Annotated in this window: 21 protein-coding genes, 2 tRNA genes and 1 other annotated feature (2 of these 24 only partly in view); of the genes, 10 read left to right on the top strand and 13 right to left on the bottom strand. The window is 26.1% G+C overall.

Features of this window, described 5'->3' with window-relative positions:
- Positions 1-108 carry the start of a single-stranded DNA-binding protein gene (locus tag GFV14_RS02480; protein WP_457914096.1) on the bottom strand. It extends 414 nt beyond the left edge of the window, so only the first 108 of its 522 coding nucleotides appear in the window; the start codon lies at positions 106-108; the stop codon falls past the left edge of the window.
- 258 nt (positions 109-366) lie between these two features.
- On the opposite strand from GFV14_RS02480, the gene uvrA reads away from it, so the two are divergent.
- Complete coding sequence (gene uvrA, locus GFV14_RS02475; protein ID WP_457914095.1) at positions 367-3,201, top strand: excinuclease ABC subunit UvrA; 2,835 nt, start codon at positions 367-369, stop codon at positions 3,199-3,201.
- Between the two features lie 3,652 nt (positions 3,202-6,853).
- On the opposite strand, the gene alr is transcribed toward uvrA, so the two are convergent.
- The 3 genes from alr to mlaA all read right to left on the bottom strand — a co-directional run bounded on the left by alr (position 6,854) and on the right by mlaA (position 14,906).
- A complete protein-coding gene (gene alr, locus GFV14_RS02470) occupies positions 6,854-7,936 on the bottom strand; it encodes an alanine racemase (protein ID WP_457914094.1) in 1,083 nt (360 codons plus the stop codon).
- Positions 7,937-8,037: 101 nt separating this feature from the next.
- The gene (gene dnaB, locus GFV14_RS02465) at positions 8,038-9,447 is read right to left on the bottom strand and encodes a replicative DNA helicase (protein ID WP_457914093.1); all 1,410 of its coding nucleotides are present in this window, start codon (positions 9,445-9,447) and stop codon (positions 8,038-8,040) included.
- A 4,706-nt stretch (positions 9,448-14,153) separates the two neighbouring features.
- A complete protein-coding gene (mlaA, locus tag GFV14_RS02460; protein ID WP_457914684.1) occupies positions 14,154-14,906 on the bottom strand; it encodes a phospholipid-binding lipoprotein MlaA in 753 nt (250 codons plus the stop codon).
- Between the two features lie 1,633 nt (positions 14,907-16,539).
- Here mlaA and pfkA point away from each other — a divergent pair.
- The gene (gene pfkA, locus GFV14_RS02455; RefSeq protein ID WP_457914092.1) at positions 16,540-17,517 is read left to right on the top strand and encodes a 6-phosphofructokinase; all 978 of its coding nucleotides are present in this window, start codon (positions 16,540-16,542) and stop codon (positions 17,515-17,517) included.
- Between the two features lie 5,516 nt (positions 17,518-23,033).
- On the opposite strand, the gene tpiA is transcribed toward pfkA, so the two are convergent.
- A complete protein-coding gene (gene tpiA / locus GFV14_RS02450; protein ID WP_457914091.1) occupies positions 23,034-23,816 on the bottom strand; it encodes a triose-phosphate isomerase in 783 nt (260 codons plus the stop codon).
- 762 nt (positions 23,817-24,578) lie between these two features.
- On the opposite strand from tpiA, the gene GFV14_RS02445 reads away from it, so the two are divergent.
- Positions 24,579-25,004 (top strand): DUF805 domain-containing protein, encoded by a 426-nt coding sequence (locus GFV14_RS02445; RefSeq protein WP_457914090.1) that lies wholly within the window; start codon positions 24,579-24,581, stop codon positions 25,002-25,004.
- Positions 25,005-25,905: 901 nt separating this feature from the next.
- Here the strand turns inward: GFV14_RS02445 and fpr are convergent.
- A complete protein-coding gene (gene fpr, locus GFV14_RS02440; protein ID WP_457914089.1) occupies positions 25,906-26,652 on the bottom strand; it encodes a ferredoxin--NADP(+) reductase in 747 nt (248 codons plus the stop codon).
- A gap of 609 nt (positions 26,653-27,261) precedes the next feature.
- On the opposite strand from fpr, the gene GFV14_RS02435 reads away from it, so the two are divergent.
- From GFV14_RS02435 to hslU, 3 genes are all read left to right on the top strand, one after another.
- Positions 27,262-27,633: a hypothetical protein gene (locus tag GFV14_RS02435; protein ID WP_457914088.1), complete on the top strand. Its 372-nt coding sequence runs from the start codon at positions 27,262-27,264 to the stop codon at positions 27,631-27,633.
- A 586-nt stretch (positions 27,634-28,219) separates the two neighbouring features.
- The gene (hslV, locus tag GFV14_RS02430; protein ID WP_457914087.1) at positions 28,220-28,750 is read left to right on the top strand and encodes an ATP-dependent protease subunit HslV; all 531 of its coding nucleotides are present in this window, start codon (positions 28,220-28,222) and stop codon (positions 28,748-28,750) included.
- Positions 28,751-28,761: 11 nt separating this feature from the next.
- The gene (gene hslU, locus GFV14_RS02425; RefSeq protein ID WP_457914086.1) at positions 28,762-30,096 is read left to right on the top strand and encodes an HslU--HslV peptidase ATPase subunit; all 1,335 of its coding nucleotides are present in this window, start codon (positions 28,762-28,764) and stop codon (positions 30,094-30,096) included.
- A 2,956-nt stretch (positions 30,097-33,052) separates the two neighbouring features.
- Here the strand turns inward: hslU and zapB are convergent.
- Entirely contained in the window at positions 33,053-33,292 is a 240-nt protein-coding gene (zapB, locus tag GFV14_RS02420; RefSeq protein WP_457914085.1) for a cell division protein ZapB, read from the bottom strand.
- Positions 33,293-37,223: 3,931 nt separating this feature from the next.
- Here zapB and galE point away from each other — a divergent pair.
- Complete coding sequence (galE, locus tag GFV14_RS02415; protein WP_457914084.1) at positions 37,224-38,243, top strand: UDP-glucose 4-epimerase GalE; 1,020 nt, start codon at positions 37,224-37,226, stop codon at positions 38,241-38,243.
- Positions 38,244-40,173: 1,930 nt separating this feature from the next.
- On the opposite strand, the gene lysS is transcribed toward galE, so the two are convergent.
- From lysS to uvrC, 6 genes are all read right to left on the bottom strand, one after another.
- Entirely contained in the window at positions 40,174-41,691 is a 1,518-nt protein-coding gene (gene lysS / locus GFV14_RS02410; RefSeq protein ID WP_457914083.1) for a lysine--tRNA ligase, read from the bottom strand.
- Positions 41,692-41,698: 7 nt separating this feature from the next.
- Positions 41,699-42,799 carry a peptide chain release factor 2 gene (gene prfB / locus GFV14_RS02405; protein ID WP_457914082.1) on the bottom strand — a complete coding sequence of 367 codons (1,101 nt, stop codon included), beginning with the start codon at positions 42,797-42,799 and terminating at the stop codon, positions 41,699-41,701.
- 5,978 nt (positions 42,800-48,777) lie between these two features.
- A tRNA-Leu gene (locus tag GFV14_RS02400) sits at positions 48,778-48,866 on the bottom strand.
- 10 nt (positions 48,867-48,876) lie between these two features.
- Positions 48,877-48,947, bottom strand: a tRNA-Cys gene (locus tag GFV14_RS02395).
- A gap of 252 nt (positions 48,948-49,199) precedes the next feature.
- A complete protein-coding gene (pgsA, locus tag GFV14_RS02390; protein ID WP_457914683.1) occupies positions 49,200-49,748 on the bottom strand; it encodes a CDP-diacylglycerol--glycerol-3-phosphate 3-phosphatidyltransferase in 549 nt (182 codons plus the stop codon).
- A gap of 57 nt (positions 49,749-49,805) precedes the next feature.
- Positions 49,806-51,638 (bottom strand): excinuclease ABC subunit UvrC, encoded by a 1,833-nt coding sequence (gene uvrC / locus GFV14_RS02385; RefSeq protein WP_457914081.1) that lies wholly within the window; start codon positions 51,636-51,638, stop codon positions 49,806-49,808.
- 1,567 nt (positions 51,639-53,205) lie between these two features.
- On the opposite strand from uvrC, the gene sspA reads away from it, so the two are divergent.
- From sspA to hisD, 3 genes are all read left to right on the top strand, one after another.
- A complete protein-coding gene (gene sspA, locus GFV14_RS02380; protein WP_457914080.1) occupies positions 53,206-53,841 on the top strand; it encodes a stringent starvation protein SspA in 636 nt (211 codons plus the stop codon).
- A 2,024-nt stretch (positions 53,842-55,865) separates the two neighbouring features.
- Positions 55,866-55,994 (top strand) — a sequence feature (His leader region).
- 43 nt (positions 55,995-56,037) lie between these two features.
- Positions 56,038-56,937: an ATP phosphoribosyltransferase gene (gene hisG, locus GFV14_RS02375; RefSeq protein WP_457914079.1), complete on the top strand. Its 900-nt coding sequence runs from the start codon at positions 56,038-56,040 to the stop codon at positions 56,935-56,937.
- A 3-nt stretch (positions 56,938-56,940) separates the two neighbouring features.
- A protein-coding gene (gene hisD / locus GFV14_RS02370) for a histidinol dehydrogenase (RefSeq protein ID WP_457914078.1) crosses the window boundary here: on the top strand, positions 56,941-57,671 show its 5' portion. It continues 574 nt past the right edge of the window; 731 of the gene's 1,305 nt are visible here — the first part of the coding sequence; its start codon is at positions 56,941-56,943; its stop codon lies beyond the right edge, outside the window.

Here is a 57,671-nt window from a genome sequence, read left to right as displayed (position 1 = left end):
TGCTAGGGTTAAGTTTGCTACTGCACCATTATTAGGCATATAACGAATTTCAGGATCTTGTCCTAAATGTCCGATAAGAAATACTTTATTTACACCTCTGCTGGCCATGAAAATTCTCCTGATACATTATCTCTAATAGTTATGTTATAATTTTAAAGTTTAGCACAAAAGAAGTATATTGCATATGTAATTATAAGTTATGTAAAAATATTTCAAGTGGTTATAAAATTTAAATTTTTTACTTAAAAGATATTTAAAAGTATTTATAAGTCTCTTTTTCATAAGTACTGTATATTAATATAAGATAAGTTATCTTGATAATCATCAATTTATGATTACTCACTATCATCATCTAGGAAATAGTAAATGGATTACATCGAAATACGTGGCGCTCGAACTCATAATTTAAAAAATATTAATCTTAGAATCCCCCGAGATAAACTAATAGTCATGACTGGTTTGTCAGGATCAGGAAAATCTTCATTAGCTTTTGATACATTATATGCAGAAGGTCATCGTCGTTATGTGGAATCTTTATCTGTTTATGCAAGGCAATTTCTTTCATTAATTGAAAAACCTGATGTAGATCATATAGAAGGGTTGTCACCCTCTATTTCAATTGAACAGAAATCAACGTCTCATAATCCCAGATCAACTGTCGGAACAATCACTGAAATTCATGATTATCTAAGGTTATTATTTTCCCGAATTGGTGAACCTCGCTGTCCTGATCACAACATGCCACTTACTGCGTATAATGTTAGCCAAATGGTAGATGCTGTTTTAACACAACCAAACAATCATCGCATGATGCTATTAGCGCCAATTTTCAAAGATCGTAAAGGTGATCACCTGGCAGTATTAAATAATTTAGCTTCTCAAGGTTATGTACGCGCTCGTATTAATGGTAAGGTATGCGAACTTTCTAATTTACCAATACTGGAGCTGCAAAAGAAACATACCATTGAAATAGTTGTCGATCGTTTTAAAATACGTCATGATATTGCACGGCGTTTATCAGAATCTTTTGAAACTGCCCTTCAACTGTCCTGTGGAATAGCGCTTTTAGTTGACATGGATAATCCAACCGCAAAAGAATTGTTATTTTCATCTAATTTTGTTTGTGTTGTTTGTGGTTATAATATGGTAAAATTGGAGCCACGTTTATTTTCATTTAATAATCCTACTGGTGCCTGTTCAAACTGTGATGGCCTTGGCGTTCAACAGTTTTTTGATTCTGTGAAAGTTGTTCATAATACTGGAATTTCACTTTACGATGGAGCAATTCATGGTTGGGACCATAGTAATTTCTACTATTTCCAGATGCTTCAATCTCTTGCAGAGCATTATAAGTTTAATATTGATGCCCCTTATGCTACACTAACGCCTGAAATACAACACACTATTCTTCATGGTTCAGGAAAAGAGATTATTAAATTTAAATATTATAATAATCGCGGTGATGTTACAGTTCGTCATCATCCTTTTTCAGGTGTGATTAATAATATGGAGCGCCGTTATAAAGAGACCGAATCAGAAACAACACGTGAGTCATTCTCTAAATATATTAGTAATCGTCCGTGTTTAACATGTCACGGTACTCGTTTGTGTAAAGAAGCGCGCTTTGTTTTTATTGAAAATACTACATTACCTGAAATTGTAGACTATAATATAGATTATGCAGTTAAATTTTTTCAAAATTTACAACTTAATGGTCAACGTGCACAGATTGCTAGTACAGTGTTAAAAGAAATTAGTGTACGTTTAAAGTTCTTAGTTAACGTTGGACTTAATTATTTAACACTTTCTCGTTCTGTCTATACATTGTCTGGTGGTGAAGCACAGCGTATTCGCCTTGCTAGTCAAATTGGTACAGCTCTTGTCGGTGTTATGTATGTTCTTGATGAACCGTCAATTGGCCTTCATCAACGCGATAATCACCTCTTACTAGAAACGTTAGTTTATCTACGTAATTTAGGTAATACCATTATTGTTGTTGAACATGATGAAGATGCTATTCGAGCCGCAGATCATCTAATTGATCTTGGGCCAAGAGCGGGTGTTCATGGAGGAGAAATTGTTGCTCAAGGTACACTAGATGATATAATATCAAATCCTGCATCACTGACAGGACAATTCCTCAGTGGCAAGCGAAGAATTGACGTACCAGAAACGCGCACACCTATTAACAAAAATAAGATACTTCAAGTGATTGGTGCCACAGGAAACAATTTAAAAAATGTGACATTAAAAATACCTGTGGGTTTATTTACCTGTATTACTGGTGTCTCAGGTTCAGGTAAATCAACATTAATTAACAATACTTTATTCCCAATTGCTCAACAAAAATTAAATAGAATGATTACAACTACGCCTTTATCGTATGTAGATGTTGAAGGATTGGAATATTTTGATAAGGTGATTGACATTAATCAAAGCCCCATAGGAAGAACTCCTCGTTCTAATCCAGCTACCTATACAGGTGTGTTTACACCAATTCGTGAGTTATTTTCTTCCGTGCCTGAATCTCGAACTCGAGGATATAATCCAGGACGTTTTAGTTTTAATATTAAAGGTGGTCGTTGTGAAACATGTCAAGGAGATGGAGTAATTAAGGTTTCAATGCACTTCTTGCCTGATGTTTACGTACCGTGTGATCAATGTAAAAATAAGCGCTATAATCGTGAAACATTAGAAATTAAATATAAAGGTAAAAATATTTATGAAGTTCTTAATATGACGATTGAAGAAGCTCGCGAGTTTTTTGCTTCGGTTCCTGTTCTGACATATAAAATACAAAGGCTCATAGACGTTGGGTTATCTTATATTTGCTTAGGTCAATCTGCAATTACTTTATCAGGAGGAGAGGCTCAACGAGTGAAGTTAGCGCGCGAATTGTCTAAGCGTGGAACAGGTCAGACTATCTATATTTTTGATGAACCAACAATTGGTCTTCACTGCTTTGATATCCAACAATTACTTACGGTATTGTATCAATTACGTGCTAAAGGAAATACTATCGTCGTTATTGAGCATAACCTTGATGTTATAAAAACTGCGGATTGGATTATTGACTTAGGTCCTGAAGGAGGTGACGGGGGTGGGGAAATATTAATTTCTGGTACACCAGAGGAGGTGGTAGAGTGTGAAAGATCACATACAGCGCGTTTTTTAAAACCCATTTTACAACGTGGTTACTAGTTTCTAGTGTTCACGTTGTTATTTGTATTTAAATTATTTTATTAATTATTATCTGAATTATAAATCGAATGCTTCAAGATATAAATAAAAGAGAAACTGAATAAAAATTTAAAATTTGTATGTGTTGATGTATAGATACATATACAATACATGTTCGCAATTTTAATACTAGATATAACACTGTGCTCTAAAATATTCAATCGAAAATAACTATTTTATTTTTTCAATAATTAGCTCAATAGATAAAAAATAATATGATAAGGGTGAGCGTTATTACATACTAGATCAATTATTTGATCGTAAAATTAGTATTTTTTACCTGTCATATATAAATTAAAAAAATTTTATTTATACTGTGTTAATAGGTAAATATAGTGTTCAGTAATATTGTTTATTAATATTTAGCAGACATCGTTAATATAAATAATTATTTTCTAATTATTAATTACCAAAAAAAATTGTGACGAGCATTATATAAAGTACTTTTTATAATATAAACAACTTAATGTAAAAATTCTTATTTATCTAGAACATCTTGTGATAATTAAAATTTTTATTAGTATAATTGTTATCGCTTTGTTAAAGTTTTTATGCTGGATTGTTGCTGAAAATCATGCAACTATCTTAATATAACTCATAGAAACTTATACACGTTTAACTTTTTTCTTCAGTTGCGTTTTTATTAAAATTTTAACATATTCTTTACGTATTGTTAATAATATTTTTATGTGATAACACTTAATGATATTACAATGAAATCTGTATAATTATAAGTAAGTATATATCCATTATATACAATCATTCAACAATAATTAGATTCAACGACATAACAGTGTAAATTATTTATTATCAATGATAATGTAATAAATTGTAATGTAGTTTTGAATTACCTGCATATAAGATTGACTTAGTATAATTTTATAAAGTTTATTAAGCAGTTGAATAATATTTTTTAATCAATGACATCACATTCGTTCGTTAGTAAATAATATTTTATTTGTTTTATGATAATCTCTACATTTATTATTAGTACTTGATTGTAAAAATTAGTTTATTTTTAATATGCTATAGTTGCGTCATCTATTACTATACTTTAATATATTTAATCGGTAATTTTTTTCAGTAAATTCAAATACTTGAGTTAGAATAATTTTAAAGATTTTCAGTTATTTTAGATTTATTTTAGATCATATTTATATGGTTTGAGTTACTGTTAAAATTTGTTTTTTATTGCTTGTATATTCATAGTGAATATAAATATATTTATATGTTAATGATGTATTGTGCTTATTATTTTAGGATCATTTTATGGATATGAGTTTTCTATACTACGTATATTCAAATCATAACTGAAATAGTAATAGCGGGATATATTGAAGGTATCAGTTTATACTTAATATTTAATAAAATGTAGGAATAAATATTGTTTTATATTAAATAGACATATTTAGATCACCTATGTTATTATTTTAGTCTTATCAAAGATTTTTTAGATTTATTGATTTTTAGTATTTCGTGTTTCTTTTGTAGAAGACTCATATTTTATGATATATTATTTATTGACTCTATCTAGAATAGCACTATTTTAGTTATTTGATATTCTTACGAATATTTTTATTTTTTTATTCATATAAAGAAAGTTATGACCACAATCTCATTGGAAAAGTGATCTTTTAATTATAAAATGCAGATTAGCATCAATTATTGTACTCTTAGGTTTTCAAGAAAATATATTGCATATTTTATGTTTAATTTCAAAAATGTAAAATTTATTAATTACAGAGAAGCTTTAGTGAAGCTTTACTGAAGAAAATGGCGTAGTTTTTAGTAAGTACAGTGATGTTACCTGTTTTAATAGTCTAGGATATTAGAGTTTAAACCTATTTGTATTTAAAAATAAAATGCAATTAATTGTGAGGTTAATTAAATAAGATAAACTAAGCTCTACTAAATAAAGCTATATTAAACAAAGTTAATATTATTGGCGTAATGTTGTTATAGATTTTATGTGTAAGTATAATTAGACATGATATGAATCTCCAAACAATGTATTGCAGTTTATAATTTTTATTTAACTAACAGAAAAGTAGTTGATAGCAGATTTTAGAAGTGAAACGAGGTATAAGAATATTTCTTATTATTTTGTATATTTAGTGAGATTTATTAGTTAATAAAATATCAAATCGACGATTTTACACTTTTAAATTTTATATTTAAAGTATTTAGTTTATTATTTCTCGATAGCTTAAAGATTGTGTTTTATTATTCTAAATTTTCGAGATATTTTTATATATTTAAATAATTTTTGTTTAGGATGAAAGTTATTAAAATACATGTTTATTTCTTATATTAGCGATCTTACGACTGTCATTGAATCGAGAGAACTATCACTGTCTGTTATAATTTATTGTTCAATTTTGAAATATTTTATTAAACGATAATTTTTTTGATTCGTATTTATTTTTTACTATTTTATAATTGAATAATTATAAAATAGTATTAACATGTCGCCGACTGTTTAAATAGAGTTATTTTATTAGGTTATTAACGTTTACTCAGTAAGTTTGTTTTTTGTGTTTACTATTTTTTAAGGAGTTACAAATTAGTTATACGTGTTACTTCTTTGTAAAAATAATCTCTAGATAGAGATTAGGCATACTGGTGAGTTATTCTAAGAACAATATATTAATGTACATAATATTTTGTATATTGATATTTTAGAATATATATTTTTTATGTTAATAAACAAGAGTTAAGTTTATTGAAATATATCTTGATCAATGTTACTTTGATAAAAATCTTACTTTTAATAACTATACGTATAAAATAATTATATTTATAAATTATTCTGAATAGTATTTAAAAATACTCATTGCATCAGTAAATACATTTACGATCATTTTAATTATCTAGCCATGTTTATTGATGTTTTCGGTTAAATTTTAATAAATAATATTTAATAATAGCACTAATTTTTAAATTCATTAACTTATCAGATTACATGCGACTGATCTTACGTAAAATTATAATGTGTTAGCTTTCAACAGAAAAAAAGTGTATGATAAATAATAGTAGTAATGGTAATTTTTCAGTCTTTACAACTTTTGATTAAATTTTATTTTTTTAATTCTTTATCGCAATTAAAATAATAATTAATTTCTATATCAAAATTAAGACAAGCAACAGATGATTGTTTCTATGTTAAATTTATTAAATCATATAATAAAGATTAAAATCAAAATAATAGTAAGTAAAAGTTAATATTTCGTTTTTAGCATAAAAAAGTATTTAATATTGAGTATTGTTGTTTACCTTATAACTTAAAATCAGCGAATATTTTTACTAAAAAAAAGTGTTTAGATGTTTATATGAGAATTTTAAAGTTTTATATTTTTAGATAGAGTGATGCACTGTAGAATGATATTCTCTTAAGATTGATTTGCATAATTAATAGCATTTCATTTAATAGTTTTGTATTAAACTACTCTAATATAGTTCAACACTCATATTGATTATTTTAAATACAATATTAATTAAATGCATTCATTAGTAATAAGATTTGATTGTTAATATTAGAATCGCTGTATTGAAATATATATAATATCTTCATGATAATCGTATTTTTATTTAGATTGAAAAAAAGATTTAATAGTTATTCGTCGATATAATGCATTACGACTCTTGAGGTTAATTTTGTAAGTAATTCATAGTTAATAATGCCTGTTTTTAAGGCAATATCTTCAATAGGTAACTCTCTCCCCCATAAAATTACTTTATCACCTACCTTATCATTAGTATCTGGTCCTAAATCTATAGTAATCATATCCATGGAGACGTTCCCAACAAGAGGAACGATGCGTCCATTAATAAAGACAGGTGTTCCTGACGGTGCAGTTTGAGGATACCCATCACCATAGCCAATGGCGACAACGCCAAGTTGAGTATCTTGTTTACTACACCATCTCCCACCATAACCAACACGCTGCCCTGCAACGTGAACCTTAACAGAAATTAACGTAGACTGTAACGTCATTACACTCTGTAAACCTAAGTCTTTTGCTGATTTTCCTTTTTGGGGAGATGCGCCATATATAATAATCCCTGGCCTGACCCAATCGTAATGGGCCTCTGGGTATACTAAAATACCTGAAGATGCTGAAATAGATTTTTCACCAGGTTTATTTTTAATAAATTGATTAAAACAATTGATTTGATGAGATGTTATAGGCAATTCCGGCTCATCAGCTTGAGAAAAATGACTGACAATATTGATAGGTTTTTGAATATTTTTACATTCTTGTAAGCGTTGATAAAAAGCTTGCGCTTCTTGAGGTAACACTCCTAGGCGATGCATCCCAGTATCAATTTTCATCCACGCTTTTATTGGTTTAGTTAGTGTCACTGTTTCAAGTATTTTAAGCTGTTCAATGCAGTGGATAACTGTATCAATTTGATACCTAACTAAAAAAGAAAGATCCAGTATTTCAAAAAAACCTGAAAGTAATATAATAAGACGATTAATGCCTTGCTTTCTCAGTGCTAACGCCTCTTTGAGACGAGCGACACCAAAACCATCAACAACGTCTTGAATGCTATTGCTTACTTCAGTTAAGCCATGACCGTAAGCATTTGCTTTTACAATTGCAATTACACGGCTATGTGGTGCAAGTTCTTTTACTTTTTGTAAATTATGTCGAAGAGCTTGGCGATTAATTGATGCAGTTGCCGCTTTCATTATTTCCTCGTTTCAAGATAATCATGTATAAATATGTAATGCGTATTATAAATTTCAGTTGTATTGGTGTTATAAAATATAATAGAGTGCATTGAAATTAATTATTCATTATTATATGCAGGACCAATATAATTGTCAAAACGAGACCATCGTCCATTAAACATCAGTCGGATTGTGCCGATTGGACCATTCCGTTGTTTACCTAAAATTATTTCAGCCACCCCCTTTAAGTCACTCTTATGATGATATATCTCATCACGATAAATAAAGATGATTAGGTCAGCATCTTGTTCGATAGAACCAGATTCGCGTAAGTCTGCATTAATAGGACGTTTGTCTGTGCGTTTTTCAAGGCTACGATTAAGCTGTGATAACGCGATAACTGGCACGTTAAGCTCTTTAGCTAATGCTTTTAAAGAACGTGAAATTTCTGCAATTTCTAAAGTACGATTATCTGATAATGCAGGCACTCGCATAAGCTGCAAATAGTCAATCATTATAAGGCTTAACCCACCGTGTTCGCGATAAATTCGACGAGCGCGTGAGCGAGTCTCTATTGGTGTTAAGCCAGAAGAGTCATCAATATACATGTTACTTTTTTCTGATAAAATCCCCATTGTACTAGAAATGCGAGCCCATTCTTCATCATTTAATTGACCAGTACGGATTTTAGTTTGATCAACACGAGATAGTGATGCTAATATACGCATCATAATTTGATTACCAGGCATCTCTAAACTAAAGATCAAAACAGGTTTATCTTCTGTCATAGCTACATTTTCACATAAATTCATCGCAAAAGTCGTTTTTCCCATTGATGGACGTGCTGCAATAATAATTAAGTCAGTACATTGTAAGCCTGAAGTTTTTTTATCGAGTTCTTGATAACCTGTCGAAATTCCTGTTACACCATCATGAGGTTGTTGATAGATTTTTTCAATTTTTTCAATAGTTTTAGTTAATATAGTTTTAATATCTTTTGGTCCTACATTTTTACGAGTTTTTAATTCTGCAATTTGTAATACTTTAGTTTCTGCTAAATCTAGTAAATCTTCACTACTGCGTCCTTGAGGATTGTAACCAGCCTCTGCAATACCATGAGCTACTGAGATTAAGTCGCGAACAATAGCGCGTTCGTGGATTATCTCTGCATAAGAATTGATGTTTGCTGCACTTGGGATATTTTTTGATAGTTTAGAAAGATAAGTGAACCCCCCAACACTATTCAGTTCATCTTGTAGTTCCAGTGATTCTGATAATGTGATTAAATCAATAGGCTGACCTTTTTCAAGCAGGTTTTGCATTTGAGAAAAGATAGTTCGGTGTGGAGGACTATAAAAATCTTTTTGGGTAACGCGCTCGGAGACTGTGTCCCAACGTTCATTATCTAGTATTAACCCTCCTAATACTGATTGTTCTGCTTCCATAGAGTACGGTGGAAGTTTTAGGTTTTCTATTTCTTTTTTACTTAGTGTATGAATTTTATTGTCTGAGAGGTATTTGATAGCCATACTTATCGTTATCCAGATCTGTTATTAATTAACGTATTAGTATACTACTCAACTGAGTATTCAAGAGATTTTTTTTCGTGAGATATATTGAAGATCCTCTTAGTAGAGAGGGATTAATTTTCCTGAAAAACAGTCATTCAGTATTTTTTACTAGGTATTTACAATACTTACAAGAGGTATTTATATACTTTGCATTATTAAAAATTTTCATTCATAAAGTGGTAGAAACAGTTATTAAAACTTTTCTAACTAAGCTGTCGTTGTATTCTATTTTTGATAAAGTTTGATTATTGTGTATTATCTAACGTTATTTTGAAGAAATGAAGCTAATCCTGTTGAAGAACTTGAGTAAAATGTTGATGCTTACTTCTTAAAAATTTATTTAGTATTTTTTTGTAAAAGAGAAGATATATAATAGATATACAAATTAAAATTGTGTATTTAAATATATTTTATGATTTTTATATTTGATGATATTTTTTAGTTGAACTAATTTAAACTTGATAAGTGAACATTGTTAAATGACATTCACAATACTCATTTTAAAAATTACTTTATATCAAGGATTATTCTAAATTTATAAAATAGACTAGCTGAGAATTTTTCTCTGCATCGTGTACTAATGATGAATTCACCATTTAGATATAAGTAATTGTTTATATAATAGTATAAGCTATGAAAGTATTTCTTCTATTCTTGATATTACTTATCGTTTACACAGTTTATTTAGTAAATTGTAGTGTCTACTCTAATATATTGTTTAATCCGAAAATATTTTAATCATTTTATAAATTTTAGTATGAAATGTCTTTTTTGTGTTTACGTGTTGCACATTTATTATGATAAAAATTTTTTGATATTCTGAATATTTCCAAATCAGACTTGATTGATTATCTATTTTTAAGCGTTATTTAAAAAAGCTTGATTTTTTTAAAAAGTTAATTTTTAAAAAATGTAATTAATTTCACTGCATTATCAAGTTATTGTTAAGTAAAGTCTTTATTTTACTTGAAGGTATCATAATTTTTTAATAAAAAATTTAGATTTAGCGTATATTTCATGTGGTACTATAAATGATGTTAAAAACCATTTTTTAAACATCATGTCATAATTAGTAGATTTTTCTACTTGTAACAAAAAATAAAGAAATTTATATCATTTTGAATGATAGCTTCTATAGTTTAAAAATAGTTCTTTTTTTTAAAAAGTAACGTTGTTAAATTAAATACAGCTTCCAGAGAGTCAACTATATATTTCTAATAACTTACTTTTAAATAATTTAAATTTAGCTAAATACGCACTGATGTTAATTTTAGTGGAGCAATCTATTTGATCGTCAATCGTACTATCGATGAAAATTTATTTATACGTGTTTAGTGAATTATCAAAAATGTGATTAAAATATATTCCGTTAGTGACATTTAATTTGTTTTTTAAAGTTCTATTGATAATTAGATTAAGACTGTTAAGGGTGTTAATATTTTATTAGAGATTGTTGACTGGGAGATCATTTCCATCATGAACATATGAAAATATAAAACATTAAGATATTTGTTCTTTGAAATTTAACTCTATTACCGGTTATCAGGAATAAATAGTTAACATACATAAATTAAATCAATTTTTTAAACATTAAATCATAAGATGCTTAATGCTGATTTATGTTTTTAATGTAAAAATTTTTTTAGTTAATCTATAATGATTTCTTAATGACAGGAGAAAATTCTGCTATATTGTATGATGTTTAACAATTAACATTCATACTACTGTATATTCCTCAAGAAATAATATATTAAAATAAATATTTTTATTTTAACCAAAGTAAGATTTTACTGAAAATAATATTAATTTTTATTTAAGTCACTTAAGTTTAGTGCATATCAGTGCTTTTACACACAATGTAAATAATTTTTAACTTCCATCTTCATCTAAGTTGAAAATAATTTAATTTTCTAAATATTTTCACTCAGTACGATACAAAGACTAAAAACTTTTTTCTTATTTTATGTACGTAAAGTTCAAACAAATCTCTTGCATTAAAAATCATGCGGTTGTTGTAGTTATAAATACGATCCATTCTGTTTATTATTGCATGTATTTATATAATAGTAATAAATATGAAGAAATATTTTCTTAAAAGCGGATCAAAAAGTTTACTGCAGAATATGATGTGAACAAGTATTAAATTTACTGCACAATCACTAAATAGAGTTAGTTAAAAGCATAGGGTAAATTATTATATAGGTATATTTCAGCCATAAATTTAAAGTTTATTTTATTACAATGTAATATAATAAAATTATCTGTATAAGTTGTTAAATCTAATTATTTCAGGTAATTATTGTGATTGTATATTTATTTTTAGTTAAATATATTATGATGTTTTGATGTGTATTTCACAAACATAATTGTAAGTAGATTTACTTAGAAAATTTATAAAATCCTAAAAACGACGGGTTATTTTTAGTATTGTGCTGATTGAAAGAAAACGTTAAAATGCCGAGATGTGAAATTAATAATTATTAAGCAATGAAAATCTCAAGATTGTTATTGCATACGTTCACTCACAATTATGCAAAATTAACTTATTATTCTGTATAAAAAACCGGCTTGCGTACAAGCTGTGAAGTATTTTAATGAATTAGAAAATATTAGTATCACTGATTTTGTTAGTGATCGTTGTCTAATGTTAATGATAATGTAATTGAGCAGAATATTTATGACTTTATCATCAGTTTAAATATTAATTATTTTCTCAGTTTTATCGTGAGTAGTATTGCGAGAATTAATTTGATCATGTGGTTATTATACCATGTTTAATAATATCAATCTTTACTATGACTTTTATTACTTTCTAATGAATTACCGAAATGAATACTAAATAATAATTTATATGATCCCTTATGTCTGGCATGCTTTATTAGATTTAAGCATAATGCATGATTAGATAATAGAATGGTTTCTGTTTCTATTTTAATCTGCAATAAAAATATATAGTGCTTTTAATTAACAAATAATTAAGTAAGATAACGTTATTTTCTATGTTTATGAATGTATGCAGCCGTGTTTACAACACCTCATATGCATCTTGTTTAGTTAGTGGATCATGTTTTTACTCAATGCCTAAAAACTCATGTTATTAAAATATTTTCACTGAAAATGAAGACTGTAAAATGTGATTATAGCGATAAGATATATAAAATAATTAGATTAGAAAATGTTTACTACTTCTTAGTATTTATTGTAGGAACAACTGCTATTAAAATTAAATGCAATCATTGATTTTATAGTTGAATATGATTATTTTAATGATATTAATCAACACTTCTGATTAAGTTAGAGTTAGTATTCTACAGTGAAGGTGTATTTGAAATATATTAAATTATAAAATAATCCTTTTCAGTTATGATTATTATTAATTATATTAGGATTATAACTAAGTTATTTTTTTAATTTCCAGAATATCGTGGAATTTTTTGTTTATTATATGTTTGTACTTAAATAGTGATGCATGATATTAGTTTTATATTAGGTAGATTGAATCTACAGTGTGAATGCCTTATGAAACCACAATGCTAAAATTATTTTATAAATGAGAATATTGCAAAATAAATATACGATAAAAAATATTTCATAAGAGGGTATGTCGTATTAAAATCATTCTTTATGTTTTTAAATATTTTTCAAATTTCATATTTGAACATAGTTGTTATCAATTAAGTTTTGGAATTACTTATGTTTTTAATTAAAAAAGAATTTTTTGATCTTGTTATTGTTTTATTTATATAAAAACAAATATTCATGAAAGAGGAGTTAAAATTATTTTAGTATAATAAAATTCTTAAATCTGAAATATTTTTTAGATATATGATGTGAAGTTTAACTATACATTCTGATTATAATAAAAAGTCATTTATATGATTCATTCTATTGAATTATAAAATAATATCACAAATATTGTTTTATATATATTAAGTAGTAAAAATTATAGGACAATAGTCATTATAATTTAATTATAATATTTTATAAATAAATAAGGATTTTTATTAAAAACATTTTGTTCAAATCAAATAAAAATATATTTTTATTGTCATGATTTAATAGAAGTAATTTTAACTTATTTAAGTATATTATATTTTTAAAAATATTAATACATATATTTATATATGTTTCATGAAAAATCGAAATGAAAGTTAAATTTCTAGAATTGATTTTTAATTTTTTGCTATTATAATCTATAAATTATATTATAATCAATTGAAGAATCAATTATTAATTTAGGAATAGTATTTTTTGACTTTTTTCAAACCATTATATTTATTATTATATCGATTATTTTATTGAAAGTAGTATTATAATTTATTTTTATATATTAATACTTTGAATATTTTGAGATTTGAAATATAATTTTGTTATTTTTATTTCAGTACAATATTAAAAGATAAGTTAAATAAATTAGCATATATAATTTGTTTGTTTCATATAATATGACATGAATTAAATGATAGATGATATAATTACATAATAGATTTTTATAAATACATTATTGAGAATCAAATATTAATAGTATATTAGATGTATTGTGTTTATTAAGGTAGTTAGTATATTCAAAATAGAACGTAATTAATGTATAATAATTTATTATTTTCTAATAGATTTTAGAAAAAACAAGTAATGATTTCCATTAAAAATTTTCAAAGAAGTAGTTAATCAATTGAATCAAGATCAACTTTAAGTGCTTCTGCATTTGGGTTTTCAATTTCTTGCAACTTACCACCGTTTGATAAAAAATCATTGCGTTGAAAGTAAGCTTCTCTCATTAATAAATATGGATCAGTTGAATTTCTTAATAAGCCGTCTGATTCAAGTAATTTAGAACGTGTTTCAATGCCTTTAAGTGCCCATTTACCTACAGACATCCAGAATGTCAAGAAACTCAGCATCGGATATAATCTGTCTACTAGATCTCCACCTTGTTCACGGAAAGTAAAGCTACCAAATCCAGGTAAAACTACATACGGACCATACATCACCTCATAATATCCTAACGTGCTACCAAAACGTTTTGGCTCTTCTTTTGCTAATTGAGGATTTGCTTTTGAGGCAACATCAATAAACCCTCCAATACCAAATATAGTATTAAGAAAGAAACGGTTAAAATGTTTAAATCCTTGAGTGATTTCACCACGTAAAAAACTATTTAACATGCTAGCAGGTTCTTCAAGATTCACAAAAAAATTCATTAAACCAATTCTGGCAGGTGTGGGAACATAATCACGCCAAACAACTGCAATAGGCATTAAAATATAATGATCTAATATATTGTAGTTAAAATTAAACATTGCTCGATTAAAATTTTCTAGCGGATCATAGCGCTCCTTTGTAGTCGGAGAAATTGAACTTGAGCATCCAATCAACACAACAGCTGCAAGAAGAACACCAGTCATGCGAAACTTTATCATATTTTTCATTTTTATATCCTTTAATTATAGCATTTTTTAAAATATCAGTGAATAAGAGTATTTTAAAACTAAATAAACAAGATTATTAATTAATTTTAATACTTAAAACGACTATAAGTAAAATAATTTAAATTTATATGGAGTAGTAGATTCAAAGATTAAACTATCATAGATAAATTATTTCACTCGAATAAAAGCATTTCATTTTCAATGATGATAAATAAAACTTATTGTATTACTATTATAAACTGTAATGATACTAATTTTTATCTGAGAGATAATTGTGAATCTTTTTAAATGCCATTATTTTATGTATTTTATCATAACAAGTAAAACTTACAATACTGTAAGATTTTGAAAAATATCTTAATACATTGCACCCATGTTGGTTAATAACTTAGAATATATATTTTATCGTACAATAGAGTTATATGAGGAAATTTATATCTTTTAATTTCTAAGAAATCAAAACTAAATGCATCGAGATCTTTCTTGACGTCTTATAGTATTGTAAGCTTTTATTTTGATAGGATGTATAAAAATTATGATCTTTAAAACATGAACAGGTATTTAAATAATAGTAAAATCTAATATTATTACGTACTTTCTTTTATCATTACTTATTGATATAGAAAATAATTTATTAAATGTAAGTTTAACAGGTTATTAATGTATTAATTGATATGAGGTTTTTAACAAATAGCATTATTGATAATAATATAAATAAAATAATAAAATGGCAAAATTTTTTATTAACTTAAAACTTAAATCAGTACTGGTCATGATTTATTAATTAGTATAGAAATACACTAGATGTATATTATATGAATATTTTAAATATAAAACACTTGCAAACTTATCTAATGTTAAGTGCTAAAGTATTATTTTATATGAAATATCAAAATGATTTAATATTAATATTTTGGTAATATTAAGTAATTATCAATTGTATAATTTGAATAATGAATAACATTACAAATATTAATGAATAATATAAAATTTACTATCTATTAAATAATAATTATTATTTTTATAAGTATAGAAAAATTATTTCTATTATATTCTGAATATTCAAGTCTTTATTTTTTTAGAGTAATAATAGCTAAAACTGATAATAAACATTTATTTTCAAGATATACTAAATACTTAAACTATAAATGATGAATATTTAGTAAACACTTAAAAAAATTATTAATACGTTGCAGTTTTGAAAATAAACATACCATGATATCATGTGAGAATAATGATTTAAATCTACTAAAAGTGCTCATATGATACTTACTTATTACACATTTTATAGTGCTCATTCTCAATATTAACGTCTATAATTTTGTTAGATATTATTAGTTATTATTGATATTTATTTTGTTTTAAAACAAAATTTTACTAGCTATAGTGAGTGTTTTATTTTCGGTTATTAATTTTAATTATTATGTTATTTAGGTAATATTACAATAAATATTCAATCTTGAATGGTGGTGGGTGTATATAAGTGTCTTTATTTACTTATATAATAAATAAATTTAATTTATTGAGGACTAGCGATTTATTATAGGATTTAGTTTAGATAAGCGCGCTATTTCCTATATTTTATAGATTGATAATGTATATTAATTTATTAGAGGTAATCATGGTCAAACAGATTAAAAAGGTTAGTGTGTTAACAAGTGGTGGTGATGCACCAGGAATGAATGCTGCAATCCGTGGTGTGGTACGCGCTGCATTAAGCGAAGGTTTAGAAGTGGCAGGGATTTATGATGGGTATTTAGGTTTATATGAAAATCGTATAAAGTACCTAGATCGTTATAGTGTGTCAGACGTGATTAATCGTGGTGGCACTTTTCTGGGTTCTACGCGTTTCCCTCAATTTCGTAATGAAAAATTTCGTCTTGTTGCTATGGAGAATTTGAATAAAAATCATATTGATGCACTTGTAGTCATTGGTGGTGACGGTTCTTATCTTGGTGCAAAATCGTTGACAACAGCTGGTTTTCCATGCATTTGTCTACCCGGCACGATTGATAATGATGTTGCAGGGACTGACTATACGATAGGTTATTTTACTGCTTTAGACACCGTAGTTGAAGCAATTGATAGACTGCGTGATACTTCTACTTCTCATAAACGTATCTCAATTGTTGAAGTCATGGGACGTTACTGTGGTGATTTAACCCTATCTGCTGCAATTGCAGGAGGTTGTGAATTTTTTGTGTTACCAGAAAATGAAATAAAATTTGATCGAGAAGAATTACTTTCTGAAATAAAAAAGGGGATTGAAAAAGGGAAACGCCATGCGATTGTTGCCATTACTGAACATGTTTGTAATATTAATGAATTAGTAAAATATATTGAAACAGAAACACATCATGAAACACGTGCAACGGTGCTTGGTCATATTCAGCGAGGAGGCCCACCTGTTGCTTATGATCGAATTTTAGCCTCACGTATGGGAGCTTATTCAATTCAATTATTGCTTGAAGGTCATGGAAACCGCTGTGTAGGTATTCAAAATGAAAAACTAGTTCATCATGATATTTTTGATGCAATTGTAAATATGAAACGTATTTTTAAGAAAGATTGGTATGATATTGCGAAGAAGTTGTGCTAATCTTTATTTATACTAGTTGACATATTATCGGTTGTATGAAGATTATATTTTTAGCTGAGTAGTGTATATCTTTCTCAGGATGACTACATTATTTTTTTTAAAATCTATTTAGTATTTTTTATGAAAGATTCATAAAATCAATGTGAGATTAATAGTAGCTGAAATGTAGCATTTTAATATTTCTTAGATTTTAACATGTGATAATATTTTAGTTAATGTATGAACAATAAATAACTTTATATTGAAGGAATATATTAAAGTTATAAAGTAGTTATGTGTCGCTGTTTGATTTTATAAATATATATTTTAAGCATGACAATAAAGTTCGTGTAATTTAAAAATGATTTATGTATTTTGGTAAGTTTAAAAGATTATTATTACTATATTGTTATAGTATTATGCTAAAGATGACTAATTTAGTTATTTAGATTGTTTAGTATTATGTTGTTTATATTACTCAGTGTTAAGTGAGATCAAATAAAACAACATTTGTACTATATTATATTTTAAAAATACCAAATAATACTAAAAAAATACTAAAAATTCTAATAAAATGAGTTAATAATAATGATTTTTTTGTTTGAAGTTATATCGAAATCAGTAATTTAGATGATTAGTTAAAGGCTTAATAACAGTTAATTAGCTCCAAAAAAAAGTTTTCTATGATTTTTTATAAAATAATATGTTTTCTTGTATACGATTTAGTTAAAGTGTAAAATTTATTTTTTTAAAGTATCTTCTTGTTGTTGATAAAGTTTAACGTTGATAACGACTAAAAACTATTACAATACGCGCATATATTGATAGTAATCTTAGTGTGTGATTTTATTTTTATTTGTACAAAAACACACAAATTAATTAATTAATTAATTTTTCTATTAATCCTTTCTGATTTGCATACAAATCAGCTTGCTTGCATAAAACATGGTTGATTCTTTATTATCGTTTTTATAATAAGATAAAACTACTTTCATAAGATTCACAATACTAATAGATGTTATTTTACTACCGTAAATTAAAAAAAATAGTTTTAATAGTTGTGACCTAACAGAAATCATCAGATTTATATAACTTAATTTTCACTTTTATTACTTATTAATTAAAATTAATATAAGTATAAGTAATACTCATCCGCTTTTGATAATAGAGAAAGTCTAGCTATTTATGCTAATGTAACTTTTTTTTCAGAATTTTTGCTTGTCATGTTATAGTTATAATCATAAAATAAATGTATACTTATGTATATTATTCATACTATTCAGCAATGAAAAGAAAAAGAAGACTATCGTAGTTTCATTAAAGCATAGTGTATTAAATTAAGATTCAATATCAAAATAGAGGAGATAAGAATACTAAAAATTAATATTATAATATTATTTTTACTTAGTAATTTGGTCGTAGAAAATTTAAAAATTTTCTGAGAAAAGTATACGAATCTTCAAAAGAAATTTTAATCAAGCTAAATAAAAAATAATTTTTCTAATGCATCTTACTTAGTAAGAGGAAAAATCATACATATATATTTTGATTCTTTTGTATTTGCAAACTAAATGTAGATTGTAAATGCAGTTGACTGTAAACCATCATAAGTGATGAACTATAATCACATGACGCAGAACCTTATTAGAGTATCATGCGCTATGCGTATATACAACATGCCTATTGTATTTTAAGTGTTAAGAGTGTTATAGGATAATCTTCATAATATATAAATATCTAAAAGTATATTCTCACAGAATGAATAACGAAAAAATCTTTTCAGTTTTGAGCATAATAAAATATTTTAATTAATTGTCATTTTAGCATTAAGTAGATCTTTTTAATTGTAATAAAATTACATTAATTTATGTTGTATTTTCATTTTATGTATACCAATGGGGAAGAAAAGTTAAATTTTATAAAATGAATAACATATCATTTGTATTGATAACGCTTATTATTGAGTACGTAATAAAATTATAGTAAAATTTTAAATGAATATTGTTAAATAGTATTATTGTGTTCTTATCTATAGGTCTATCTTGACAGTGAATCTGCAATATATTTTATTGTTGTTTATAAATACCTATCTAGTTTTAAAAGTTATGGCATTGAGTGAATACAGTTAATTAATGAAGTTATTAGTTTAAATCATTACTTTATGAGTTATAATGTTTTGGCATGAATAATACAAGAAAGATATTTAATGTATTGATTGCGGAAATTGATTGAACTAAAATTAACTTGTTGACAATAGTGTAAAGGGTAAAATGAGGACAGTCGATAATATGTGTAATAATAAAAGATAAACTGTTATTTAATAAGTTATATTAATAGTGATTTTATACCGAGCTGTGACTGTTGCTGAATAGTAACTAAAATAAAACTTTTAATTATGTAATTAACCTATAGGAGAGTATTGTACTTTTTAGTGACTATTAGTAGAGTTTTAAAAAACAAAATCATTTAATGAGATATTGAGTTTTTCTCCGCGGGTTTAAAAGTAATGTTTTTAAAATTTTAAAGGGGAGCTATAATGCGTAAAATTTTTATAGTTTGTTATATAATCTGTCGATTAAATAATATAAAATTTTATGATACTACTGCTACTGTTTTAGTAAATAATCACAGTACATGACTGTATTTTAAATTAATCACTACTAGACCATTAAACATTTAGATTTCATCGATAAATCTTACGTATTTTTTTACGATACTTTCCGCATGTTTTATATATTTGTTATTATAATACTAGCGTCAGTATTCATATTATCGTATAGAAGGTTTTTGCTAGTTATATTGATATATTGAAAGACTTAATTTAGTAGCTGAAACTTTATTTCTAATTGTTTCTCTTGTTAAGGCTTGAATAGTTATTTTCAATAATATTGTTGTGATAATCTTTTCAGTTGTATTGTATATAAACTATTTTAAAACACATATAGTAATGTAAAAAAATACATTATATGCAGTAACTCTCCGAATATGTGTTTTAAGTTTCTAATTTCATTTCTGGAAATAAGATATTATTTCTTAAAATATTTTTTTGATTTATATTGTTTCTGCATATTGATTATTCTTATAGAATGAATACCATCATGAATCTTCAAAAAATTGTAAATAGTCTTTAGATGAGTCTGAATATGTGTATTCTGATTACTATACGATTTATATTATTTTATAAGTGCTTGTAAAAAAAATCTATACTCCCATTTAGCGTCAAGTTTTTATGCAGGAATAGATAATAAAAATTTTAATATTATTTTCAAGTATATTGCCATGATGTAAAAAGTATTTCAGTAAGGTCAATAAATTATATGTATAGATTTAGGTAATATAATTAATAGTGACTTGAAATATTTTTATTTTAGATCTGCTGAATCACTGAATAAGTAAATCGTTACAATATTGGTGAAGATTTAGTACAAGAGTAAAACGCATATTAAATCTGTGGTTAAATAGGTTATAACTATTATTTAAGTTAATCTCTAGTTTTATATGATGTTTTCTAGGCTAGAAACATTTCAATAATTTTATAAATATATTTATTATTTTTTTGTAAGTTGTTCAGTTTTATGTTCATAAATTAACATTTAAAATTATGTTATATGTAGTTAAAGCTTTAAAAGTAAAAGAAAATTTTTCGTTTATTATACTGGAATTATTTTTTAAAAAATTATCATTATATCAATTAACTATAATATGAATAAACTGAAAATAATAATAATTATTAATTATATGTTATGAAAATAACTCAAAGATCTGTGAATTATATTGTTGAATGTTAATAAAATTATTGATATCAATATAAATTAAAAATACATTTTAAATTTAAATTATGCATGCAATCTTTAAAATAAAATATATGAAATATTGCAATCACTGCTTATAATCCAGGGAAAGATATTCTGAATTATATTTCATTGAAATAGTTTTATATTATATTTTACGTTTCGTAATTAATAAACAGATCTATTTAAAATATACGACTTTTAAATATAAAATGATGAAAATTGATAATAAAATATTATTAAATAAATATATTATATTGTTTTTCTAAAAAAGACATCTACCTATTATCATTCATTGGTACTATATGATTTTAATGTGCGTAATTTTGTTAGGTTAATTAACTATTGTATCCTATAAAATGAATTTTATGTTAGTTAGCATGTGATTTTTAATAATTTTCTAACTATTTTAAATTTGTTGTAATGCACAATGTTTGTCGTTTGAACGTAAACAAACAATTTATTTTTAGTGATTATAAAAGTTTTGTAGATTAATAATTATCACTTTAATTTTAGAACATGTTTATTATAATCAATTTTATCGTCTGTCTCATGGTATGGTCATAGCTTTTTTAATAAAATTAAAATATTACTATATAACACTATACTTATTTTCTTACTTATAATCGTTTAATTTTTTAATATCGCTTTATAAATAGATCATATTCTAAAATTAAATAAATTTTTTTATTTAAACGCTAATATTTATTTATTATTTTTTAATAGAAATTCTAATAAAACGAAATTTTGTATTTTATTCTGAACCATTAGATTTTCAATATATAATCATAGTATTATCTGCAGATTATTAAGATTTTATACAATAGTCTAATTGTTCGGGTTTGTTCTCATGTATAAATATAAGTCTAATTGAGCATTTTGTCTGCATAACAGAGGTAATATTAATGTTTATGTGATAAGCAGAATAAGAGCATTAAAATACTTATGATTGTTTTTTAAATTTTCAATGTGTTTCGTATACTTAATGTATATGTGATGACATACATTGAGGGATAACATTGTATATATTAAATTCATAGAATTTTTATTTTCATGAATCAAGCTAATGATATGATAAATATCACTCAAAACTCTTTCACTGGTATTATTGCTATTTTTTGAAATATTATTCATGTATAAAAATTATTTTTTGTTGAAGCTAAATTTTTGATAACTAAATTATGTTAGTTCCATGCACTGTATCTATACTCTTGATGATTTACTAAATTTATAAGAACGATTGTTATTTTAGTGTTTTATTTAACACTAATAATAAGTTTATTAAACCTCTAATTTAACATATTTTGGAGTCAATTAGTTCTAATTGCAATAATTTTTTGAAGTGTGAAAGACTGTTATCAGTAAAGAAATTATTTTGTATAAGCATGATGATAGAAATTATTTTAAGAATATACAAAAAAATAAAATATACTATATATGCATTTCTATTAATATCTGTATTTTAAGTTTTTAAGTAATAAAAAATTTATTTATTTAAATATTGATTCTTAATATTCTTGATATAAATTTATTTCATTTCTAAATTAGAGAGAAAAATAACGTTTTAAACATTTCTAATTTAGTAATAGCAAAAATTTTATTACTAATAAGTGTTACGTTAATTCTGTTTATTATACAAAATACTATTTATATGTTTTAAAATATATTATCATATTATTTTAATAAAATATGTAATGACATATTAATTTGTATGTAAACTGTTAGTATTGTATCAGTTAATTACCATTAAAAAAATAAATTATTTTGTTTTTTAGCTCTTACAGCCGCTTTGATGATTATAGAAAAAGTATCTGCTTTAAGTGAAGCTCCACCGACAAGTGCTCCATCAATGTCTGGTTGATTAAATAATTCAGCAGCATTGTGTTCATTCACTGAACCTCCATATTGAATGGTCAATTTTTCAGCAATAACAATATTTTTATTTGCGATATATTTACGGATAAATTCATGAATTCTTTGTGCTTGCTCTGGAGTAGCGGATTTACCTGTACCAATAGCCCATATTGGTTCATAGGCAATTACGGCTTCTCGGAACCCTTCTACTCCAAAAGTATTTAATACTGCATCAATTTGACGAGCACAAACGGCTTGTGTTTTACCCGCTGCCTTTTCAGATGCGTTTTCACCGATGCATAACACAGGAATTAAACCGATCTCTTTTAATATTGAGAATTTTTTAGCGATACACTCATCATGTTCTTTGTGATAAGTTCGGCGCTCTGAATGGCCAATAATGATATATTTTGCACCAACATCTTTAAGCATTTGTGCTGATATTTCTCCTGTAAATGCGCCTGAAACATTTGTATCAACATTTTGTGCGCCTAATTCAATAGGACTACCTACAATAGCATGTTTTACTTGGCTTAAGTAAATAGTTGGTGGCGCGATAACTATGTTACAACCATTAATCTTAGTAAGTTTTTTACGCAGAACCGTAATTATATTATGCACCATCGTGGTACTGCCGTTTAATTTCCAGTTGCCTATTACTAATGGATTTCGCATGTTTTATTTCCTTTTTAGAAGTTTTAAATTATTTTAGGTGTAGGTGTAATAATACTTAATCATTACTTTTTTAGTATACGGATGATTATTATTATGAGTTAGGACTTGCTTGATAACACTACATTTCTAGTTGAATTAGTTCAAGAGCAAAAGACAGTATATTCTATTATTACTTTTTATGACAATATAAGGTAGAAATATTTAACTGATGTCTTATCTATGTATTGTATGTGTAATATGTGTAAGTTTATTGAATATTAACGTCAGATTAAAATGTGCATTTCAAGAAATAGTTTAATAGATTATTTAATCAGGGACATAATATACAGTACTTGATAAATTATTGATTAATTTTAATTTTTTATTATTTTCTATCGAAATAACACCAGACTCAAACTTTTCTTTTTTTTAATTTTACATGCATAGACAGAAGAAAATAAATACTTGAGTTTATTTAAAATACACTCTAAATATAAAATGTAAAAATCTTTCGGATTCATAATTACTGTTTATTTATATAAAGTTTCTTATCGGTTTTTCAGTGACATCAACCATGAAATCTTAAAGTTGTAAAATGATAAGCGGTGACTTGGCAGTCTAACTAAATTAGTATATAATATTCTTAGGTAATATTAAAATTTTTTCGAATTTGATATGTAGAAAAATCAAGATAAACAGAACTATAACAATCTTTGTTGAACGCAGTGCATATTTTTATTTTTAATGATTTTTTGATTTTTAATATTGTAGCAGGGATAAGATGTGATAACATTACGACAATGGGCTTTTTCTTTTAAAGGAAGAATTGGACGACGCCCATTTTGGGCAGGTATTGCATTATATTGTATTTTAATGATGACTATTTTATTATTTTATAATACTTTTTCTTTACCTAATTTTGTCGTGATTGTGATATTCATTTTTCTATTATATCCATTAACAGCGATTTTTACAAAACGTTTACATGATAGAGGAAAATCAGGTGGGTGGTTTTTCTTAGTTATTCTTGCTTTTATATTTTTCATGATGGATGTTAGTCAATTAGACTTTATTTGGCAGTGGGGAATTGGACGTTTTCTGCCTCTGTTCATAACTATAATGATTATCTTAGATTGTGGAACTTTTGTAGGAATGAATTCTAAAAATCAATATGGTAACAAAACTCAGTTAGTAAAGTTTATTATCTAACAAGCCTATTAAATTTTAAGTTTATTCAATGTTTAAAATGGTATTTTTTATATCTACCATCTTTATCAAACGAGATGAAAATTATAATATTAGTCCAGAAATATTTTAAAAAATGATATTTATCAATTTGTTTCTAAAAAAATCAAGACTCTCTAGGAAGTTAAATTTTTATGAATGATTTTATCCATAGCTGTATAGCACTAAAGATTGGTCCTTGCTTGTGGATATACTTTTAAGGAATCTTTCCAGAGAGTACAGTATATTACTATTTTCAAATCTTTTAAAGAGAAGCTCATGAAAATGGAGTAAAGTTTACTAATATAAAGGTTTAAAATATAGTTAACTAAATTTTTTTAATTAGTAGTTAAAATACTAAAATACTGGAGTAATGCTTAATGTGAAAGCATCAAGAATGCAGATATAGTTCATGAAAAGTCTATAATGTAAATAAAAAGTTTTAATTATTAAACTCATATTATTGTATAGACGATTAAAAATGACCCATTTAAAATGCAGTCATTATGATTTTAATATTATACACCACAAATTTTCTTAATAGTTTAAGTTGGTATAATATATCACTATATGATTGAGTAGAAAATCTTTCTAAATATTAAGAAGAATCGCAATAAGCTCTATAATGCTGCTTCAAAGTATTCATCGAGTATTGTTTGTTTTTGGATTTTTTTTGATTATATTGAAAATAAACATTAGTTAAGTTATATTGAGTTGATAATAAATACATCTATCTTAAATTTTCATATTATAACTAAGAATGTAGTCATGGATTTTGAAAATATCGATTAGCATATGATGAGAAATAGCTTATGGTAGTATTTATGGTAATAATTAAGTTAATCCTTGTGGTATCAATCTGTTGCATCACAGGCTTGCTAAATAGTTACCAATATTTTTCGCTACTGACATGACCTGGTTTACGACGTAAGTGCTTATCCATTGCACGTGTATTTTTTAATACATTAAGTGTATCTTTTAGCATTTCTGGATTGCCACATAACATTACGTGACTATTGTTAGCATCCAGTGATACTCCAGCTGCTTGTTCTAGCTCGTGACTTTTAATCAAATCAGGTACTCGTCCATATAATGACCCTTCGCATTTCTCACGGCTTACGACTGTAATCAAGTGTAATTTTTTGGAAAAGTTTTTAGCTAGTTTCTGTAATAAGGGTAAATAACTTAGATCTTTTTGATAACGAACAGCATGTAAAAGAATGATTTTTTCAAATCGTTCAAAATCTTTACCTTCTTGTAAGATGGATAAAAAAGGGCCAATAGCGGTACCTGTTGCAAGCATCCATAAATTTTTGGATGTGGGAATTGCATTTAAAACAAAGAAACCTGCCGCTTCGTCTGTAATTTGTAAAGTATCACCTACGCTTAATTTGGCAAGTTTCGGGCTAAGTATGCCATTGGGTATGATGACGAAGTAAAATTCCAGGCGGTCATCACTTGGTGCGTTAACATAAGAATAGGCGCGTTGAATACGTTCTCCATTAACTTCTAATGAAATTTTCGTGTACTGACCTGCTGTAAAAGGCTTAATAGGGGCATTAATAATAAGACTAAATAAAGAATTAGGCCAGAATTTAGCTTCGACGACTGTTCCAGTAACCCACTTTGCCATATAAATTCCACTTGTATTTTTTAAGTTTGTAGATGAGATTAGTTAATATTAAATCATTTTAGTATTTTCGCTTATCGATAATGTGTTTTAGTATATTTTTCATATAAAGATTTTATATTAACGTTAATATATAGTTTTTGATATAATCAGTGTATAATATTGACATTACTTAACTTATTAAATAGTGTTTTATATTGAAAACATGAATTTTTTCTCTTAGCGATTTAATAATAAAATTAAATTTTAATCAATTTTTCTATATTAGCTTTCTACATAAAGTACTTAATGATTACTTTAACTCTCTATGAAAAATTTTATGTTATTTATTTTCAAAAATTTAATGAATTTTTGTTTGTAAAATAATTTAGTTTAGAAGGATGCAAATAGAAATCTAGTTAGATATATCAGCATTCTAGCTATAAAGAATTTAACTAAGATATAATCTTATGGTAAATTTTTGAAAATAAATTATAATTTTTATATTTAATATACAATCGTAAAATTAAAAAGAAGTATATAAAATTCCTAAAAGCTAGGTAAAGTTGTTTAGATTAAGTAATATGTTAAGCTGCATAATAATACATTTAATAACCTAGTGAATAAATAAGCGTGAGACATAAAGATTATGTGGCTTGTAGGCGGTCCCATGTCCGCTATAAAACTATCAAAGGTAATGTAAGAAAAACGCAAGGATTGATAATAAAAACTATTATCGTTTTTTTTTGTACTTTTGTTTTAATTATTAGTAGTTTACTTTATGGAACTTATCATCAAAAAAAAGAACTTAAAAATGAAAAAGCATATATTCTTCTTTCGCCAGGTAGAACATTACCACCGAAACCTAAAGAACATTGGCGATATATCAAGGAACTGGAGCATTGTTATGTTGATATTCCGCGAATTTCACAAAGGAGTAGAATTAATGACAAAACTTTTTTTATCAATCTGACTGATTTTTTTAGAACAGCGTCAATTTCTTGAAAAATTGATTTTAATATACTTAACCAGTAATAAACTTGAAAAAAATGTTTATAATTCAAAATTTAACGATCATTTACAAAAATGATTAATGAACAAATTAAACCTGTAAAACAATCAGTAAATCTACACACAACTTTATCTGTTGATATAAAATCAGAAAGATGTATTAGAAACCTCTTTCATTAAAACGAAGCGTAAAATAAAAAATCAAACCCAATAATATGTTACCAAAAAAAATACTAACGCGCTGTGATTTTTTTTCGTGCTATAGCATAAGCAGAATCTATTCGCACAATACTAGTTTTTCTGGAATGGAAAATTGAATTACTTTGGGCGATATCTTACATGGTATTGTTCTTGGTTCTTATTTCAATTAAACAGTAGAAAAGATAAGTTATAATGTGAATAGTGTTGGTGTTGTAGATTGCATTCTTCGTTCTTCAGGGGTTGAAAAACATCCATTTCTCCCCCATTTATTACTTTAATGTATTATCGAAAGATGTTATTTCAAGTTATCGATGAGAAAAATCGGCGACTCGAAACATAAATACCTTGCATTTTTTTCGAATAAACCAGGGGATAACTTGTGACAACAATCGTAAGTGTTCGTCGTAATAATCACGTCGTAATTGGTGGCGATGGACAGGCGACGATGGGCAATACCGTTATGAAAGGTAACGTCCGAAAAGTACGTCGCTTATATAACGAAAAAGTTATTGCAGGATTCGCCGGTGGTACCGCAGACGCATTCACACTTTTTGAACTTTTTGAGCGTAAGCTTGAATTACACCAAGGCCATTTGACGAAAGCAGCTGTTGAACTCGCAAAAGATTGGCGTACTGACCGTATGCTGCGTAAGCTCGAAGCATTATTGGTTGTTGCTGATGAACATACTTCTCTTATGATTACTGGGAATGGTGATGTTGTTCAGCCAGAACATGATTTAATTGCGATAGGTTCAGGCGGCCCATATGCACAATCTGCTGCACGTGCTTTACTTGAGAATACTACATTAAGTGCACGAGAAATCGCTAAAAAATCGCTCAAAATTGCAAGCGATATCTGTATTTATACCAACCATAATTTCAATTTTGAAGAAATTTCTTCAGAATTATAAGGATTTCTAGTATGTCCGACATGACTCCTCGTGAAATAGTCATCGAACTCGATAATCATATTATTGGCCAAAATAAAGCTAAACGCTCTGTTGCAATTGCTCTACGTAACCGCTGGCGTCGCATGCAGTTATCTGAAGCATTGCGTTGTGAAGTCACCCCAAAAAACATTCTAATGATTGGTCCAACTGGTGTTGGTAAAACTGAAATCGCTCGTCGTCTTGCAAAATTAGCGAATGCGCCTTTTATTAAGGTAGAAGCAACAAAATTTACTGAAGTTGGTTATGTCGGTAAAGAAGTTGATTCTATTATTCGTGATTTAGCAGATTCCGCGATCAAGATGGTGCGTCAGCAGTCTATAGAAAAGAATCGTGAACGTGCAGAAGATCTTGCAGAAGAACGTATTCTTGATGTATTAATCCCACCAGTAAAAAATAATTGGGGACAATCTGAATCTGTTGATGATCAATCACCAACACGTCAATTATTTCGTAAAAAATTACGTGTAGGACAGCTTGATGACAAGGAAATTGAAATTGAAGTCGCAGCTTCATCAATGGGTGTGGAAATTATGGCTCCTCCAGGCATGGAGGAGATGACTAATCAACTTCAATCTATGTTTCAAAATCTTGCAGGACAAAAACAAAAAGTTCGCAAGATGAAAATTAAAGAAGCTTTTAAACTCTTAGTTGAAGAAGAAGCTACTAAATTATTGAATTTAGAGGAGTTAAAAGAGAAAGCTATTGAATCTGTTGAACAACATGGTATTGTGTTTATTGACGAATTTGATAAAATTTGTAAGCGATCCACTCAAACATCAGGTTCAGATATTTCACGAGAAGGTGTACAGCGTGATCTATTACCCTTGATTGAGGGCTGTACAGTTTCAACTAAACACGGTATGATTAAAACAGATCATATCTTGTTTATTGCCTCTGGCGCATTTCAAGTATCTAGTCCAGCTGATTTAATTCCTGAATTACAAGGTCGTTTACCAATCCGCGTTGAATTACAAGCGTTAACAACAGAAGATTTTGTACGTATTTTAACGGAGCCAAGTGCTTCTTTAACGGAGCAATATAAAGCTTTGATAGCAACAGAAGGAGTAATTATTGAATTTACACCTGACGGTATTCGTCGTATTGCAGAATCTGCATGCCAAGTTAATGAGTCAACTGAAAATATCGGTGCACGTCGTTTACATACTGTTTTAGAACGTTTAATGGAAGAGATCTCTTATGATGCGAGTGAATACAATGGACAGTCTATTCAAATTGATGATGAGTATGTGAAACAACACTTGGATCTTCTAATCGCTGACGAAGACTTAAGTCGTTATATTTTATAGAGTTATTTTTTATTATTTTGTTGTTCTTAATACTTATTATATATTATTAATATAATTCTTAATTAAGTCACTGTACATCCATATCTCTCAGTGACGATAGACTTTTATTGCATTGCAAGAATTAAATGTTATTAAATTTTAAGTGTTAAAATATAACGATATTAACGTAACGAATTTAAATGATCGCGCATATAGAAATTTGGAGATCGTGTATAAAATATTTTAAATTATAGAGATCTCATATAATATATTTATAAAATATTAATTTGACATTTAAAAATTTAGTGATAGCAAAGATAATAAATTTTCAAAATGATTTAATAAGTTTGTTTATCTTTATTAATCCTCATTAGTATGAGTTAAACCGCATATGTACTGTTGTGATTATGACTGGTTTTTCATAGGGTATATTTAATAAAGATGTTAAATGATAAATAGTCTGCGTAACCTGTATTATAGATGACTTATTCTAAAGTATCTTCAAACTAAGCAAATAATTTTAAAGATGTCATCAATAATCAATGCAATGATATATATTGACTCTGTGTAAAGTATATTAAAAAATTTCAAGAGGTTATAAATTTTCATATTAGTTTAATAGTCACTATCGCTGAAATTACCTATACTGAAAATATAAGATTTTATTTTAATTTTAGCTTGATCTTTTTGTGTTTAATCTTCTTTAATGAATTAAATGTTATTAATTTTGACTACGTAAACAATATGTTCAATATTATAATAAGGTTAAAGAATTTAAAATAAAATATCTGTTTCCTATCTTTGAAACGTTTAAATCTGTCATATCTGATTATTTATTTTCTCGAATGTTCTTGGTATGTTTTAATTGATTTTTTTATTAACAGAATGTATTCAGTCTTTTTTTCTGTAGTTTTAATGCTATTTCATAACATTTAATGCGTTCTAAATTATTTAAAATTAAAAGTATGTGTTAAAAGATTTAAAATATAATCACACCTTATTTATTATAAATATATTTTTCTCTAAGTTAGTATCTAGATAATAGTCAAATATTTTCTTATATTGCATTTAATATCTCTATATTTTCAGAGTAGATTTTATTAATTACTTTTTAAAAACTGATATTGCACTCACTGTTTTTGCAGTTTTCAATGAGTAGTTTTTTGTCATAGCGTCAGTTGTATTTTATATGATATTCAGCTTAATTTTGCATTTGAAATAATATATTTTATATGTTACATTAAATCAATTTTTTATTACTTAGATTATATTTAAATTATTTTAAATATAAATTTTATTATATATTCTGTTTTTAAAACTGTATAATATTTGTTAAGACAGTGTGGACGATTTAAAATTTATTTTTAATTTTTAATATTAGTGCGCTTACTTTATTTTTTTAGTTAGGAATTGTAATTAAAACATTTTTGAAAATAATGTTTTTGTATGATATTTATAAAAAAAGAGACATCTTAAATTCTGGTTAATTGGTATAGCGATATATAAAGTACTTATCGATACTTTCGTTTTTAGATTAATTTTTAATAATCTTTAGAAAATATATAATTTATAAAACAATATATTAGTAGATATCGTGATATAAATAATCTGAGTATTCAAATTATTCTTGTAATATATTTCAGTTATTATCATAGAAGTTGTTACTATAAATAATATTCTTTGTATTGTAATATTTATATCTTTTACGGTGATTGTTTATAAGTAAAGAATGATTTGTATCATTTTTTCTTAAGACCTGCTTAAAATCCAAGATAAATTGGATAAAAAAATCAGAAGCCTTTCATTATCAATAAACAAACAATAATTTCATAAAAATAAGGCAAAATATAATCTGTATTTTTGTTTGTTTTCAATTGTATTATTTTAATTTTTTGAAAAAGAGAGATGTATAATACTGTATATTGCATACTGTATAATGATAATTGAACAGTTATAGAGATATATGTAATTTAATATTTATTTAGTATTTGTAATAATAGTGAGAAGATTAATGTTAGATTGATTCACTGAAGGTGAATATTGAAATAGTTTCACAGTACCTCTAGATGTGTTGTTATTTTTTTCTATTTACTAAATCGATATTCAGTAATTGAATAAATAAGGAGTATATTAAAAGTATACAGTTGATTGAAGTATTCTATCTCAACTATCATATTTAATATTATGATATGTACTATTTGTGCATAATTTACTTATGTAATTATTATTTAATAATATATACCTTAAATGTGTCATTGATCTTTTATCTGATATTGCAGTGATAAAGATATTTATTTATTTGTTTGTGATGTTCATTATTATTTTACTAGAAGTGTTATGTAATAATTTTAATTTTTTTACCATTCAAATATCATCTAATTTTAGAAATTTTTTTATATATTATGCGTTTTTATTAGCTTTATACATATTATCAATCTTTATTGTATACATGATTACGAAAACTTTGTTTTAATGTTTTATATCATTGCTGATGTGAAATTTTGTTTTTGTATTTTTCACGCTTACTCAAATAGATTTTTCTGTATTTTAATAATTTTATAAAGTTTCAAAAGTAATATACTTGTTTCTTACTAAAAACTTACTGGGGAGTAAGTTATGTTAAAAACTATTTTTGAAGAAATTCAGTTTTTATAAAATGGCTTACATATATTCATTGTATGGTGTATGTCTTTAGTTGTTTATTAAAATAGTTTAATATATTTAAATATTTTAAGGTTCTTACACTTTCTTTGAGAGTCCTTTTATACTGATAATAGGTACAAAGATTACCGTATGAAAACAATATTTTGAATAGGCTATAAGCAGTTTATATTACGAGTCTACTTAAATTATATTACTTTATCTATTAAGGTAAGCAGTTTATAAGTAAGAAATAAATAAACTATTAAAAGTATATAAAATCTATGATTATAAATGGATTTAATTAAAATTTTTTGCTCGAAAATATTATAAAAATTTAGACCTCCTCCATTTTTCCGAGTAACCCTCGTAGACGATCTTGCCATGTTTTTTGCTCTTGTTTTAGTTGTTCATTTTCACGTACTAGTAACTCTGTACCTGATTTTAAGTTACTAATCTCTTGGATCAGTATACTATTTTTATCTTTTAATTTATCAATTTCCATTTGTAATAAAGTTATAGTATCGATTGCTTGTTGAACTTTTGATTCTAGTTTATTAAATACTTCAAAAGACATTATTCGTATCTCCCTTATAAGCTTTAAAGTTAATTGTAAATAGCATAATTCTTTATGTCTAGTGGCTTAATTACATTTTACTCGTTATGTTATTCTAAAACACGGTTAGGTCACATAATTTAGTTTGAGTATATGAACAGTTCTAGTTATTTTCTTTAGTTTTTTTTGATAATATGAAACATTTTTAATGTCGCTATTTCTCGGTATTGTAATAAGATAAATGAAAATTTATAATTTTCATTTGAATATTTTATCCTAAAAAATATTATAAAATTTTCATTTGTAATAAGTTACTAATCAACTTGACATGTATATCAAGTTTTATGTTGTGTAGTTTTTTTTACTTTAAGAAATAATAAAATCCAATAAAATATCAACATGAGACGTATATTTCTTGAGGAGTATAAATAAAAATGAATTGGTAAGGTGAGTCTGTTGTGTACATAATTTTATCGTTAGTAACTATTACTAATATTAATAAAAACTATACAATATTACATTATGTTGATAATGATTTTTATATTTTACAAAATTATCGTTAATCGTTTTATAATGAAGTTGTTATGTTAAATTTACCCTCTGAGTTTTTGTTTAGTTATTTCATTATTGCTGTCATGATCATTAGATATTTGTTTAGATTTTCTCTGATACTCATTACAAACTGAAGAGTTATTTAATGTTGAATTGTACGATCTGCGTATATTCATTAATGGTTTTTGTGAATTTTTTCGGATATACTTAAAATAGATTTATTTAACGCAGCATGATTTATTATTTTATAATTGATGTTGTGATAATATGAATAATCTTATGTTTAAATATTGACAATATTGTCAGTTTTAAGACTAATTATCGTTAACTAAAAAAATAGTTTTAACATTTTACATTAACTAGGAAGACAGCTGTGATATTATCAAGTATTTATTTTTACATTAACTTAATAATATTTTACATTCTAAAAGAATAACGTTAGATATTAATTTAAATTTTAATTTTCATAATGTGTGTTGTATTATAAGATAATCATAATATTAATTATAGGAATAAATAAGAAAAGATTTTTTTAATGATAATTTAAAAAATGAAAGCTATATTATCATTGTATTTCTATTATTAAGAAAATAGTATTTTATATTATATATGTGATAGTAATGTAGAAGAGATAATAACTAAAAAATCAATATGAGTTTTTAATGAAGTCATTTTATTTTAGTAAAATGAGAAATGGTCAAGTAATGTAGAGAAATCTAAAAGTATTTGAATAAGTATTAAGAATACAGTAAGTTATTTATATATATTAATTGAGAAAAATAGAAATATAAATACTTTAATATGTTGTGGTAATAGAATGTGAAATCTCACTCATGCATACCTTTAAATTCATTAAAATTTCACTTTTTTTACGAAGGTTATTCATAGGGTTTAAAATGTTGAAAGAAGTTCAAATCTATTTTTTAAACATCGTGATACGTCATAATCTGTAATGAATATATTTTATTATTTTCAGTATAGAGAAATTGACAGAAAATATTCGCGGAACCTAAACTATGTTTAGTATATTTTTCAACAACCCTGCTTGTACAGATATTATTGGGAGTATGTGCATTAAAAATATGTGATATATTTTCTATATTAAAATAAATATGATACAATATTTTAATATTAAACTCAATGTCAGTATTATATTTAATAGTTCTTGCATACAGTGGTATTCAATATTAGAAGGTAAGTATAAAACATAATGATCTTAGTGACTGTTGAAAAATATATCTTCCGGATAACATTTTAACATATTTCTTAAATAAATTATGCAAAATAAAATGAATGACATTGTATACTTCAGTTTATCACAGTAGTAAGTTAGAATTGTATTCTATGCTAATTTACAGATTTTTACTTAAACTGCAGAAATTTTTATTGATCAAATTTTGTCTGATGATCAAAATTATTTATTTATTCATATTTATATAAGTGATGATATATTGATATTAATTATGTAAATAACATGTGTGGATACATATATATCAAATATTTAGTTAACTTTAACAATTTTAATTGAAGTAAAGTATCGCATGTAGAAAATTTTAAATTATATCGGAATATTGTACAATATTTAGTGAAAAAATAAAACTTTAATACAAAAAAATAAACATCACTGACATCAATACGAATCTCAGTGTTAATCTATACTCTGTATAAACGACTGTATGAAAGTGCAATGTTAGTTTTATAAAAAATACGTTTTAGTAAAACTGTTACTTCTTTTATTAATTAAAATAAATATGATGTCTTATACAACTAATAGTCAGCCTCGTATCGTTAAGAGCTTAATTAATTAAATTTTAGTTTTTGATTATAAATTATAACAGGTGTATTCTAACACGTAGAAGAGTAAAATTATTGTAAGTATTAATCTTTATAGTTTAGTAATGACTTGTTGTGTAAATAATATTTAATCTTATTGGATTTTCTATTCTGTAAATAAATTTTAATCTAAATACTGGATGATCATTTATACAGTTTGCTGTTCTGGAATAAAGTATTTAACTCGTTCACAAATTATTAATAGACAATTGAGAATTTATATTAGTAATTTTAAAATACAACAAGATGATATTAAAATAATATATGATTAACATACATATATTAAAAGTGTATTTAGAATATTTTTTAAATATAATTATTTATACCTCCTCTTCAGTGGAGGGAAATTTAGAATAATGATATTAGTTGAAAATATTATAATACATTAAAGAATTCTTTCTTAGAAATTAAAATATATATGCTTCGTTAAGTCGATTGGGATGAGTTGCTTTATGTCTCTTTATGTTTTGAAAATTGGTTGTAGTGGAAATTTTCATTAGGAATTTTTTTAGAAAGAATAATGTATATTAGTATTTTAAACATTAAAAAACAAATTGCTAAAACAGAATCAGAACTACAGCTGTTTATGTGGACATTATAAAAATGTATTGGATGACATTTAGCACTAATACAGAATGTTAAAACTATTTTAGTATAATATATTTTTAAATTATTTAGTTACCGTTTTATATAGACAATAAATTTACTGCGTATAAACATAACTGTAATATAATTTCAACAGGCTAGGATTAAATAATATATACGATAAAGATTTGATCTTGATTCTGGAAGTTTGTAGTAAAGACTCGTGCCTTCATGGGAAAAACGATACTTTTATAATTTTAAGCACATGCATAAACGTTATTTATATACATAAAAATGTATTAGAAAATTTTAGCGATATAAGTAAAAATGTTTTAAATAATGTGTATTGTATAATGATACATTATCATTAACATAATACAATAAACTTAATATTTGTAATTTATTTTTCAAGTTTGTAACTGATTAAACATTTATGAGCATGGCAAAATAATTGTCCAATAGAAGAGCAATGAAAGATATTAGAACACACTGTTTATTGTGTAAATCTAGAATTTATTATTTAGTCTTTGCAGAGAACAATGATGCAAATGCTCTAAATAATAATATTAGCTGCTCTGAGTGCTTATTTTAGATCGATATGAATTAAGTCACTATTAATAACATAATCTGCAAATGAAGATATAATTTTTCTGAGTTAAGAATTTGACTCGTTGGTCTCACTGACTGATATGTTAGTATGTTACAATTGATTATCTAGTATTAAATAATAATAGTGTATTTTTGTGATTGATATGGCTACTATACTTAGTATAATAAAATGTAATATAATTAGTAATGCGTTGATATTTTTGCTTATTATTCTCTATTATTTGACACGATAAAATTTTTAAATGTTATTAAGAACTAAAAAATAAAATGATATTTAGATTATAGGTATCATCTTACATGGTATTCATAAAATATTAGATGACTATAATGATATGTATAAATATTTGTCGTATAGAAAACTGAGATAAATTATATGAAAGTATTAGTCACTGGCGGACTTGGCTATATTGGTAGCCACATTTGTGTAAAAATGCTACAGAAAGGAATACAACCGATTATATTAGATAATTTATCTAATGCTAACCCGGAAGTTCTAAATCGTATTGCAAAAATTACAGGAATTAAACCTATTTTATATAAGGGTGATGTACGTGATAAAATGATTTTATTAACTATTTTTTCTGAACATAAGATTAGCTCAGTTATCCATTTAGCTGGGTTCAAAGCGGTAGGTAAGTCAGTAAAACAACCCATTGAATACTATGATAATAATGTGAACAGCGCTATAATGTTAATTCATAGTATGCAGAAAATGGGTATTAAAAGCTTAATTTTTAGCTCTTCTTCCGCTGTTTATGGTGTTCCAAAACAGGTACCACTAACTGAAGCATCTAATATTGGATTGACAACTAATCCATACGGGACTAGCAAATATATAGTTGAGCGTATTTTAACGGACTTATATATTGCTCATGATGAGTGGTCGATTACGTTATTGCGTTATTTTAATGTTATTGGTGCGCATCAATCAAGTTTAATTGGTGAAGATTCTCAAGGGATACCTAATAATTTAATACCTTATATTACACAAGTTGCTGTTGGTCGTTATAAAGAAGTAATGGTTTTTGGTAAAGATTACCCTACTCCTGATGGAACGGGAATTCGTGATTATATTCATGTAATGGATTTAGCCAGTGGACATATTGCTGTATTAGAAAATGTTAGTCAAAAATCAGGTCAATATATTTATAATCTTGGTACGGGAAAAGGTATTAGTGTTTTAGAAATGATCGCTGCTTTTGAAAAGGCATCTGGTAAACATATTCAATATAAAATTGTTAATTCTCGTTCTGGTGATATTGCTGAATGCTGGTCTAGTCCAACAAAAGCATACGCAGAATTAGGTTGGAAAGCTCAATACTCTGTTCAAGATATGGTGAATCATAGTTGGCAGTGGCAGTCTCAGAATCCTAATGGTTATCAGAGTCTCTAAAGTATTTTTTCTAAAAATAGAAAGATAATAAATATTAAATTAATAAAATACTAGAAGGTATTTAAATATTTATTATTATCTTCTTAAATGTATTGAGTTTTTATTCGTTCAACGAATTTATAGCTCAGGATCTAACATTTAGATATCCTATTAAAGTATAAAATATTATGACTGTGTTCTACCTTAATGATATGATCAATAGTATTATAACAGATATTATTTGAAAATGCTGCCTTCATATCACTGTTATCTTATAACACACTTTTGATGTCTGTAAATAACGAAATTTCTTAACATTTCTTGTGATTATTAATAAAAGGAATTTACCGTATCAAGATTAATCATAAAAGTTCTATAATGTGTTAAAGAAATATATACTATTAAAGAGGTGTTGTAGTAAACAATTACTATTTATTCAATATCATTGAATGTTACGATAGTAATCTTCAAAAGATGAAAGTTCCTTTCATGCTTTTAAAGCTTCATAAATATGTCTTCAAGCGTTAATGTATATATTAGCCTTAACTTCTGACGTCGTTAAAACTTTTAAATAGTGTTTCTTATAATAAACACAGATGTAATTATGTAGATTACAAAGTTTAATAAATTCTGATTTCTATATTTTATACACAAAATTTTCGAAGGTCTATACTATTTAATAGAGAAAAGTTGTTAAATGTGAGAAAACAATAAAAATATTTAAATATTGACCTTAATTTTTAAAGTTAGTTTTTATGATCTTTTTATTATACAAAAAATATTAAAGAAGATCTTAAATTAATATTTATTTAATTAAAAAATTTTAAATATATTGATTCAGAAATAAAACAAATAATAATAAAGATTTTCATAAGGAATGTTTATCTTTATTTAATTGATATGTGTAAAATTAATTCTAAAAAGACAAGGTTTAGAAAAATCTACTGATCAAACTAATTAATTGTATAATTTTTAAAGATATTGATAATGCGATAATTTTTATTAGAATCCTATAAATTAAACGATTTTTTCTTATTGATTTATTTATGTGTTTCTAAACTTACAACACTTGACAAATTAGAATATTAATAATTAATAATTAATAATTAATAATTAATAATTAATAATTAATAATTAATAATTAGCTCAGATTATAATATTTGTTTTATTTGAATATTAATTTATTTTATTTTTAAATTTTATAGTTTGAAGAGCATCTATAACAATATTTGCTAGTAAAAAGAGGAAAAATATAATAATTTTATAAAATATAATTAAATTTATTAGATGTTTTTATAATCAACAGGATGTCTATAAAATATTTTACATCATAAACTTATCTTATAAAGTTTAGGTCAATGACCGTAATTTTAATAAAAAATAAGAAATTTACACTATTTTTTGAAAAAAATTAATTTATTATTTTTAAAATAATTAAAAATTTTTTCTTAAAAAGATTGTTATTTTATATCTTCTATGAAGAGAAAAGCATTAATATTACTTAATAATATATATTTTATTTTTTTTAAAAAAGCATTACTTTTATTTAGAAAAATAATTAATAAAATATGAATTTAAAATATACATTTATCATATATTAATAGTTTATTTCTAATACAATTAACACGAATTAGATTAGTTAATAACATAGATAGAATATTATTGATAATATTAATGTATTTTAATAAGTGATTATTTAGCGAACTATAGAAATATGATAGGTATGCATTTACATAAGTAATAAACTATAATTATTCATTAATTTAATAATTAAAATATTTGATAATATAAAGATATAATTTTAGAAACCGTTTGATATGATAAATAATCATACGATTCACACAACAATTAGATTGCTATAAAGTGTTGTAAATTACTTATTTAAAGATTTTTTCACTTTCTGAAGTATATGAATATTCAGATAATTATGAATATTCATATGATTTAATAATTACCGTTTTGATGGGCGTAATGCTGGAAATAAAATAACATCCCTAATCGTATGACTGTTAGTAAATAGCATCACCATACGGTCAATACCAATACCTAAACCAGCTGTGGGTGGCATGCCGTACTCTAATGCAGTCACATAGTCTTCATCATAAAAGATCTCTTCCTCATCACTGTCATCTTTTTGATGAATTTGTTTAGAAAAACGTTCAACTTGATCTTCTGCATCATTTAATTCAGAGAAACCATTACCAATTTCACATCCACCAATAAATAACTCGAAACGATCTGTAATAAATGGATTGTTATCATTACGGCGGGCAAAGGGTGAAATTTCTGCTGGGTATTCAATAATAAATGTAGGTTGAATTAAGTGATTTTCAGCAACTTCTTCAAAGATCTTATATTGAATTTTACCTAATCCCCAATTTTTGTTTATTTTAATCCCAATAGATTGCGCAATAGAAAGTGTTTTTTTTATGTTGTTAATATCATCGAAAGTAATTTCAGGGCAATATTTGCAAATAGCTTCTTGCATAGTTAATTTAGAAAATGGTTTATTAAAATCAAATTCTTGCTCACCATATTTTACTATGGTGTGGCCTAATACTTCTTGTGCTAATTTACAAAACATCTCTTCAATCAAATTAATGAGGTCATGGTAATTTGCGTACGCCATATACAGTTCCATCATAGTGAATTCAGGATTGTGACGTGACGACAAACCTTCGTTACGAAAGTTACGATTGATTTCAAATATTCGTTCAAAGCCACCAATAACTAAACGTTTTAGATATAATTCAGGTGCAATACGTAAGAACATATCAATATCTAGTGCATGATGATGAGTAATAAAGGGACGTGCTGATGCACCACCAGGAATAGATTGCATCATTGGTGTTTCAACTTCCATAAATTCTTTATCTGCCATAAAATTTCGTAATGCAGTTATAATCTTCGAACGTGCTATAAAAATGTTACGAGAATCATTATTTGCAATTAAGTCAAGATAACGCTGACGATAACGTGTTTCTTTATTTGTTAGGCCGTGAAATTTATCTGGTAATGGACGGAGTGCTTTTGTTAGCAAACTCAGTTTATGACAGTGAATAGTCAATTCACCCGTTTTCGTTTTAAACAAATGACCTTTTGCACCTATAATGTCACCTAAGTCCCATTGTTTAAATTGTTCATTATAAATATTTTCTGGGAAATCATCGCAAGAAACATAAATTTGAATTCGACCCCCCATATCTTGTAGTGTAGCAAATGATATTTTACCCATAATACGGTGATATATCATACGACCAGCTATGGCAACATTGATATTTAAATTCTTTAACTCTTCTGATGATTTTTTATGATATTTAGAATGAATTTTTGCAAATGTTAAGTCACAGCGAAAATCATTCGGAAATGCGACTCCTTGTTTCCGTAAAGAAGACAGTTTCTCTTTACGTTTTTTTAGTTCATTATTAAAATTGTAGGTTTTTTCAACACTTTTTTTTGCCTGAGACATTTTTCCCTCATAGGCCAGATTTGAGGCTAGCTTCAATAAATTTATCTAAATGACCATCCAGTACAGCTTGTGTGTTACGCATTTCCAAGCCAGTACGTAAATCTTTAATACGAGAATCATCAAGCACATAAGAACGAATCTGACTACCCCATCCAATATTTGATTTATTTTCCTCTCTCGCTTGTTTATCTGCTTTTTTCTTCTGCATTTCTAATTCATAAAGTTTTGCTTTCAACTGACGCTTAGCTTGGTCTTTATTTTTATGTTGCGAACGATCATTTTGGCATTGAGTGACGATATTCGTGGGAATATGTGTAATACGTACAGCAGATTCAGTTTTATTCACATGTTGACCACCTGCACCTGATGCACGATAAACATCAACACGTAAATCTGCTGGATTAATTTCAATATCAATATTGTCATCAACTTCAGGATAAATAAAAATTGAAGTAAAAGAAGTATGACGGCGACCTCCTGAGTCAAAAGGGCTTTTACGTACTAAACGGTGTACTCCTGTTTCTGTTCTTAGCCAACCATAAGCATAGTCGCCAATAATTTTAATGGTTGCTGATTTTAAGCCAGAAAAATCACCATTCGATTCTTCCATGATCTCTGTCTTGAAAGCTTTTGATTCTGCCCAACGAAGATACATGCGCATTAATATTTTCGCCCAATCTTGAGCTTCTGTGCCACCAGAACCTGCTTGAAAATCAATATAGCAATCAGAACTATCGTATTGACCTGAAAACATCCGATGAAACTCTAAGTTTTCTAACTTTACTTGAATTTGTTCTAAGTCTTTACTTGTTTCATGCAAGGTATGTTCATCATCTATTTCAATAGCAAGTGCTAAAAGACCTTTAATATCATCGATACTTTGAGTGAGTTGATCGAGAGTGTTAATAAAATTTTCAAGAGAAGAACGTTCTTTTCCTAGTAACTGTGCTTTTTGTGGTTTATTCCAAATATTAGATTGTTCAAGTTCTCTCTTAACTTCTTCTAGTCGTTCTTTTTTAACGGCGTAGTTAAAAATATTCCTTAGCAATAATGTTCGTTTAGAGAAATCTTGAATTTTGCTTTTTATTGAGTTTATTTCAAAAGTCATTTTCCATATCTTAATATTAGATTATTATATATAATAAATTCATTATACATCATCAATTATACAGGATTTTTTTAATATTTATATATTTGTTGCAATTTAACTAGTATAAATTTTCATTGTAAACAAAAATATTCAATGTTTGATAATAAATTGTATTCTTTCTTATTTTCTCATATTTTTTAATAAGACCTGTCTCGCTATACATCAAAATATACGTCACATTATTTTAGTATAGAGTTGCATTAAAAAATTAATAGAATTATAAAGAAGTTTAATCTGAAAGATAGATTTATTTAAAGATAGTATTTTTAATTATTCATTAAATATTTCTATGTATATAAAAGTAATTTCAATAAATTTTAAAATCGATTTGTATGAAGGTTATATTATTATGAATCTATATTTTTATTCTAATGTTTGACTTCATTGTATTAAGTATTCAAATACTGTCAAGTGATGACAACATTAATTTCAGATAACGTTAATTTATTATTGTTATAATAATTAAAGATATGCATTAAATATATGTTTTATAAATAATTATTTATAAGAAAATTTTTATAGATCAATTCTTTTATCTTTAATGTAAATTTATTATGTTTTAATTCACTTTTACTCTTAGTAAAACTCTTCAAAAAAGAAATGAAATCGTATTATCTTTTAATATTTTAAAACATGCTTAACTAACTGTTATAGTATAGTAACAAGACTGTTGCATTAACCTAAGTTTTAGAGATTTGATGTTTTAATATTTTTTGTATATGTAGAATCGTGTATTTAATGATATGTTCTGTTAATGTGTTATTTTATTATAATCAAGATATAATAACAGAATAATAGTATTATTTTTAATGTTTGATGTAATTATTTTAACATTATTTAAGATGATTTATAATCAGTATATGTAATTATATTATTAATATACTTTTGTTTTTATTCAGGAACATTAATGCCTTTTTGCTAAAGTTTTGTTTGAATTCAATCTCAAGTTTAGCGCACAGTAAGATAATGTGTTAATGAGTTTTGTGTATAAAATTAATATTTTAGTACATAGTAACTCAATATTTAACGTGTATATTATCAAGATGGTTTTGTTGTATTTAATGTACTAATAGTACATATTTAAAAGTGTTTTTAACGAAACAGGTAAGTTTAATTTTTGATATTTAAATCAATGCTGTTTTTCTAAAAATTAGTATTATTTAGTGAAAGTGCGTTCATTTATAACTGGTTTTATTAATTATATTTTAATAATATTATCTTAATAATTTGAATATTAAGGCATTTAATCTTTAGAAGGTGATTCTAATATAAATTAGTCATTATAGATATTAGGGTTAGTGATTTTATCTGTATTGAGTAAGATTGAGCGAATCAGTAGTTATTTGTCATAATAACTGTAATATCCAGTTGATTATCAAATTTAATATTTTTTATATAAAATATTTGATCAATCATTATGATTGGCTTGTTCTTGATAGTTATAAGCTGTTTGCTATAAGTTACGTTAGATATATCTAGTTTGACATTGGTTTTCTAGTATGTAATTTAAATTTACATAACTTATGAACCTGAAAGAAACAGAGTGCTACATTTTCATGAGAGCTCTATTGAAAGTGCAATCACCGAGATGATAATAAACCAATGATTTTTAATACGTTATGGAGTAATCTTAATAGATTTTAGTATTAAATTATATTCGATAACTTACTGTATAAGTAATCTAAGATTTGAATTGCGTCAATACAAGTAATATCCTGATTGGAATAAACTAGTGTAAAATATAAAGAGATGCTATTAAGACAAGTATATTTTAATTAATGATTTCTGATGTAATAACATCTCAATATTTATAATAATAGAGTATTTACTACAAGTATCTAAAATTGTATCTAGTACTAATAAATAACATAATAAGAATTAACTATCGCATATGATAACATAAGACGTCCAAGTCATTTTAAGTATAATCTTGTACTGCATAATATATTGATTAATAGCAACTGTAAGTGAATAATAACAACAACTTATAATATATTCTTGAGTATAGAAAGATGCAAGATAAAGAATCTCACTACTCGTGATTTAATTTTTTTAGTGGTATTTTAAGTAAAATATAGTAAAACTGTGATGATTTAACTAACGAAAAGATTAATGTATTTTTTTTATAGTAACTTCAAGTATAGTTTAAAAATAAAGAAATAATAAATTTCTAGACGCTTTAAAATAAGTATTTAATTGTTAATATTACTAATTTTTATAAAAGAGTACTTAAAAATTCACCCACGCTTTTGACTGAGCAATAAATTTTTCTTTCAATAAATATTTACTGTTATTGTCATGTAAGTAATTTTATTTAAAGTATGTATAGGATTTAATTTTTATTAAAGATGATTTTATATATTTAAATAAGAAGTCACACTTATTAGCTTATTGCTAATTTTGTTAGCCATATTGGCTAGAATTAAGTTAAAAAGTTAAAATGTACGTTTCCAATAATAATTTATTATCGTATCATTGTTTTGTGCATATTATAGGATATGTATAAATGTATCTTTTATCTTTTATAAAAAATTAAACATATCTACCAGAAAAATGTATGTAATATGTAAATTTAAATTGTGATTAAAAATATATTAAAGGCATGTTGTAGCAAGTGTAAGCCTAGTCTTTAGAGTTAAGACTTTTTAAGTAGCGAGTAACATTTAACACTATGTAATATCTTTAAAATATTATTTTAGCCTATAATATTCCTGGGAAATATAAGATTGCTAAATGTATTTTTTTTAACAGTCGTTGTAACTTTTTTTAAAAGATTTTTGTAAAGTGTAATTAATACTTTTTATTATTTTATTTTTTTTCCTGAAGTTAAGGACAATGCTTTTTTGCAAGTCAATATTAGAACATATGAGTTTTACTATTTTAGATGTGTGTGATTTTTATTTATAGATTCATCTTTACCCTGTTGTGATCTTGTAATTTTTAAATTTTATTTAGTATTTTGCTAAAAAGTCAGATAATTAATGATAGATAAATCAATTGAAATTAAGTATGTAATTGGATTTTGATAATATTTTGGCGAACCTTATGTATTGTTGATAATTCTTTAATATAGTAGCGTGTTATTATAATTATGTACTATATATAATATATACTATCTTTTATTTGTTCATCCTACCGCCTTTCTTTTTAATAAATTTTCATCTATTTCACTAGTGTTATTATACAAGTTTATAATCATTTAAAATTAATATTCTATTTTTAATATTGTTTATTTTACTGAACTTATATGAGGAAAATTTTTAGTTTTTAGTATGATTCATCTTTTGATTTCAGAAACGTTATTGAGCAGTTCAATATTTTTTTCAGAATATTTATCTATGCTCTTAATATTTTTCTTGCGTGTAAATCATTACAAGAGTAGCGTTAACAGTTCAAAAACTATTAAAAAAGAGACATTGATAAATATATTTAAATTTTATTCTAGAAGAATCACTAGAAGAATGCATGTTATTTCTAACGGTTTGTTTTTAAAATTTTAAAATGATTTTATACAGTATTTTAGATGATTTTAAAATTGTTAGAAAGTACGTTTAGTTTAATTAGAAACTGTTTCAGTATATTACGATAGTAACCTAAATATATTATAAAAATGTTGTTATTTCTAGATATTTATTTTTGTTTTTAAGAATAACAGCTTGTTAAATAATCTATTAAAAAGTTTTAGTTAACCAGATTTAATATTTTTATTCTAGGGTGTCAAAATTGTAGAGAGTATCGTTTGTATTTTTCTTCGTAACTCGTTAATAGACAGTAGAAATAATAATAGGAACGAAGATGATTTACTTTCTAGTTTATAACTCAACTGTAAAGATAGTGATCACCCTACTAGTTTACTGATAGATAGAGGAAAATTTAATGATTAACATATTGATAAAGATGAATATATCTTATTTACTGAATATTATATCTTAATATTCAGTTTACTATTACTACTATATAAATTATTAATTTTATTTATCATTAAAGTAATGCTTGATAGATTTTCTCAAAATGTTTTCTAATAGTGCTTAGAGTCTTAGTTGTAATGATTGATTAATAAAATTCACAGAGTAAAAGTTAAAAATTTATTGTTGAAATGATTATTATTTTTTCTATTTAAATGCCATCGTTTTCGTTTAACACCTTGTAATTTCTGATAAAAATAAAAATTTTTTACGATATTTTTTAGTCAGATTATTTTTATTGAATGAATTGTTAATATACAGACGTGTAATATTCAGTGTGAATTATGGATTTTAGGCATCGTAACCCTAATTATTATCAGAAAGGAAATAGTTATATAAAACTATTATATTCCAAAAGTTTAGGAAGTTTATTTACTAAATGTAAATAACAGTAGTATCAACTTAATATTAACTAGTCTTGACACATCAGAATATTAAGTTGATTCAATTATATTAAATGATTTTATTAAGAATTTACGCTATGTTTTGATTTGAAAAGATTAAAGTGTTCACTGCTAGATGGTGTTTCGTTCGTGCTTTAGTAATTTATATATTGCACCGATCGTTGCAATACTAATAAAGAAGCAATACATTTATCTATTTTGCTAAACTTACTTATGAGAATTTTGGGTTAGGTTAAATTTTTAGTGCTAATACTTGGTAGTTTTGATAATTATTAACTTCTTGATGCTCAAAGTGACTCGAATAATATTGTTTAAAAAATAAAGAAAGTATTGATCTGTAAAAGATAATTACTTTTTTAAAGTATTACATTAAGATTGATATAGCTTATTACTCCAACAGATACAGTTAAGGTATGTTCAATACATGTGTATGACTTCAACATTCTAGAGTGTTATAAAGTACTGTGAGGCACTTTCTCTTTAATCTTTATTAAAATTTATACTGCTGAATTCTTTATAGAAACGCATTTAGTTGTCTTTAAATTAGATTATATTACCATAAATATCTGTTTATTTTAGTATTTTTATTTTTTTTATTTGAGTACATTATTTTCATTTTATAGACTATCTTTTGATAAAATTGAAATAGTATTTTTTATTTTTCAATATAATGAGGAATACATACTCGTATCGGTTATAAAATGATTACTATGATCTAATATAAAGAATCAAAAAAATTATAAATTAAAACTTTGAATCAGTAATAAGTTATTATATTATTATTAATTTTGAAGGGGTAATTCGGTGTACTTATGTTTAATATTAAGTGTTGATAAATAGTAAAGCATTCTAATAATGATAATATAAAGTGATTTTCATGAGTATCAGGTTATTAAAATTGTCTTTTATAATTTACGATAGTAGAATTACAATCTATTAATATTGTAAAATCAGTAGTTTGATTTTATAGTAAGAAGGACGATAAAGATTTAATTATTCCTCTCCCTGAGAAACGTAGTTTTAAGTACTGCGTAAAGAATCAGAAGAAGATAATTAATAGATTTTTACTTTTTCATAACTAGAAGATAAGCAGTAATATAAGAGTGTATTCAGTTACTCTTGTGAGTTATTTTTGTTATGTAATTGTATGTCATTAAAAATGAGACTCGAGAGAATTACTTACATATCATCATGAAAATCTGTAACATCGCTACTTTCAAAGTTATATTTACCTTTTTTAAAAGGTATTTAACGTGATTAAGTTTTTATTTTTCTTAGTAGGTTATCAATGTTAATATTGTTTTTAATATTACATACATTATCATTAGTTTATTTCTTGGTATTGCGTAAAATATTGGTTCAGTGTGGATTTTGTGCATTTCATATTATAAAAGTTGCCATTCGTTATTAGTGTTAGTTTACGAGTATAGTAGAACAACGAGTGCTTTAGTACAGCATTTATCTTATATAAAATTTATACTATCATAATGAGTCTATTGAATGATCATTTATCATTTGAAGCTTAGTCTTTATATTTTACATGATCGTATCAAACGATTATATAAAATGGTGCCCAGGGCGGGACTTGAACCCGCATAGCCCTTACAAGCCGAGGGATTTTAAATCCCTTGTGTCTACCGATTTCACCACCTGGGCTAAATGTTGTAGGCGCGTCCCGGAGTCGAACCGGGCTATACGGATTTGCAATCCGGAGCATAACCGCTTTGCTAACGCGCCTTATGCGCTCTTTTTATTGAACTTAGACTAGAAAATCATAGTCAAATTGTTGTAGATGTGGCATTAGTGAAGTGATTTTTGATTCAATACACAATGCTCGCTATTAAAATTTCAGTTTTCAACTGATTGATTTAATTTTTTATTGTAGTAATCATTCCTATTCGATATATTGTATTTTACTATTTTCATATTGTGAGTCAATACAATTATTAAAATAATTGATACGTTACTTTGTATTTTTAATTTCTTCGATCAAGATTCTTTTAAATAATTCCATGCAGCTTTTAAGTACTCATACATTGACCAGAATGTTAAGATAGCAGCAAGATATAATAATGTGATGGAAAAGTTTTCAATTAATGGAGTGGGGCGCCACAATAAGCCAAATAAAGACATCATTTGTGCTGTTGTTTTGAATTTAGCTATCCATGAAACTGCTATATTACTTCTTTTACCTATTTCAGCCATCCATTCCCTGAGGCATGAAACAATAATTTCTCTAGCAATCATCGTTGCTGCAGGAAGTGTCACATACCAAATATCAAAACTTTCTGTAACTAGCACGAGAGCAGTTGCCACCATCACCTTATCTGCAACAGGGTCAAGAAATGCTCCAAACTTTGTTGTTTGCTTCCACAACCGTGCTAAATATCCATCAAACCAATCTGTTATAGCTGCTATTATAAAAATAAGCGCGCTAACGAACAGACCTAAGTTGAGAGGTAAATAAAAAGCTAGAACAAAAAACGGTATTAAAAGAACGCGAAAGAATGTCAGGCATGTAGGAATATTTGCTTTAATCATGCTTAGTAATTTTTTGAACGAATTTAATATTATGAATATGGTGCCTTAATATATTTATTGTTTCAATGTATTATAAATCTTTTCTGCTAATACGTATGAAATAGAAGGTATTTTTATCATTTCTTTTATACTTGAATTTTTTAGAGATTGTAATCCTCCCATATATTTTAGTAATATTTGACGACGTTTTGGTCCAACTCCCTTAATAGATTCTAATATGCTAGTGTTTTTCACTTTAGTTTGGCGCTGTCGATGGCCTATAAGAGTATAATTGTAAGCTTCATCACGAATATATTGAATGAGATGTAACGCTATTGAATCATAAGGTAAAATTAGTCCATTACCTTCAGATTCAAAAAATAATCTTTCAAGTCCTGTTCTACGATCACTTCCTTTAGCCACTCCGATCAATAATGGTCGGTTTTTGTCCCAAGAAACAGATAAAGAATCAAAAACATTTTTTGCTATATTTAGGTGTTCTTTACCACCATCGATAAAAATAATATCAGGTATTTTATTTTCATTAATATATTTATTATAACGACGATTTAGTACTTGACGTATTGCAGCATAATCATCACCAGGTCTAAGTCCTTTTATATTATAGCGTCGGTATTCAGATTTTATTGGTCCACTTTTATTAAAAACAACACAAGACGCGACCGGTTGCTCTCCTATTGCGTGTGAGATATCAAAACATTCTATACGTGATATCCATTCACGGTGTAGAATATTAGCCAATGATGAGATGCGCTGATGAACAGTAGTTTGCTGTGTAAGTTTAGTTATTAAAGCAGTGGAAGCATTAGCATGAGCTAGTTTTAAATAATAAGCTTTTGCTCCACGTGGTTGTGTTTGAATATCAATTTTTCGTCCTGCTATTTGATACAGAGAATCAGTTAATAACTTTTTCTTAGCAATAATAAAGTCTAATAAAATTTCATGAGGTAACTTTCGGTTTTTCCTGTCTTGCAAATAAAATTGATTGAGAAAAGTATATATCACTTCTTCAAGCAAAGAGTGCTCAGGGACGTTAGGATAATAACTTTGACTTCCTAATATTTTCCCTTGTCGAATATATAATATATGAATACAAACAAGTCCCGCTTTAAATGCTACACTGATGACATCGAGGTCATGACTATTACTAGAAATATACTGTTGTTTTGTGATAGAACGTACTGATTCGATTTGATTCCGAAAATACTCAGCTTTCTCAAAATTCAATTTTTCACTTGCCTTCTCCATACGTTTGATTAATCCTATTAATACTTGATTATCTTTTCCAGTCAGAAATAAACGTACATAATTAACTTGTTGATCATATTCTTCATGTGAGACTATATCTTTCACACAAGGTGCTAAGCATCGATTTATTTGATATTGTAGGCACGGTTTAGAGCGATTATTATAAACTGCGTCATTACATTGGCGAATAGGGAATAATTTTTGGATCAAAGTTAATGTTGCTTTTACTGCGTATGCATTAGGAAATGGTCCAAAATATTCTCCTTTCATCTTTGTAATACCATGATGCATTGAAAGACGCGGGTGAGTTGCCTGGCTTAATAAAATATAAGGATAAGATTTATCATCTCGTAATAGTACATTATAACGAGGTTGATATAATTTAATGTAGTTTTGTTCAAGTAAGAGCGCTTCGCTTTCAATTTGTGTAACAGTTACATCGATAGATGCAATGTTTTTTATTAATTTTTCAGTTTTATGGTTATTAATGTTCCCTTGAAAATAGCTGAATAACCGTTTTTTTAAATCTTTTGCTTTGCCAACATAAATAACAGTTCCCTCAGAATCATACATTCTATAGACACCAGGTTGGTTGGTTACTGTTTTTAAAAAAGTTTTTGCTTTAAATTGTTCTGACACTATAATAAACTCTATTTAATTTTAATTAACTCATAATATCAACGATATGAAGTAATTTGGTATGTATAGGGTTACTAAATTTACGAAATATTTAATATTAATAAATATATAGTATTTTAATTTTAACTATAATAATCTTGTTATTTTTGCATACTCTTCCCTTTGAGTATTAACAATATCATTTCAAATATATGTATAAATCATTATTAATATATACTAGATACTTCTATTTTTTATATTGATTAATATACTGTAAAATTATAAAATGCATTGTAAAGGAGTAAGATTATTTTATAATACAGATTTAGTATTTGTATTGTATCTCGTGATTTCTCTGTTTTATTATGTATTCAAAATACCATAGATATTAATATTGAGTAATTTTAGTAAATATGCGTGATAATCATGTATGATGTAAGTAATAATTTTATTTCGTTAATAATTTTAAGAGATTGTTTAATATTATTTATGTGAAAGAGTAAAAAATTAAATAAAGATTAATAAATTAAATACAGTTATTGAAAATCTATATTAGTTTTTCGATATGTATTAATATTTTGAAGCAATATAATCTATGTGTTAAAAATATAATACTTTATTATTACATAAAATGTATAGAGTATCTTATGTTTATTATAGTAAAGATTATTATCAATATGTAACATATATATTCATAATTGTTTATTTGTATCATTTTTATCTTCTTGAATATTCTTTACGCATATTAGTAATTTATTGTTTAGATTGAAAGTGATTAAGGTGTTTTTTTAAGATTATTTGTTGTAACTGAAATTTATAGTCTAATATTTAAGTATGAACCTCAACATGTCATGTCATGTTGGGAAGTTTTACTTTTACAATAAATGTGCCAGGAGTCATATATGTGTTTTTAATCTTTTGTGTGTTGATGATTATCAATGTAGTATTAATTTTCGATTACTGTAGCACGGACAGAGCTAATTGTTTCAACTCCTTTTGCAACATTTTAGCTCTATTTTGATTTTTTTCAAAAGTTAAAGATTGTATGCGGGTATTAGTGCTGTGTAAATCTGGGATGAGAAAATGTCTTTTCGTAATATATTTTAAAAAAATACATAACAGTACACAAAAATCCCATATATAGAATTTCTTAGTCTATTTTCATCTACTAATTAGGAAAATATAAATTATTTAAATGTTTTTTAATTGATCTTACAACTATAATGCTGTTTTTCATTTGAAGAAAAAAAGATGATAAAATATTATGTCACAAACGTTCTGAATAGTATTAAACATTATCTTATTAATAATAAAAATATCAAGACTAATATTTGTTTTAAAAAATGACTTATCTAAACTAATATTATGTATAATTTTTTGATTAATGGTCCTCAATTGTATAAAACTCTGTTAGAGTACCTAAGTATTTTATTATACTATTACTTACTTTATTTATCGAGACCGTTATACTGATTTGTAACATAAAATGAGTGAAGGTTTTTACATACATGATTCTAAAATAAGTCATTTAAAATTAGTACAATATTAATTATAGTTTAATTTATTTTTGTGCAATATGGAGGTTCTAATGGCTGTCGCTCCTAATAAACGTTCGATAATGACATTATTTTCAGGACAAACTGATATTTTTAGTCATCAAGTACGTATTGTTTTAGCTGAAAAAGGGGTGAGCGTTGAGATTGAACATGTTGAACAGGGTCATTTACCTCAAGATCTGATTGATTTAAATCCATATCAAAGCGTGCCAACTCTTGTTGACCGTGATCTTACCCTGTATGATCCATGTATTATCATGGAGTATCTTGACGAACGTTTTCCGCATCCACCATTAATGCCTGTTTACCCTGTTGCGCGTGGTACTAGTCGTCAATTAATACACCGTATTAAAAAAGACTGGTATTCACTGATGTATAAAATTGAAAAGGGAAGTGTGCAAGAAGCTAACAACGCAGGACGGAAACTTACTGAAGAATTAATGGCAGTTTCCTTAGTGTTTGCGGAAATGTCTTTCTTTATGAGTGAAGAATTTAGCTTAGTAGATTGCTACTTAGCGCCACTTTTGTGGCGCTTACCAGTACTAGGTATTGTATTAACACCATCAAGTAGTAAACATATGCAAATGTATATGCAACGTGTTTTTGAACGTGATGCATTTTTAGCTTCACTAACTGAGTTAGAACGTGAAATGCGTTTATCTGCATAATGTTATGTATAACAAAAAGAATGAGTAAAATGATCCATTAGAGTAATTATTTATGACGTTTTGAGTAAAATGATTATTCTCTGATATTCAAACATAACCTTGAATGTATTTATTTATATTACCGCGTCTAATCGTAATGGTTGTAGTAAATTTTGCGTCATCTTGAAATGATATTAAATATAACATAATGAAGACTGATTAAGTTTAATTAAAATAAATCTTGGTGAAACACCTTGCTAAATGTAGCGATAAAAGCTATCTTGATTATTCATTGTTACACATAGAGTTTGTATGATATTCGGTCTAAAACTATAAATAAAAAAATTCTAGTAAGCGGGAAGTAGATAAAGATTATGCTACGCATACGAAAGATTAGTTTATGCGTTCTGAGTTAGGTAATGACTATTGTATAATGTAAGGTAGCAGAATTTCTTTTAGTATTGTTAAAAGAAATCTTATATTATACATTAATAATAGTAAATCTTTTGTATCCTTGTTTATTGAACACATATAGGTTGAAGAGTGTAAGAATTTATGCAAGATTGATTTTGAAAAACAGAAAAAATAATTATAACTTTCTAAGTTAAAACACTCAAGACGGGTATTTCAAATATTTTATAGAACTTTCATGCTCTGATGACTCTTATGTAAATTAATACTTAGTAATTATATGAAAGTATCGATTCATCGTATTTTGTGATTTTTTCATAGTGTTAGTATACGATACTAGAAAACTAATCTGTAAGATTATCAATTTATATAACAAAAATATTTATTCGTTGTTTATAACTAAAAGTTATTGTTGCTGTATAGATTCAAAGCTATTTACGTTTTTTGTTTTTAAAATTTCTTGTAATGATGTCAATCATATGGAGTAAGTTTACAATATCTAGTATTATATTTTTTGTCGTATCTAAATTTTTATCGAGATTATAGTTTTACGTTAGTTTGATTTATATTCTTAACGTTTTCGCATTCATAATTATAAAAGTAATGTTATTTTATCTCATTTAAATCTTGACTGGTAAAATGATTTTTAAAGATCTGTATGAAAGGATAATTTCTACTTTAAGATTTCTTATTTTAAAATTATCAAATAGTGATATATAGTAACTACTTCTAGATGCAGTACTGGAGCGTATTATTATTTTGTGCAGAGTTTGTTAGAATACACGGAGATGTATAAAGATTTTAGATAGATTAAATGACATGAGATTTGTAGTGTTTTATTACAAAGTATTGTAGTTTAATTTTTGAAATATTGCTTAATAATTACACTATTATATATTATTATCACATTGATAAGATATATTAAAATGATAGATATTTAATTAATTACATAATACTCATATTCGTTTAAACTTTTTATTCTAATGTTTTTATTTTTATGGAATAATTAAACTTTAGAAATTAATAGTTTAGTGTAACTTTGTAACTAGAAATTTTCTTCTACATCTCAATTTTACAGAAGTCGTTAATGTTTTGTTAAATTAACTTAATACTTTGACTATTTCATTTATTAAATATTTTATTAACACATAACTTAATATCTTGTATACATAAGAATAAATTTACGGAGAGTTTTATATACCGTCTGAGTATAACATTTAATTAAGATGTCATGGTTTAACTTTCACTTTTGTGCCATCATATTGTTAGCTATTAAAATATATATAGATTAATATGTTTTAATAATACATTTCAATTATATATTTAGTACACTTTATTTCATAGTTAATGACTATGAATTTCAATAAATGAATTATTTATTCTGCTTTTTTAATATAAACTATTATATGTAATTTTAAACAAATTTCAAAAATTGATTCAAGTAACTATCTTCCGAGTACCAGTAAATTAAACAATTAATTACCATAAAATTTCATTATCTTATTATTTTGTTTTTTAAAAAAGAGTTGCATTATGGTGCAATAATCAGATAGATTGCTTATTAATGAATTTAGAATAAATTAATAGTATTAAAAAATGAAAGTTATTATGACTGATATTGCACACAATTATCACTACTACCATCATCATCCTGAGTAGCATTTGGGTGATGTGTGCTGGAATACGTTCAACGATTCTTCCGGTGGCTAAAATACGAAATAATAAAAAACCCTCGGAAGAATATCTTCCGAGGGTTTTTTATTATTAATCAAAGAAATAATATAGAATAAATAAGTAGGTAAAATTATGTTAGATCAATCAAGGTTAAGAATTGCGATTCAAAAATCTGGTCGTCTTAGTGATGAATCAAGTGAATTATTAGCTCGTTGTGGCATAAAAATTAATTTACAACAACAAAGATTGATGGCTTATGCAGACAATATGTCTATCGATTTTCTCCGCGTACGTGATGACGATATTCCAGGATTATTAATAGATGGTGTTGTTGATTTAGGAATTATCGGTGATAATGTTCTAGAAGAAGAATTATTAAATCGTCAAGAACAAGGTACTAATCCTTCTTATAAAACATTATGTCGTCTTGATTTTGGTGGTTGTCGTTTATCCCTAGCTACACCAGTTGATTTTCATTATTCTGGTGCAGAATGTTTAAATGGTTCACGTATTGCTACTTCTTATCCTTATTTGTTAAAAAAATTTTTCCATGAAAAAGGCTTGCAGTTTGAATATTGTTTATTAAATGGATCAGTAGAAGTTGCACCAAGTGCTGGACTAGCTGATGCAATTTGCGACCTTGTTTCAACGGGAGCAACTCTCGAAGCTAATGGATTAAAAGAAGTTGAAGTGATTTATCGATCAAAAGCCTCTTTAATTCAACGTGATGGTGAAATTTCCAGTGATAAACAAAATCTTATCAATCGTATAATGACACGAATACAAGGTGTTATCCAAGCACGTGCATCTAAATACATTATGCTTCACGCACCAGATGAATATTTAGAACAGATTGTTGCATTGTTACCAGGCGCAGAAAGACCTACTGTTTTATCGTTGTTAGGTGATAAACAGCGCAGTGTACTTCATATGGTCAGTAGTGAAACGTTGTGCTGGGAAACAATGGAAAAACTTAAAGCCTTAGGCGCAAGCTCCATTTTAGTTTTACCAATTGAAAAAATTATGGAGTAACAAATGAAAATAAAATTTAATCAACCAATTATTTGGGAAACATGTAGTGCTGCTCAGAAAAAATTTTTACTGACTCGTCCTGTAATTTCAGCTTCAGATAAAGTTGCAATAGAAGTAAAAAAAATTATTGAGAAAATTAAGTTAGAAGGTGATAGCGCGCTACTTGAATTGAATTATCGTTTTGATCAAGCAGTTCTTTCAACTCTTCAAGTTGAAAGAACTGCTATTGACGCTGCAGAGTGTTGTATTAGTGATAGTATTAAAATAGCGATAAAAACAGCAATGGGGAACATACGTCGTTTTCATGAGGCTCAAAAACCTGCCGTTATCCGTGTTGAGACACAACCTGGTGTAATTTGTTGGCAAGTAACTCGTCCTATAGACGCTATAGGCTTATATATTCCAGGGGGGTCTGCGCCATTACTATCAACAGTAATGATGTTAGGAATACCCGCTAATATAGCAGGTTGTAAACAAATTATTTTATGTTCTCCCCCTCCGATTGCACCTGAAATATTGTATACAGCAAAATTGTGCGGTATTACTGATATTTTTCAAGTTGGTGGTGCACAAGCTATTGCTGCTATGGCATTTGGTACAGAAAGTATTCCTGCGATAGGTAAAATTTTTGGACCAGGTAATATCTATGTAACTGAAGCAAAACGTCAAGTCAGTCAAAGTCATCAGGGAACAGTAATTGACATGCCAGCAGGTCCATCAGAAGTGCTTGTAAT

It is taken from the genome of Candidatus Hartigia pinicola (assembly GCA_020541205.1).
Taxonomy (GTDB): domain Bacteria; phylum Pseudomonadota; class Gammaproteobacteria; order Enterobacterales; family Enterobacteriaceae; genus Hartigia; species Hartigia pinicola.
Note: the sequence above shows the minus strand (reverse complement) of the source record. Positions and strands in the feature narration are given on the sequence as shown.

Coding starts and splice junctions, on each gene's coding strand:
- dnaB (WP_457914093.1), bottom strand. CDS start 9,447: ATGGCTATCAAATACCTCTCAGACAATAAAATTCATACACTAAGTAAA.
- alr (WP_457914094.1), bottom strand. CDS start 7,936: ATGAAAGCGGCAACTGCATCAATTAATCGCCAAGCTCTTCGACATAAT.
- pfkA (WP_457914092.1), top strand. CDS start 16,540: ATGGTCAAACAGATTAAAAAGGTTAGTGTGTTAACAAGTGGTGGTGAT.
- hisG (WP_457914079.1), top strand. CDS start 56,038: ATGTTAGATCAATCAAGGTTAAGAATTGCGATTCAAAAATCTGGTCGT.
- hslU (WP_457914086.1), top strand. CDS start 28,762: ATGTCCGACATGACTCCTCGTGAAATAGTCATCGAACTCGATAATCAT.
- prfB (WP_457914082.1), bottom strand. CDS start 42,799: ATGACTTTTGAAATAAACTCAATAAAAAGCAAAATTCAAGATTTCTCT.
- galE (WP_457914084.1), top strand. CDS start 37,224: ATGAAAGTATTAGTCACTGGCGGACTTGGCTATATTGGTAGCCACATT.
- uvrA (WP_457914095.1), top strand. CDS start 367: ATGGATTACATCGAAATACGTGGCGCTCGAACTCATAATTTAAAAAAT.
- tpiA (WP_457914091.1), bottom strand. CDS start 23,816: ATGCGAAATCCATTAGTAATAGGCAACTGGAAATTAAACGGCAGTACC.
- sspA (WP_457914080.1), top strand. CDS start 53,206: ATGGCTGTCGCTCCTAATAAACGTTCGATAATGACATTATTTTCAGGA.
- lysS (WP_457914083.1), bottom strand. CDS start 41,691: ATGTCTCAGGCAAAAAAAAGTGTTGAAAAAACCTACAATTTTAATAAT.
- fpr (WP_457914089.1), bottom strand. CDS start 26,652: ATGGCAAAGTGGGTTACTGGAACAGTCGTCGAAGCTAAATTCTGGCCT.
- zapB (WP_457914085.1), bottom strand. CDS start 33,292: ATGTCTTTTGAAGTATTTAATAAACTAGAATCAAAAGTTCAACAAGCA.